Genomic DNA, 57,671 nt, shown 5'->3' on the forward strand with positions numbered 1-57,671 from the left:
CCTCGCGCGGGTGGTTCTCCAGGGTGAAGGTGTAGCCGGGCGCCAGCGCCCGGTGGCGCGACTCGCCCCGCACGGTGCTGTGCCCGGTCAGGCTCGATTGCAGCCGCGAGCGCGCGTAGTTCTCGCCGTCGCCGAACTCGGTGTACCCGCCCGGCCATTCGTAGATCTCGTGGCTGTCGTGCGCGTGCCCCGGCGGGGTCTGGCGCATGTTGGACAGGTCGGCCTTGGGTTTCTTGAAGTCGTAGTCGTCGTTGTAGTGCCGCCCGGGCTTGATCTCCTGCGCCAGCTGCCAGGCGTGGATGTTCTCCTTGTCGGCGACGGCGGCCTTCTCGGGCGGATAGAACGGGATGACGGCCGCGCCCGCGAGCGGGCTGTGCGAGGCGACGATGTCGTCGGCCAGGGTGAGCACATGCTGGCCGGCGCTGTGCTCGTGGAAGTAGTAGATGCCCTCGTGCTCCATGAGGCGCGAGACGAAGGCGCAGTCGGTCTCGTTGTACTGCACGCAGTAGTCCCAGGTGCGGTAGCTCTGGGTGAGCTTGCGCTGCAGCGGGTAGCCGTATTTGCCGAGCACCTCTTCGATGATGTCGGGCACGGTCTTGTTCTGAAAGATCTTGAAGTCGCTTTGCCGCGTGGCCAGCCACAGCCAGGGGCTCAGGCGGGCCTTGTAGGTGTAGAAGCGGTGGTCCTGCCCCTGCAGCCCGAAGCGGGTGACGATGCCGTCCAGGTAGCGCGTGCCGCCCCCTTCGGTCTCCACCACGATGGTGGCGCTCTTGCCCAGCAGGGCCTTGGGGTCGATGGATTTGCTCTCGCTCAGCAGGTCCACGTCCAAGGAGAACAGCTCGGAGAGCGCTTCTTTGCCCTGCAGCTGGCGAAACTGCAACTGCTCGCCCAGGGGCGTCTGGATGGTGACTCGGCGTGTCATGGGGAATGCCGGCCATGCCGGAATTTGTAACGGAAATGGATGCGCGGATAATATCCCTTTACGTCTTATCACCCTCTACCGATTTGACTCAAAATGTAATCCCCATAAGTCAATTAGCGATTTATCTTGATTAAATCAATAGGTGTAATTACTTATGATTTAAGAAGATATCAATAATATTTAAATTATCAGATTGGTATCAGTTAGGAAAAAACCACACCCGTTCATAGCACGCTTATCCGTGGCTTCACGGCGGTTGTAGCGGTGCTCCTCGTTCCACAGGTTGTTGGCCTTGACCAGCGACTTGGCATACACCTGCCGCCCCGCGCCGTCGTACAGGATCTGGTCCGTGCGCTCGGCCACGCCATAACCGGTGTAGCTGGCCATCCGGTTCAGGTCGTCGTAGACGTAGTTGTAGGTTTTTTCCAGCTTTCCGTTGGGTGAGCCTTCTATCGGCCCGCCGCTGTAGGTCTGGTCCTGGGTCCGGTTGCCGGCGTAGTCGTAGCGGTACTGGTGCGTGTCCACCGCACCCGTGACCGAGGACACTTCCTGGCTTCGGATCTGCCGGTTCATGGCGTCGTAGCCGTAGGCGGTCGTGCTGGTGTGGATCACCTGCTGGTCCTGCACCACTACGTTCGCCGGCTGCGACTTCGCATCCGGGCGGATGGTGTTGATCACGTGCGTCGTCACCTGCGAGCGGTTGCCCGCCAGGTCGTACGTGATGCGCACGTCCGCTCGGCTGTCGAACACCGCACGCAGCCGGTTCTGCGCGTCGTACACCAGGTGGTTGTCCTGGTACACCACGTTGTCCAGCACCCCGGAGGACAGCAGCGTCTTTTGCACCATCTTCTCCGACACCCGGTTGCCCGCCAGGTCGTAGCCGTAGCTCGTGGTCTGGCCCAGGTAGTTGTCCCGGATCTCGATGCGCTGGCCTGCACCGTCGTAACGGTAGTCCAGGCTCTTGCCGGCCCCATTGCCCTCGTGCGTGAGGTCGCCCGCCCGGTTGTAGGTGTACTGGAAGTCCACCGTGCCGCCACCGGTCTTGCCGTCCGTGCGCCCGATCAGGCGCCCGAAGGTGTCGTAGGTCCAGGACTGGCTCATACCGGCCGCATCCGTCTGGCCCACCTTGTGGCCCAGCGCGTCGTAGCGGTAGCGTATCTGGTAGGCCAGGGGTGCCACCGGGGTGTTGTCGACCCCGGGTTTCTTGAGGGGGTCGGTGACCTTGACCGTCTCCCGCCCGCTCAGCACCACGTTGCCCGCCCGGTCGTAGCGGTAGCGCGTGGCTTCGTTATTGCCGTTGACCACCCGCACCTTGCGCCCCGCTTCGTCGTACTGGTTGGTCTCCAGCACCGTTTGCATGATCGCGCCGCTGATGTCCACGCCGTTGGAGGCGTGCAGTGCGCCGTCCGCAGGTGTGGCGGTGTTGACCGCCCCGCCCGTGCCATTGACCTCGTAGCGCGAGATGCCCTGCGCCAGCGAGGTCTGCTCCAGACGCGAGAGCTTGTCGTAGCTGTACTTCGTCACCACCGTGCGGCTGTCCGTCACCCGCTCGGCCGAGGACACCTTGTCCCCGAAGGCGTTGTACGCGCTGTCGATCCGGCCGCCGTCGGCATGCCGCTCCTGCACCACGTTGCCCGCCAGATCGCGCACCTGCGCGTTCAGGTTGCCGTTGGCATCGCGCAGGCCCACCTGCCGGCCCAGCGCGTCGTAGTAGATCTTCGTGATCGCCCACGATTGCGCGAAGTTCACGTCCTCGTGCAGCCGCCGCTGCAGAGGACCTTGAACGGACGTGCTGTGATTGGGTTCGCCATGCAGGTTTCATGAATGTTTTACTATTATTTTTATAGCAAAATGCCATAGGTTTACATGCGGCGCAGGCCAAAAACATTAAATAGTCCGCCGTGAACAATTGAGCTTTCAGCAACGGACCGGTCGGCGGTCACCGGGTGCGGCGACCAGTGCTGCAATGACCGCTTGGATCGACATGCCGAATCGGGCGCAATAAAGCCGCAGCGCGGCCAGGATCAGGCGCAGGTTGTGCCCGGCGCCGCCCATCACCGTGTGCAGCGCATCGCCCAGCGCACCCTTGGCTTGGCGTGTGCGTGGCGACCGATCTGCGCGGCCAGGCGCGGTGCCACCCGGTTGTAGTTCTGGCGCAGCCGCAAGCCGTTGTCCTCAGCCACCTTCACCAGATGCTGGCGGCTCTTTTCCAGCAACCGGCTGTCGGTGGGGTACGCAATGGCCTTGGGCATGACGGTCGTGTCTACGATCACTTGCTGCAGGCTCGCCTTCTGGATCACACCTTCCCGTCGGGCGGCGTCGATGCTGGCCGCCAGCAGCGTCTCCACGCCTTCTTCTCCAATGCGCTTCCTTCAGCGCGTCAGGCTTGACGGGTCGATGGGCGCCTCGGTCTGCAGGTAGGTCTCGCCACAGAAGAACTACCAGTGCGGGTTCTCCACCCAGGTCTTGACCACTGCCTCGTCGGAGGCGTCGAAGGTGTGCTGCAGGTACAGCAGGCCGGCCACCAAGCGCGGTGGCAAGGCGGGCCGACCGCGGCCCGAAGTGAACGATGCCGCGAACGTGCGCTCGATCTCGGCCCAGTCGATCAGCGCGGCCAGCTTGACCAGCGGGTGACTCATGTTGATCTGCTCGTCCTGCCGTGGACGGAACAGTTCGGCCGTTTGCGGCTGCGAAGGCTTCGGACCCATTGGACTCCTCAGAGCAATTTGCAAGAAAACAGGTACTGGCAAAAACCATACCTTGCAAATCATGCGCCCAGCACCGCCAGGAACTGCAAGCCAGATCAACGGCTTGGGAATTGTTCAGAGCGGACTATCTATTAAGACAGCGGCCAGTGCACGGGCCTTCTTGAAGGCATTGCACAAGGCCTGCCCGATCAGGATCAACAAGCTGCTGACCGACAACGGCAAGGAGTTCACGGACCGCCTGTTTGCCAGCAAGGAACGCGAACCCAGCGGCAACCATGAGTTCGACCGACTGTGCCGGGAGTTGGGCTTAGAGCACCGGCTGACCAAGCCCAGGACTCCGAGAACCAACGGCGTAGTGGAGCGGTTCAATGGTCGCATAGCGGACGTCCTCAAGACCCACCGGTTCAATAGCCGTGAAGACATGCAGCAGACCTTGCAGCGTTATGTGGCCTTGTACAACAACCAGTTGCCGCAGTCAGCACTGGGCCGCAAAACGCCTATGCTATGCAGGCCATGAAGCAGTGGCACAGAAGAGGCCAGATTTTTTTCACAAGCGGCCATATGATCGTCCGGGATGTGACAAGTAGCACTCATCCGCCCCGCTCTTGGATATCAAAGCTGACAGTACACGTCTAAGCTCCCAGCATGCGCACCTTTAAGAAACTCTTGCAGACGCTTCAAATCGCTTGCGAGTGCGTCTACTGTAGTGACGCAATCAAGTGATTTTCGATTTGCATCCCAACCCACTGTAAAACTAATAGGCGCAGAGCCGGAACTCTGAATCTCCTTTGCTGCAGCAGTCAATTTCTCAATGGCGGAGGCAATGTGAGAACTCGGCATGACTTCTTCTTCGTATTGTTCGTACTGGCGCGAATGCTCAACAGAAAGCAGGCTCCAATAGCCAGTGTGAAAGAGCCATTCAGAAGTTTCATCGAGGAGCACAAGCTCTCGCGCGGGCCCTAATGCGGAGTCCTGCAGATACATGAAATAGGACTTGTGCATGTTTATGGCTTTGCATCTTGTATTAGTGAAGTGGGTCAGCCCATTGCGAACGTCAGATGGTACCCCTGTCTGCGTTGTTCCAGACGGTTTAACTAACGGTACGTTTGCGGGAATTGGGTTTCCAAACTGATCGGTGTACCGCAGCGGCCCGATGACATTGGTGTTCTCAACTCGGAAGTAGTTACCCGCATTGTCATAGACAACTTGCAAGCCCGTACTGGGGTTGGCATAGATTGTCTTCCCCGATGTGGTGTAAGAAATAGTTGGCTTGTCGCCCCCGATAAGCGAAATTGTGTCATTCAGGGAAACGCCTTGCTGGAACGCGTTGTACTTCGCAGCACGTGCCGCGCCGGCAGCATTGGTGACTGGGCCTGTAGGCGCCTCGGTCGCGGGTCGGATCGGCCCAACGAAGTCAGGCACTGCTTGGTTACCGCTATAAGGTTTCAGCTTTGAACCGGCCCCTTCCACATTACCCCCACCCCCTACCTTAGGCGAAACCATGCCACCAAAGCCTTGCGTGATAGCCGCCCCGGCTGCTAACCCCAGCGAGCCACGGTCTGAGGGCAGACCCGCTGCAGTCTGTGCCCGCAGGATATCTGAGGCCATCGGCACCTGCACCATGGATGGGTTGCCATCGCTCGAGGTGATTTGTGCATGGCGTGCTTGGACGCTTTGCATGGCTGCAATGTCACCCGCCGATCGCGCTGCGCTGAAGGCTTGCCGCAGTTGTCCCAGCTCTCGGGCGCGTTGGAGTTCCTGCGGTGTGGAGGCTGCAGGAGTCAGCGCACTGGCCACGTCGTAAGCCAAGTTGCCCACTGTTCGCATGGCACGGTTAACCAAGCCCTCCCCACTCCAATATTCGTTCATTGATGCTCGAGAGAACAAACTGTAGTCCTGGCCCGAGACGGCCGCGGCCCCACTGCCAAGTTGTATGGGCTCCAGCTCCGTGCTTTGAATGCTCCTGACAGTGACAGGATACGTATCGAACCCGCTGCTCCAGCTGTAGCCTCCTTGAGCGTTTCTCCCCAGCAGATCGGGGTTAGAAATCAGACTGCCAGAGGACGACGCAGGCATTGCCGCCAGTGGGGCGACGGCTTCTCTGGCATCGATCCACTGTTCTTGGACTTGCGCAACCGTCCGGCCGTCGGGCATGCCCCCGCTTGCCATCAGTTCCATCCGCTCCAGGTTTGCTTGGCGGTACGTGTCATCGTAGGAACTGTTACCGGGAGCCTGCGCCGTCCAACTGGACAATTGCGTACCTGTGCCAGCCAAGCTGTAGATGGATTCCGGTTGTGGTTGTGGCTGGCTGGCCGCTGCCACGCTCTGCCCCAACGCATTGCCAAACGCATCGGTCGCCACCTGCTGAATACTTACCCGCCCCCCACGCATCACCGCCGCTGCGGTCCCTGCGGCCAAGCCAGTCAAAGTACCCCGTGCCAAGCTACCTGCGAAGTCCCCCAAACCCGAGAACGCAGGGGCCGTTACCGGTCCGGCCAAGCCTTCGCGCAGACTGTATCCGCCAAGGGCCTCACCGACCATCTGGCCCACACCCGCGCCCACCGCGCTGGCGGCCACGCTCTTCCAATCGAAGCGGTCCTGCAAGCCTGTGACCACCCCAATGCCTTGCGACATCACGTTGCCCACGGCTGCGCGGGCAACGGTCGCACCAAACGTCGTGCCCCCCAGTAGTTCCGTATTTGCCAAGCCGGATGACATTCCTCCGCCGATGGCCGACAGCGCCACGCTTTTCCAGCTAAAGCCGTCCTGAACACCCAACACGTTGCCCGCGACCTGACTGGCAACAGAGCCCGCAGCACCACCCACGGCCCCTCCCAGTGCCGTAGTGGTACCGCCCACCGTCAATTCAGGTATGCCCAATTGGCCCAGGAACTGCGGTGCATAAACGGCGACCACAACGGCAATGGCCACCATGATGATCTTGCCCAGTCCCCCACACCCGCCCCCGCCCTGCCCCGCAGGCGCCGGCAGGTTCGGATCCATGCTCCCCGTCACCCGGCTCGGGTCGTACGGCTGGAACGTGTCCACGTTGTTCGCGTTCAGCGCCAGCTTCGGCACGCTCAGCGTCTGCCCCGCCGCCAGCTGCCCGTCGCCCGACACCGCCAGGCCATTGGCCTCCGCAATGCGCCACCACAGCTTGGCATCGCCCAGCACGTTGCGCGCGATGTCTTTGAGCGTCTCCCCGCCCACCACCGTGTAGGCGATCGCGTCCAGGTTCGCCCCCTTGAGTTTCAGCGGCGCCGCGTTCAGCCGGAACTCGGCCGTGTCCACGTACTTCGGTATCTCGCCCGCGTTGGCCGGCGGGTTCTCGCTGTCCGGCGCGTCGCCGTAGCGGGCCAGGACCTCGCCATTGGCCACCAGCTGGCGCTGCACGTGGCCCGGGTTGACCGAGTCGCCCACCCAGCCGCCCAGGTAGCCGCCAGGCAGGTTCTGCACGCGGCCCGTGTGGCCCGCGCCCTGGTTCACGTACACGGCGTTGCCCTGCACGTCGTTCACGAACGCGCGGTTGAACCGCTCGTCGGCCACACCGGTGGTCTGCTCGATGTTGCTCACGAAGCCATTGGCATCGCGCCAGGTCCGAGTGGTGGCGCTCGTGCCACCACGCGTGGCACTCGAGCCGGTTTGCTGGTAGCTGCCGTTCAGGGATTGGTAGTCGTACTTCGTAGTGATAGCATTGCCCTGGCGTCAGTGATGATTGAGACACCGGTTGAATCGTCGGGTTCTGGCCCAATAGTCGTTAAGACCCTTGATGTCCGCCCGTGACGGCAACAGCCTGTTCAGCCATGCTCGCGATGGGATGCGTATGCACAATCGTCCGGACCCCCACCAGGGATAGGCGCAATGGTCGGTGAACCGCTTCGCAACATGAACTGCCCGTTCTCCCGTGTAAGCAACGAACTCGACGCCCGATTTATCCGAGAGCTGCCACAGGTCATTGAAGCCGACGTGCCGCTGAGTCGGGATTACTCCTTCTCGACCTGGGATAACCTGAATGAAGCAACTCCGCCGTGGTTAACGTCGGTCCAAATCCCAGAGTTTGAAGCGAGGCAAGTCTGGTCAATCCACATGCTCCACGGCTGACCAGGCATTTCCTGCACCGCCAAAAGTAGAAAGTCCGCTCGCGGCGGACTTTCTACTTTTCTACGAGTGGATCAAACTCTGTGTTGCAAGCCCAGTGCTCTTTGAATGGCGGGATACACCAATTTTTCTATTTCTTCGTCGCTGTAGACCTGCCCTCCGAGGCATCGAGCGCCCGGGAGCTCCCGTATATCAGCTAAGGAAACACTAAACGCGTCCACTAGCAAACTCATTACGGCAAACGAAGCTACTCCAGGCCCCATCGCCTCTTTGATGACTGCCACAAGCGAGCAGACTCCGGCGCCTTCAGAGGCAGCCTTGCGGAGATTTTCGATGATTGCGCTTCGCATCGTCGTTTTACACCTTTATGGCTTCGTAAACAGAGTTTCGACCTTTGTGTAAGCGCCAGGCTCACCAACTACTACTTTCACTGACGGGCTTGTAAATCCGTTGCGAGCAGCCTGTTGCGCAGTCCAAGTTTGAGTCACGGCGGTTTCTAATGGGACGCCTTTAGCAGTCAAATTATTGACTACGCCAAGATTCTTGTTTGCAGGACCAACATCGCGATTCATCCAATTCCCTCGAATCGAAGAAACATCCCCGCCGTATTCAACCATCATTTTGTCGAACATATCAACACCTCGGACGGGTGAATTTACGGCGTTGATTTTGAAATCAACGATACCCTCCTTGGATATCGTCGACAGGATGCCATTGTTGTCGTTGACCAAGTAATTGAAGTCGCGAGCCACAACGGTTCGTTGAGAAACTTGCGCTGCTTGAGCAGTTTCGGTACTGCCAATTGCCCGCGACTCAGCGTTCACTGCCTTGCTAGGCGCTTCTCCCGCGATTTTGACACCGCCCAACTGCGCAGCCCGGCTTCCAGCCATTGGCCCTGGCATTTCCGCCGCCCGAACCACTATGTTTTTGGCGCCGCGCAGCCCGCTGACAACACCCAGTCCCACGCCTGTAGCCTGAGCCGATGCTTGGCGAATCTGTGCCGGATCATTGCCGAAGTAGTTACTTTTCCATTCGTTGAAAACGGCGCTCGGTTCGTTCCAGAGCCGTGTGACTCCTTGCACCGTGGCAGCCGCAGTCTGCATCGCCCATTGGGCGCGGCGTTCTTGGGTGCTGACGACGCCAAAACTATAGGCCGCGGATTCCAACATGCCTGCTCCCGCGTCGTACAAACCTTGAGCCCGGGCAATATTTCGGTCGAACTCACTGAGCGTTTCCGTCCGATTTCGGTACTCCAACTCAGATCGCCGAAGATCCTCCACCGTCATGAGTTCGCGAGTGTCTTTGACAGTCACTTCAGGTTGCCAGGTGTCTGGTTGATTGCTGGCTCTGACCGTTACCTCCGGCAGAACCGACATGAAGTTGGCACTTTGAAGATTCACATGAGAGGTGTCTGGTTGATCGCTGGCTCTGACCGTTACCTCCGGCAGAACCGGCATGAAGTTGGCACTTGGAAGATTCACATGAGGCAACCCAGCAGGGGCACCGCTGTCAAGAATGACGCCAGCGACCGTGCTGTTGGCTATTTGCACTCCGCTGCCAACCGCCATCTGAGATGGGTTGCTGAATGCACTCAGAAATTCGTCATAGCCTGAGCTCCAGCCTTGAGGGGTTCCCCAGCCCGAAGGCGCTTGCAAACCTTGTCCGCCGCTGCCCCCAGACGCGAGGCTGTACAAGGAGTCCTGCGGTGTAACAGGATACGCAAGACCATTGCCCAGCGCATTGCCAAACGCATCGGTCGCCACCTGCTGGATGCTCACTCGGCCACCTCTGGCCACCGCAGTCGTCAAGCCTGCTGCCATGCCACTGAGCGTGCCTCGGGCCACCGCCCCTGCCGTTGCGCCCCAGCTAGAGAACACGTCAGCGTCCCTTAGAGCGGCACCAGCCGCACTGCCCACGACGGCACCTGCCGCGCTTGCTGCCACACTGCGCCAGTCAAAGCTCTTTTGCAACCCTGTGGCAACCCCTACGCCTTGCGTCAGCAAGTTGGCCGTGCCCGCACGCAAAGCAATGCTTGACCAATCGGCACCCTGGAAAAATGGAATCCCTTCCAGTCCAGCCGTGATTCCCGCGCTCACGCCGGACAACGCCACGCTCTTCCAGTTGATGCCGTCCTGCACGCCAAGAACGTTGCCGACCACTTGGCCTGAGAGGTTGCCCAGCATGGCCCCGCCGATACCGCCGGTGTAGGCCGCCACCACGACGGTCACCACCGTCATGATGATCTTGCCCAGTCCCCCACACCCGCCCCCGCCCTGCCCCGCAGGCGCCGGCAGGTTCGGGTCCAGGCTCCCCGTCACCCGGCTCGGGTCGTACGGCTGGAACGTGTCCACGTTGTTCGCGTTCAGCGCCAGCTTGGGCACGCTCAGCGTCTGCCCCGCTGCCAGCTGCCCGTCCCCCGACACCGCCAGGCCATTGGCCTCCGCAATGCGCCACCACAGCTTGGCATCGCCCAGCACGTTGCGCGCGATGTCTTTGAGCGTCTCCCCGCCCACCACCGTGTAGGCGATCGCGTCCAGGTTCGCGCCTTTGAGTTTGAGCGGCGCCGCGTTCAGCCGGAACTCGGCCGTGTCCACGTACTTCGGTATCTCGCCCGCGTTGGCCGGCGGGTTCTCGCTGTCCGGCGCGTCGCCGTAGCGGGCCAGGACCTCGCCATTGGCCACCAGCTGGCGCTGCACGTGGCCCGGATTGACCGAGTCGCCCACCCAGCCGCCCAGGTAGCCTCCAGGCTGGTTCTGCACGCGGCCCGTGTGGCCCGCGCCCTGGTTCACGTACACGGCGTTGCCCTGCGCATCGTTCACGAACGCACGGTTGAACCGCTCGTCGGCCGCGCCCGTCGTCTGCTCGATGTTGCTCACGAAGCCATTGGCATCGCGCCAGGTCCGCGTGGTCGCGCTCGTGCTACCGCGTGTGGCGCTCGAGCCGGTCTGCTGGTAGCTGCCGTTCAGGGATTGGTAGTCGTACTTCGTGGTGGTGGCGTTGCCCTGATTGCCATCGCTCACCTGCCGGTTGCCCAGGAGGTTGCCCGCCGCGTCGTACCCTAAGCCCGTGACGCCATCGGCATCGTGGTAGGCCACGTCCGTGCGCTGCGTCACCGCCTTGGTGTCGTCGCGCCGCAGCACCATGCGCGTGTCCTGCAGCTTGCCCGTGGCGTCATAGCGGTTGTAGCGGTGCTCCTCGTTCCACAGGTTGTTGGCCTTGACCAGCGACTTGGCATACACCTGCCGCCCCGCGCCGTCGTACAGGATCTGGTCCGTGCGCTCGGCCACGCCGTAGCCGGTGTAGCTGGCCATCCGGTTCAGGTCGTCGTAGACGTAGTTGTAGGTTTTTTCCAGCTTTCCGTTGGGTGAGCCTTCTATCGGCCCGCCGCTGTAGGTCTGGTCCTGGGTCCGGTTGCCGGCGTAGTCGTAGCGGTACTGGTGCGTGTCCACCGCACCCGTGACCGAGGACACTTCCTGGCTTCGGATCTGCCGGTTCATGGCGTCGTAGCCGTAGGCGGTCGTGCTGGTGTGGATCACCTGCTGGTCCTGCACCACTACGTTCGCCGGCTGCGACTTCGCATCCGGGCGGATGGTGTTGATCACGTGCGTCGTCACCTGCGAGCGGTTGCCCGCCAGGTCGTAGGTGATGCGCACGTCCGCGCGGCTGTCGAACACCGCCCGCAGCCGGTTCTGCGCGTCATACACCAGGTGGTTGTCCTGGTACACCACGTTGTCCAGCACCCCGGAGGACAGCAGCGTCTTTTGCGCCATCTTCTCCGACACCCGGTTGCCCGCCAGGTCGTAGCCGTAGTTGGTGGTCTGGCCCAGGTTGTTGTCCCGTATCTCGATGCGCTGGCCGGCACCGTCGTAGCGGTAGTCCAGGCTCTTGCTGGCCCCATTGCCCTCGTGCGTGAGGTCGCCCGCGCGGTTGTAGGTGTACTGGAAGTCCACCGTGCCGCCACCGGTCTTGCCGTCCGTGCGCCCGATCAGGCGCCCGAAGGTGTTATAGGTCCAGGACTGGCTCATGCCGGCCGCATCCGTCTGGCCCACCTTGTGGCCCAGCGCGTCGTAGCGGTAGCGCATCTGGTAGGCCAGCGGTGCCACCGGGGTGTTGTCGACCCCGGGTTTCTTGAGGGGGTCTGTGACCTTGGCCGTCTCCTGCCCGCTCAGCACCACGTTGCCCGCCCGGTCGTAGCGGTAGCGCGTGGCTTCGTTATTGCCGTTGACCACCCGCACCTTGCGCCCCGCTTCGTCGTACTGGTTGGTCTCCAGCACCGTTTGCGTGATCGCGCCGCTGATGTCCACGCCGTTGGAGGCGTGCAGTGCGCCGTCCGCAGGTGTGGCGGTGTTGACCGCCCCGCCCGTGCCGTTGACCTCGTAGCGCGAGATGCCCTGCGCCAGCGAGGTCTGCTCCAGACGCGAGAGCTTGTCGTAGCTGTACTTCGTCACCACCGTGCGGCTGTCCGTCACCCGCTCGGCCGAGGACACCTTGTCCCCGAAGGCGTTGTACGCGCTGTCGATCCGGCCGCCGTCGGCATGCCGCTCCTGCACCACGTTGCCCGCCAGATCGCGCACCTGCGCGTTCAGGTTGCCGTTGGCATCGCGCAGGCCCACCTGCCGGCCCAGCGCGTCGTAGTAGATCTTCGTGCTCGCCCACGATTGCGCGAAGTTCACGTCCTCGTGCAGCCGGCGCTGCTCCACCACCTGGTTGTTGGCGTCATAGCGCAGCGTGGCCGTGCGCACGAGCTTGCCCGCGCCCAGCCCTTGCGTCTCGTCGATCGCCACCACGTTGCCCCACCGGTCGTATTCCCGCACCGTCACCGGCCGGGCGCTCAAGCCGCCCTGCACCTGGGTCTGCGCACGCAGTTGCGGCACGTAGGCTGGCGTGGTGTCCGCCATGGTCACCTGGCCATTGGCACCGGTGGAGGGCACGGTGATCGCCACGTCCGTGCGGGCGATGTAGGCTTTCTGATTGCCGCTCGCGGGGTGCTCGATCTCGATGCGGATCTGGTAGGTGGTGCCCCCGTTCAATCCATCGAGCACGAAGCCCTGCAGCGCCGCGCCACCGGCGAACTGCGAGCGCCCATCGCCCTGGCGGAACAGGTAGGGTGCCGGCGTGCCGCCGGGGATGCCGGGCGAGGCCGTGATCTTGACCCGCACGCCCGCCTCCTGCTGCGGCCATTGCAGCACCGCGTGATCGGTCCCGTCGATGACCGCGCGGCCCATGCCCACGCCACCCACGGTCTGCGTGGCCGCTGTCACGGCCCGCAGCATGAAGGTGGAGGTGATCTCGTATTCGCTGGGGGTGGTCAGGTAGTCCCCCAGGCTGCGTCCGCCCACCGCATTGCCGTTGTACACGGCGTACAGCGCCGTGGTCCCATCCACCGGCACGCTGGAGATGTAGCCGTCGTTCTGGTACGCGTTCTGGTACCAGGTGCCCGGGTTGAAGTGGAAGTTTGGATCGCTCTTGGGCTCCGCGTAGATGGGCAGGTAGCTGCCCACGTCCGCCGGGTTGGCCGTGAGCCGGAATACCGTGTCGCCGCCGTAGATGTACTGGTACAGCCGCTGGTTGGCCCCCGTGGGCGAGGTCTGCACGTACCCCAGGATGCCTTCCTTGACCATCGCCGGCGGCGCTCCCGCCGCCGCGTCCCGCGCGATGATGCCGTCGAACTCGGCAATGACGTTGGCATCGGCCGTGGAAATGTGGTGGGCGTTGCCTTGGTACAGAAAGTAATAGCGGTACAGCGGCTTGCGATCCGCCGCCGGGCTGTTCCAGAGATAGCCCACGATGCCCAGATTGGTGACGTTGTTGTTGGCCATCACGATGGGGGGCGTGGTGTCGCGCACCGACATCGCCTGCGGGATGGTCACCACGCCCTTGGCCCGCTGGGCGGTGCCACCGAACGCATTGGTCACCACGATCTCGTATTCGTACACGCCCGGGCTCATGTCCAGCGACACGCCCTGCATGCCCACCCCAAACCCGCTGGTGCGCCCGTCGCCATAGGCGACTACGCCGGTGCCGACCGTGCGCGAAGCCGTCCACACGCTGCTGCCCTGAGGGCGCCAACGGTAGACCACGCCCTGGTTCTGCGCCGGCTGCGGCCACTGCAGCACTGAATAGGTCCTGCCGTCGATGTTGGCCCGGATCACGCCCACGCCCTGCAGCGGCGGCGCGCTGTCGGCGTCGGACACGCCATTGCCCGTGATGGCGAAGGTGCCCGTGCCGACCTCGCGCACCGCATCGCCCTTGGCGTTGGTGACGCGGTATTCATAGCCACCGGCCGCCAGCCCGAGGCCGCCCAGGTCGATGCGGTGCGCCGAGCCGAACGTGCGCAGGTTGGAGGCGTTCAGGGTGCTCTGCACCCACTGCGTAGTGCCGGTCCTGCGCGTTTCGATGCGCAGCGTGCTCACCACGTCCTGCGGCAGGCTCACCTCGATGCTCTGGCTGGGTATCTGGCCGTAGAGCATGGTCACCTGCCCCACGGGGGTGCTCTTGGTGCCGCCGAAGACCGGGTCCGTCTGCGACTGCGTCTGCTCCTTGCGGCCCAGCATGAGCGCGCTGCGCTCGCTCAGCGAGGTGGTGTACAGCCCGTCGGTCCACTCGCTGTCCACGCCGCTCGTGCGGTTGTGCTGCAGGGCGTAGAGCTTGGTCATCCCCTGCTGCGCCATCGCTCCCGCATCGTTGCCGGGAGCGGCGACGTAGCCGTCCACGCCCCGGCTCTCCCAGCCGCTGCCCAGCAGCCGGTTGCGCTCGGCGACGCTGGAGGTGTAGACCGAGATGTCGGTGCCGGCCTTGCCCAGGCGGTACAGCTCCACCAGGCCCGGCCCGGGGTTTTGCGCAACGTACCCGGCAATGCCTTCGTCCAGCCAGCCCGTGCGCTGGTTCAGCAGCGCCTCCCGGTCCACCGGGTTGGCACTGAACAGGTGGGTGTCGTTGTAGCGGTTGTAGTAGCGGTAGATGGGCTTGCGGCCCTCGCCCGCCTCGTTCCAGATGTAGCCCGGGCTCGCGCTTTCCGTCCAGTTGAGCTCGACCGCGCTCGCGGTGGGCTGCTGCACGTCGTACAGCGTGGCCCAGTTGCCGAAGATGTCGAGTTTTTCGACCTGGATCTTCTGGATGGATGCGATGCCCCGGGCGATGCCGGCCTCTTGCGACAGGGGCGATTCCCACTGGAACGCGTAGCCGGTCATCGCCTCTTCGGCGCTCACCACGATGCTGCGGGTGACGGATTTCTGCGCCTGCGGATCGGGACTTTCCTGGTTGCCGTATCTGTAGCCCTCGGACAGGTATTGCAGCGTGATGCGCACATCCCCGCTGCCCAGGTCCTGCAGCGAGCGCCACACGAGGTTCACCTGGTTCTTGCGGCTCTGTCCCGCCACGCCGTTGGCGACCTCGCTCTGGGAGATGACCCCGTACAGCAGGTTCTGGCGCGTGGTGATGGCCATGGTCTGCTCGCTCGCGCGCTCGGGCGCGAGGGTCTGCACCAGGCGGCCCAGCACGTCGTAGCGCATTTCGGTGCGCCGGAACTGCTCGCCCACTTCGGCCTGCCCGCCCAGCGCCTCCATGGCCGTGCGGTAGCCGGCCAGATCGATGCTGCCGGAGGCCACCAGCTGCAGGGTCTGCTGGCCTTGCAGGTTGTAGGCGAGCACTTTGGCGACGCCGTCGCCGGCATTGCTGCGCCAGGCGCGGCCGGCGTTGTCGTATTCGTAGGTTTCATCGCCCTGCAGCGCCAACCCGGCGTCCAGGACGCGCTTGCGCGTGACTTCGCCGAACGCGTTGTAGGTGAGTTCGGTGTCGCCCAGGCTCAGCTGGGTGGGGTCGGTGTTGCGTTGCAGCGGGGCGTAGGTGTGGGTCTGCCGCCCCAGCGCGTCGTAGGCGTACGCGCGCCACAGGCTTTGCATCTGCCGGGTGCCCGCATCGTCCAGGTAGGTGACGTTCTGCCATTCCTTGGCCAGCCGGCCCTGGGCGTCGTAGGCGTAGTAATGGCTCTTGTTGTCAGCATCGATGGTTTCGATGGTGTGGCCTTGCGCATCAAAGCGCGTGATGCTGGTGCGGTCTGCGCCCCCTGCGGCGCTGCGGCTGTAGCTGGCGCCATCGCTCGAGAGGGTGGCTCCGCTTGCGTACTGCGTGGTGGCCACTGCGTTGCCATGCGCATCGCGCTGGAATTCGGTGAGCGGGTTGACGGGGGCCGCGCCCTGGCCGTTGGCGGCCACGCCGACGTTGATGGCCGGGGTGATGGTGGCGCGCACGCGGCCCAGCACGTCGTAGTACTGGTAGGTGGTGCCGCCCATGGCGTCGGTGGTGCGCGTGAGGTTGCCCAGCGCGTCGTAGGCGTATTGCGTGACGAGATCGCCCGTTTTTTCCTGGAGCACGTCGCCGATGCTGCCCGCCCCCGCGTTGGCGGCGGTGTAGGCCACGCCGCGGCGGGTTTCGGTGGTCTTGCGGTTGAGCAGGTCGTAGCCGTAATCGGTCACGCGGTCACCGCCAGCGGTGTTGGGAACGCTGGCAGCGGTGCTCTGGGGGCTGGCGAACTCCACGCGGCGCGTGAGGTTGCCGGCCGCATCGTACGCCTGGGTGGTGACGTAGCCCAGCGCATCGGTGGTGCTCACGCGGCGGCCCAGCAGGTCGTAGCCGTGCCGGGTGCTGACCCAGCGCGAGGCGTCCAGGTTGACGGCGACGGAGGTCAGGTCCCCGAAGGCGTCGTAGCCGTTTCGGGTGGTCTTGCGGCCCGCGGTCTGCACGCCGGTCTGGCTGTCGTAGTAAAAGACGTAGGGTTCCTGCACTTCCTGCACACGGCCCGCGCGGTCGTAGCCGGTGAGGATGTCCCGGTCGGCGCTGCCGGGCTGCACGGCCTGGCGCACTTCGATCTCGCGCAGCAGCGGCACGCCGCCGGCAGGCAGCGCAAGGCCTTTGTCGTAGCGCACCAGGCGCTCGGTCTCGCCCCAGGCATTGCGGGTGTAGCCGGTGACGTAGCCCAGCGCATCGACGTCGTAGGCCACCTGGCCTGCGCGGTCGTAGGCTTTGTAGCTCCACGCGGTGCTGCCCGCGGCCCGCCCAGCCACGGCGTTGCCCAGGGTGTCGTAGCGGGTCTCGCTGCTGATCTCGGCGACCGCGGTGTCGATGCGGCTGCCGGCGGCGTTCCTGCCGTTGTCCAGCAAGGCGCTGGCGCTTTCCGCCTGGTACACCGGCACGGGCGGGAAGATGGTCTTGATCTGGCGGCCCAGGGCGTCGTATTCGTAGCGCGTGGTGCGCGCCTCCGGCCGGCCAGCCGCTTCGGTGCGCTGGGTGAGGTGGCCCAGGGCGTCGTAGGCCATGCGCGTGACCACGCGCGCGGGTCCGTCGGCCAGGACGACTTCGGGCGAGGTTTCCTGCACGAGCAGCCCGGCCGCGTCGTAGGCATAGCTCCAGGTGCTGCCGGCCTTGTTGGTGAAGGACGTCTTGTGGCCCAGGCCGTCGTAGGTGGTGGTGCTTTCGGGCTGTTGCGGCGCATCGGAGCTGGCGATGAGGTTGCCGGCCGCGTCGTAGCGCATGTGTTCGATGCGGTCGGCGGCTGTGCGCACCGGCTGCGGCGTGAGCGCCAGGTCGATCTCCGCGCGCCCCAGGCTGTGGAAGTGCTCGCCGGTGCCGTTGACGTTGATCTGGTACAGCGCGGCGTTGCCCTGCCCGGGCGCGACGTCGATGTAGCCCATGATGCCGTCATCGATCCAGCCCGATTGCTGCTTGGCGTTGGCACGCAGCTCTTCGCTGGCGGTGTAGTAGTGGTTGGTGCTGCCGTCGCCGGGCGGGCGCAGGCGATACAGCGGCACCTTGCCAGGGGCCGGGGCGCTGTCCAGGTAGCCGACGTTGCCTTCGCTTTGCCAGCCGTTTTGCAGCGCCCGGTCGCGCTCGGCGGCATCGGTGGTGTAGAAGTGGTCGCTGCTGCCGCTCACCCGGCTCAGGCGGTACAGGGGTTTTCTGCCAGGGCCGTCCGCGGTCTGGGTGTAGCCGGTGATGCCTTCGTCCAGCCAGTGGTCCGCGTTCTGCGCGGCCATGTAGACGGTGCGCTCCGTGAGGCGGCCTACGCCGTCGTAGGCGTAGCCCTGCAGTTGCCCCAGCGCGTCGCGCGCGAAGGCCAACCGGCCGGCCGCGTCGTAGTAGTTGCGCGTGACACGGTCCTGGGCCGGGCTGGCGGTGAGGTAGCCGGCGACGGTGCTGCCGGCCAGCACGCCCTGCTGCGCCAGCGCGGCATCGAGCGCCGCCAGTTGGGTCGCCGTGAGCGCCACCGCGCCTTGCCGGGACCACACGACCTGGCCGATGCCGTTGTAGCGGCGCTCGGTGACGGCGCCTTCGCCGTCGATGGAGACGGTTTCGCGATTGGCGCGGTCGTACAGGTGGCGCACGGTGCGGTCGGCATCGCCCGCCACGGCGGTGGGCGCCGCGAGCAGCGCGCCGCCGGCCACCTGGTTGGTGTAGGCGCTGGCGCGCGCGGCGTACCGGGTCTCGCGCGTGAGGTTGCCGGCCGCGTCGTAGCCGTAGGTGGTGACGGCGCCGCTGGCATCGACCTGGCTGGTGAGCCGGTTGGCCGCGTCGTAGACCTTGCGCGTGAAGCGGTCCGACAGGCTGGTCTGGGGCACGTTGACGAGGATGCCATCGACTTCGCTGCGCGAGGTGGTGTAGCGGTTTTCGTTGGTGCCCTGGCGGTTCAGCCGGTACAGCGCGGTGGTGCCCGCCACGGGCACGGTGCGGATGTACCCCACGATGCCACTGCCCTGCACGCTCCAGCCGGGCAGGGTCTTGACGAAGTCCAGGTTGGCGCTGTCGGTGGTGTAGTAGTAGCTGCCGTCGGTGTGGCGCGCCAGGTAGAGCGCGGTGTTGCCGGCAGCGGCCGCGTCGTCCACGTAGCCCAGCAGCGCGGTGCGGATCTCGTTGCCCTGGGCGTCCAGCGGGTACAGGGCGTGCTGGCCCGGCTGGGCCGCGCTGCCCAGGAACCCGATGGTGCCTTCGTCGCGCCACTGGAAGGCGCCGGCCGGGGTGGCGTACTGGGTGGCCTGCAGGAGGTTGCCGTTCTTGTCGTACAGGTACTGGGTGACTCCGCCCACGCCGTCGGCGCTGAAGGTGACGCGGTTGGCCGCGTCGTAGCGGTAGCGCACGTGCTGGTCGCGCGCCGCATCGAAGATCTGCACCAAGCGCAGTTCCATCTCCGATTCGCTCGGGCCGGCCGACAGGGGCTTGGCGGCCAGGTCCAGGCGGTTGGCGTAGCTGATGCGCTGCGTGACGTTGCCGCTCGCGTCGTAGCGCTGGGAGACGACCGCGCCGGTGGCATCGATGGTGTAGCGCGCGCGCCCGATCGCGTCGTAGACGGTGCGGGTGACGGCATCGGCCGCGCTGGGCACGGGCTGCGGGTCGCTGCCCGGGCTCCAGGCGCCCATGTCCAGGCGATTGACATAGGCGGTGCGCTGGGTCACCAGGCCGTTGGCGTCATAGACGAGGCGCACCACGTCGCCCGCCCCGTTGACGGTGGCGGTGACCCGGTTGTCCGCGTCGTAGATGCGGTGCTCGGTCTGGTCCTGCGCGGCATTGGGGCGCTTGAGGCCCTCCAGCTGCGCCTCTCCCACGTCCAGCGCCAAGCTTTCTGCTCCGGCAACCGGCTGCGCGTAGCGGGTCTGGCGCACCGCCCTCCCCGCCGCGTCGTACACGGTCTCCGACAGGTTGCCCGCCGCATCCATCACGAAGCGCTGCCGCCCTTGCCTGTCGTAGGCGTAGCGCGTGACGTGGCCCTGCGCGTCGGTCACGCTCGTGACCTGGCCCGTGGCGTTGTAGGCGTAGCGCTTGGCCAGGTTCAGGCCCGCGTGCGTGGCCGTGGTCGGGTCCACCACTTCCAGCACCCTGCGGCCCAGCGCATCGTACTGGTATGCGGTGACGGTGCCGTTGGGGTCGGCCACGCTCAGCCGACCGCCCATGGCATCGTAGGTATACGTGGTGACGAGGTTCAGACCGGCCGGGTCTACCGCCTGGCGCACGAGCTGGCCCTTGGCGTCGTAGCTGAACTGGGTGGTCACGCCCTGGGCGTCGGTCACGCTCAGGGCATTGCCCAGCGCGTCGTAGGTGTAGGTGGTGACCAGGTTCAAGCCCGCAGGGTCCACCGTGCGCGACAGCACGCGGTTGGCCGCGTCGTACGCGAGCACCGTTCGCACGCCATTGGCGTCCGTCGTCTCCACCAGCCGGCCCAGCGCGTCGTATCGGCCCGCCGTGCGGGTCAAGGGCGTCGTCGTGCCGGTCTGGTTGCCGTCTGCATCGTAGGCGTAGCGGGTGGTGCGCTCTTGCGCGCTGCCCGCCGCTTCGGTGCGCGAAACGAGGTTGCCAAAGGCGTCGTATCCCAGCAGGGTCACGATGCTGGACGTGCCCGATGCGCCATTGGCCACTGGCGGCGATGCTTCGCGCACCCGCCGGCCCGCCGCGTCGAAGGCGTAGGTCCATGTGGCACCCAGCGCGTTGGTCACGCTGGTTCGGTGTCCCAGCGCGTCGTAGGCGTAACTCTCCTGGTAGCCCAGCGCATCGGTCTTGCCGGTCAGCCGGCCCGCGCCGTCGTAGCTGTACCGGGTGTGGCGGTCCTGGGCAGAGGCCGTTCCGGACACCGAGGCATATTCGATCAGATGGCTCAGTTGCCCCACCCCGTCGTACTCTCGTGCGACCACATAGCCTGCGGCGTCCACGGTGCGAGAGATGCGGCCTGCGCCGTCCACGAGCTGCGTGCTGACGCGGTCCTGGCCCGTGCTCTGCACCATGCCCAGCACACGGGCCAGGGTGATGTCCCGGGGCGCGACCCCTGCCAGGTTGACGGTCTTGGCATATGCCGTGGAGGTGGTGAGGTTCCCGCTGTAGGCGGTCTGGCGGACCGCGCCCAGCGCGTCCACCTCCAGCACCTGCCGATCGGCTTGGTCGTAGGCCCACGACGCAGTGCGGTCGCCCGCCTGCGGGCGCAGCGCCAACGCGATGTTGGCCTGGTCGTAATTGGCAATGGCAGGCGAAAACACCGCGCCGCGCGTCGCCGTGGGGGCCGTGACGGGGGTCGCGTACTCCGTGCGCTGCTTCAGGTTGCCATTGCGGTCGTACACGTTTCCGGTGACCGAACCGCCCGCACCCACCACATAGATCTGACGCCCTGCCGCGTCATAGACATAGTCGGTCGCCTGATCGCCGCCCGCCGAAGCCACGTCCTGCGGCTGCTGGCCGGTCGCGATCGGCGTGGCGAAACGCAGCGTCTTGACGACATGGCCATCTCCGTCGTAGCGCAACTGCGTGACCGATCCCGTTCCGTCGGCGCTCCAGACCAGGCGGTTGGCCCGGTCGTAGGCGCTCTTTTCCACCACATTGCCCGCAGCGTCCTCCTGGGCGGCGAGCTGGAAGATGAAGGACTCGTCGTACGCATCGGCGCTGACGGTGATGGGCTTGGCATACCGCACCCGTTCCACGACGTTGCCGGCCGCGTCGTAGCGCAGCTTGTTGGCGGCGCCCGTGCCATCGACCGAGACGATCACACGGCCCAAGGCGTCGTAGGCCATGCGCACGCGCTGGTCCTGGGCGTCATTGGCCACAGGCTGCGGAAGGGTCCCGGGGGTCCAGCCGCTGGAGCCGCCGATGGTGATCCGGTTGGCGAAGCTGCGCTGCTCCATCACCCGGCCATTGCCGTCGCGCAGATAGATGGTCACCTCGCCAAGGCCCGTCACGACCGACTGCAAATGGTTGTTGGCGTCGTAGGTGCGGTATTCGATCTTGTCGGTGGCAGACGCCACGATGCCCGCGCGCACCTGCGAATCCCAGGTGCCCGGGCCGACCGATGCACCGCCGCTGGCGTACCGGCGCAGCACCGACGTGTCGGCGATGACCTGGCGGTATTCGGTGAGCTTGCTGATGCGTCCGAGGGCGTCGTAGGCCGTTTCCCTGACGTTGCCAGCGCCATCGATGGCCAGGGTCTGGCGGTTCTCGTCGTCGTAGAGGTAATAGCTCGTGTTGCCGTTGGCATCCACGCTGCTCGTGAGGTTGCCCTGCAGGTCGTAGGTGTACGAGCGGGTCAGGTTCAAGCCCGCAGGATCCACCTGTTCCCGCACCCGGCGGCCCAGGCCGTCATAGCTGTAACGGGTCAACGTGCCCTCGGGCCGCGTCACTTCCAGGGTGTGGCCTTGGGCGTCGTAGGCATACCGCGTGGACAGGGCCAGGCCCGCGGGGTCCACCAGTTGCTCGGTGAGCTGGCCTTTGGCGTCGTAGCGCAGCTCGGTGACGGTGCCGCCGGGTTGCGTGATGCGGATCTGGCGCCCAAGCGGGTCGTAGGCGAATTGCGTGGCGAGCGACAGCCCGCCCGCATCCACCGTCTGGGTGATGACGCGGTTGGCGGCATCGTATGCGACGGTCGTGCGTGTGCCGTTGGCATCCACGGTTTCCATCAGTCGGCCCGCGCGGTCATAGGACTTGGCCGTGGTGACCGTTTCGGTGACGTTGGTGTCGAAGCGCCATGCCTGCGCCGATGCCCCGGTCGGGTTGCCGTCCGCATCGTAGGTGTAGCTGGTCGCGTTGCCGCGGGCATCCGAGACCTGGACCATGTCGCCATGACGGTTGTAGGTCTGCTTCAGGAGCAGGCCTTCGTCGGTGCTGATGGTGACGGTGCGGTTCTTCGCGTCGTAGGCGTAGGTGGTGGTGTTGCCCTCGGCATTGACCTGCGACACGATGCGATTGAACGCGTCGTACTTGGTGGTCAGCACGGCCCACAGCGCGTCGGTGCTGGAGACTTCCCGGCCCAGCTTGTCGAAAGTCCGCGTGCGAACCCGGCCCAGCGCGTCCGTGGCGCTGATCTGGTTGCCGAAGGCGTCGTATTTGTAAGCGGTGACGGCGGCCAGCGCCCCCGCATCGCGGGTCTGGCCCGTCACCAGGCCGCGCCGGTCGTACCGGGTCTGCAAGACCGTATTGGGTGTGGACACCCCGGTGGGCTCCGTCCGCTGCGTTTCCTCGCGGAAGGCGTTGTAGACGTAATTGGTGGCGAAGCCGAGCGCATCCGTTGTGCTGGCCAGGGTGCCGGTCGCGTTGTAGGTGGAGCGGGTGATCTGATCGAGCGCGGGATTGGCCGCGGCCTGCAGCAGCGACAGGAGCTTGGCGTTGACCAGCCCACCGGCTTGCGAGCCGGTCAGCTCGCCCGGGTTGATGCGCGTGCCATAGCGCACCTGCGCAGTGGCCTGGCCCAGGGCGCTGTAACGGGTCTCGGTGACTTCTCCCAGCGCATTGACGGTGTGCGTGAGCTGGCCCGCCGTGTTGTAGAAGAAAAGCGTGCGCAGGCCGTTGGCATCGGTGGTGCTGGTCCTGCGGCCGGCGCGATCGTAGGTGTGCGTTTTGGCGTAGCTGTTCCAGACGGCATCGATCTGTGCCTGGGTCTGCGCCGACGCCAGTTGCCGTGACCCTTCGGCCGACAGCTCCGCTACCAGCCGGCCCTGCGCGTCGTAGCGGCTGATCCGGGCGCGTGCCTCGCTACCGGTCGCGACCGTGGTGCGGATGCGGTTGCCAGTGGCGTCGTAGGCATGCTCCGTGCGCGTTCCCTGGTAGTCGGTCTCGGCGGCCAGGCGCCCGAGCGCGTCGTATTCGGACAGGCGCACCTGATCCTGCGCGGAGGCCGCAGGACGGAACTGCGCCACCGGCGTGGCGCTGGTGATAGCCGACACCACGGCGGCCTTCAGCGCCGTCGCGTAGCGCGTCTGCTTCGTGGCATTGCCGTTGGCGTCGTACTCGAACGTGGTCAGGTAGCTCGCGCCATCCACCAAGGCCACGAGCTGGTGCTTCTCGTCATAGACCCGGCGCTCGACGATGTCCTGGCTGTTGGTCGCGGGCTTCAGGTCCTGCAGCGTGCCGCTGGCGCGCTTGGCCGCATCGGTCAGCTTGGCGAACCGGGTGGTGGACGCCAGCCGGCCGGCCGCGTCGTATGCATTGAGCACCAGATACCCCTCGGCATCCAGCGTGCCGGTGCGCAACCCGTCGGCGTCGTAGAAGTAGCGGGTGACGCGGTCGGCCGCCGCATCGGCCGCGGGGCTGACGGCGCTGCCCGCCGGCGTGCCGCCGAGCGAGGCCACGGCCACCGTCTTGGCATATTGGCGGGTCGTGACCAGCCGCGAGGCGCCGTCATAGACGTTCTCGGTCACGCTGCCATCGCTGCCGACGGTTTTCCAGAGCCGGCCAGCGCCGTCGTAGATGCTCCACTCGGTCCGGTCGGACGGCGCGCCGGCAGGGCGCAGCGCAGCCACCGCGATGTCGGCCAGGCTGCCATCGCCCGCCGTGAGCAAACGCGTGTCGACAGGGGTAGCGTAGGCAATGGTGCGCGTGAGCTGCCCCGATCCGTTGTAGATGTACTCCCGCAATTCGCCTGCCGCGCCCACATCGGCGGTCTTCCTGCCGGCGTCGTCATACAGCATCCACGATTTGACGCCCGTCGCGTCCTGGCTGAGCCGCAGACGGCCCAGGGCGTCGTACACGAACGTGCTGGTGCCCAGGTCGGCAGCCGTTGCGTCGGAGCGCTGAAGACTGACGAGACGCCCGGCCCGGTCGTACGTCCGGGTCTCCTGCAGGCCGTTGACCGCCTGTGTGACGACCCGCGCACCTGCGTCGTCATAAAGGGTGGATGCCAGTTGCCCCAGGCCGTCGGTGGTGGACAGCAGCCGGCCCATTCCGTCATAGGCATAGGCCGTCGTCGCGCCCTTGCCGTCGATGGTCTGGATCAGTCGGCCCGCGGGGTCGTAGACCTGCCGGACCACGGTGCTGCCGGCGGCCACGCCATTGCCGGAGGCATCGGTTGCCGAATAGGTGGTCGACGTCTGCACCTGGCCCCGGAAATCCAGCACATAGTCCGTGCGCCGCACCTGCTGCAGGTTCTGCTGCCCCGCCCAGGAGGCGACCGTGGCCGAGGTCGGCACGGCGTCACGGGCCAGTCCGCCCACCGCGTAGGCCGATGCATGGTGCTGCAGCACCGCGACCACCTCGCCATAGGCGTTGCGGCGGTATTCGGTGACGCGGCCCTCCGCGCTGATCACAAAACGCAGGTTGGTGGCGTTGGCATCGTCGTACACATAGCGCGTCGTGAGTGCCCCCGATGGCTGCCCCGCGCCGTCGCCGTCAGGGTCCGGCTGGGTATAGACCGTCTCCGTCAGCAGCTGATTCACCGCGTTGTAGGTGCGGGCCACCGTATTGCCCAGGGCATCGCGCTGCAAAACCTGATTGCCCCGCGCGTCGTAGGCCATGAACACCGCGCGCCCGTCCGCATCGGTCGTGCGGATCAGATCGCCATTGGCGTTGTATTCGAATCGCTGCACCAGCGGCGCGCCGCCCGTGCCCGGCGAGGCGATGCTGAGCAACTGTCCCTTGGTGTCGTAGGCGTAGGAAGCGTTCTTGCCCGCAGGGTCGGTGACCTGCGTGGTGCGCGCGGCGGTGTCGTAGCTGAATCGATAGGTCTGGCCCAGGGCGTCGCGCAGCGAGGCGACCTTGTAATCCGCCCCCACCTGCACGTATTGGATGGCCAGCTGCGTTCCATCGCTCTGGCTGACAGTGGCCACCCGGTTGCTGTCGCCGTCGTAGGTGTAGCTGGTGCGGTAGACCTTGCCGTCGGCCGTGGAGCCATCCGCGGGCGTGAGGTCCACCGTGACACTGGCCAGGCGATTGCGCGCATCGTAGGCATAGCTGGTGCGAACGGTGGTGGCGTCTTGCCGGTCTGCCACGCGCACGCGCATCAGCAGTCCCCCGGCGTAGTCGTATACGACCGATTCCCCGCTCGCATTGACGACCTTCGCGATGTTGCCGTCCGCGCCATAGGTGTAGGTCGTCGTGTTGCCGTCGGCATCCACGGTCTTGTCGAGGCGGCCCGTGTCCGCGGCGTAGTAGTCCCGGGTCTGCGTCTGGCCATCCGTCCAGATGAAGCCGGAGCCGGTCGACTCGATGCGGTCGTAGGCCCCCGCGCCATCGGTGCCGAGATACCGGCTGGAGGCCGCGTCCCAGGTGAAGAGCGCGCCTGCGCCATCGCGGCCGATGAGCGTGATCGTGCTGCCCTGCTGGCCCGCCTGCCCGGCCAGCACCAGTTGCCGGCGATAGAAACCGGTGCTCCAGTTGTCCGCGTTGTCGTCGTTGAGCAGGCCCTGGCTGTTGTAGGTGCGGACGGCCTGGTAGCTGCCCCCGTGCGCCACCAACTGGTCGTCGGTGCCGGAAATCACCAGGTTGCCGGTGGCCACGTTGACAAAAACCTGCTCGTTGCCGCGCCCCTGGGAGGCATTGCCCTGGGAAGCCCGTTGGCCCAACGTGGCCAAGGAACTGTTGCCGAACCCAAGACTGTTGCCGCTGACGATACCGACCATCTCTACCCCTCGTTCGATGTTTAACCGGGGCAGGTCCAGTGATTAAGACGCCCCATCTCACCAACTCATCCATCGGAATGGAAAACCGTTGAGCGAAAGACCAACTGAATCGAAGGGGTATGGGACCAAAGGGACATGGTGGGCGATGCATGGGCCCAGTCGGCATTGCGCCTGTTTCCTACACCCCCGCCTGGCACGCCCCTGCTACCTTGCCATCCACCCAAACACCAGCAACCACCGACCGTGGCGAAACCCTCCACCCGCGCATCCGACAATGCCGCCAGGCCGGCCGCCAAGCGGCAGGGTGTGCCTGACCCGACCCCATGACCCGCACCCCCACCACCCCCGACGCCCTGTCGCTGTATGAACAAAAGCGCGACTTCTCGATCACCCCCGAGCCGCGCGGAGGGGCCGAAGTGCCCGCCGATGCGCTGCGCTACGTGATGCACAAGCACTGGGCCACCCGGCTGCACTACGACCTGCGCCTGGAGCTGGAGGGCACCATGAAAAGCTGGGCCGTGCCCAAGGGGCCCAGCTTCGATCCGGCCGACAAGCGCATGGCGGTGCAGGTGGAGGACCACCCGATCGCCTACAACCAGTTCGAAGGGCAGATTCCGGCGCGGCAGTACGGGGCGGGCAAGGTCATCATCTGGGACAAGGGCTACTGGGTGCCGCTGGAAGATCCGGTGAAGGGCTACCGGGCCGGCAAGCTCAAGTTCGAGATCCACGGCCACAAGCTGCAGGGGCGGTGGACGCTGGTGCGAATGCGCTCCCGGGGGGCCAAGCAGGAGCGGCAGCCCGCATGGCTGCTGATCAAGGAGCACGACGGACTGGAGCGCCCGGCGGCCGAGTTCGAGGTGGTGCAAGACATGCCCGACAGCGTGAGCGCCCTGCCCGATCTGCCAGGCGTGCCAGGCCAGGCACCTCGGCCCGGCAAGGCACGGGCACAGAAGGCCGCCCGAGGCGCCAAAGCCGCCCAAGCGGTCAAGGCCCCGTTGCCAGCCGAGCTCAAACCCCAGCTCGCCACGCTGGTCCAGGGCCCGCCGCCCGATCTGGCCGACTGGCTGTTCGAACTCAAGTTCGACGGCTACCGGCTGCTCGCGCGCATCGACCATGGCAAGGTGCGGCTGTTCACCCGAAATGGCAACGACTGGGGCCACAAGATGCCCGACCTCGTGACGGCCTTGAAGGCGCTTCCCATCGACAGCGGCTGGATCGATGGCGAGATCGTGGTGATGGACCGCCAGGGCATGCCGGACTTCCAGGCGCTGCAGAACGCGTTCGAGAACGGCACGGCGGCAGGGCTGGTGTTCTATGCGTTCGACCTGCCCTTCGTGAACGGGGCGGACCTGCGCGCGCTGCCCGTCACCGACCGCCGCGAGGCCCTGCGCGCCATCCTTCCCGAGGGCGAGGGCCAGACGGTGCGCTTCAGCGAGGCCTTCGATGCGGCCCCGGGCCAGCTCATCGCCTCGGCCTGCCGGCTCGGCTTCGAAGGGGTGATCGGCAAGCGCAGGAGCGGGCCGTACGTCTCGCAACGCTCGGCGGACTGGATCAAGCTCAAATGCGGCCAGCGCCAGGAGTTCGTGATCGGCGGCTACACCGAGCCCAGGGGCACGCGCAACGGCATCGGCGCGCTGCTGCTGGGCGTGCAGGACGAAGACGGGAGCCTGCGCTACGTGGGCAATGTCGGCACTGGGTTCAACGAGCGCAGCCTGGCGCAGTTGCGCGAGCGCCTGGAGGCGCTGACGACCTCAAAGAGCCCGTTCGCCAACGCAGCCCGGGGCGCGGCCAAGGTGCATTGGGTGCGGCCGCAATTGCTGGCGGAGGTGGCCTTCGCCAGCTGGACGCACAGCGAACGCATCCGCCACGCCGTGTTCCGAGGCCTGCGGGACGACAAGCCCGCCAAGGACATCGTGCACGAGCGCCCTCTTCCCGCCAAGGCGCTGGCCAAGGCCGCCACCCGCCCCAAGCCCTCGACCGCGCGAGCGGACACCCTGCGCGTGACCCACGCTGAGCGCGTCATCGACCCGGAATCGGGCACCACCAAGCTCGATCTCGTGCGCTATTACGCGCTGGTGGCGCCGCTGATGATGGAGCACCTGCACCAGCGACCGGTCTCGCTGGTGCGGGCGCCGGCCGGTGTCGGTGGCGAGCTGTTCTTTCAGCGCCACCAGGAGCAAGGCAGCCTGCAGGGCGTGCAGCCGCTCAAGGCCTCGCTCTATCCCGGCCATCCGCCGCTGCTGGAGGTGGTGGGGCCGCAGGGCCTGCTGGCCGCTGCGCAGATGAACACGGTGGAGTTCCACACCTGGAATGCCCGCAAGGACCGCATCGACCGGCCCGACCGCATGACATTCGATCTCGATCCCGGCGAGGGCCTGGCCTGGGACCGCATGCAGGAGGCGGCCACCCTGATGCGCGTGATGCTCACCGAACTCGGCCTGCCGTCGTTCCTCAAGACCAGCGGCGGCAAGGGCCTGCACGTGGTGGTCCCCATCCAGCGGCGGCACGACTGGGATACGGTCAAGGCGTTTTCGCAGGCCATCGTGCAGCACATGGCCCGCACCATTCCGGCCCTGTTCGTGGCCAAGAGCGGGCCCCGCAATCGCGTGGGCAAGGTGTTCGTGGACTACCTGCGCAACGGATTGAGCGCCACCACGGTCTGCGCCTGGTCGGCGCGCTCGCGGCCGGGCCTGGGCATCTCGGTGCCGCTGGCCTGGAAGGAGCTGGAAACCCTGACGGGCAGCGCAGAGTGGACCGTGCGCAATGTGGACGAGCGGCTGCGCACCGGCAACACCCCCTGGGAGGGCTATGCCGGCGCGGCGGTGTCGATCGCGGGCGCCATGCGCCTGCTGCAGTTCACGCCGAAGGCGTGAGCGGCGGCCGCGCGGCAGCGGCAGGGACGGTCAGGCCTGCAGTGGCAGTTCGTCCGTTTCGGTGCGGGTGGTGCGGTGGCCCTTCAGCCCGAGCTTGGCGAGCAGCTTCACATCGGCCTCGCCCTCCGGGTTGCCGGTGACCAGCAGCTTGTCGCCATAGAAGATCGAATTGGCGCCCGCCATGAAGCACAGCGCCTGCACGGCATCGCCCATCTGCTGGCGGCCGGCCGACAGGCGCACGCGGGCCTTGGGCATGGTGATGCGCGCCACGGCGATCACCCGCACGAAGTCGAGCGGGTCCACCGGTTTGCTGTCGGCCAGCGGGGTGCCAGGCACGCGCACCAGGCTGTTGATGGGCACCGACTCGGGGTAAGGATTCAGATTGGCGAGCTGGGCGAGCAGGCCGGCGCGGTGCACGGGCGCCTCGCCCATGCCCACGATGCCGCCGCAGCACACGCTGATGCCGGCGCCGCGCACGTGCTGCAGGGTGTCGAGCCGGTCCTGGTAGGCGCGGGTGCTGACCACGTCGGTGTAGTACTCGGGCGCGGTGTCCAGGTTGTGGTTGTAGTAGTCGAGCCCGGCGTCCTTCAGCGCCTGCGCCTGGTGCGATTCGAGCATGCCCAGCGTGGCGCAGGTCTGCATGCCAAGCCCTTTGACGGCGCCGATCAGCTCGCTCACTTTTTCGATGTCGCGGTCCTTGGGCGCGCGCCAGGCGGCGCCCATGCAAAAGCGGGTGGCACCGGCATCCTTGGCGGCCTGGGCCGCAGCCGTGACTTCCTGCACGCTCATCAGCTTCTCGGCTTTCACGCCGGTGTCGAACTCGGCCGACTGCGGGCAATAGCCGCAGTTCTCGGGGCAGCCACCGGTCTTGACCGACAGCAGCGTGGCCAGTTCGATGTCGCCGGCAGGCCAGTGCTCGCGGTGCACGCTCTGGGCCTGGAACATCAGGTCCATGAACGGCTTGTCCAGCAGCGCCTGGATGGCCTCGACGGACCAGGGCCCGGCGGGCACCTGCGCGACTGGCGGGCGGCGGTGCAGTTGCACGGCTTGCGCCGCGGCGGGGGTGGGTGGGACAGCGGTGGTTGGCATGGTGGGTGGGCCCTTTCTCGTCTGGTTTTTCGGCAGTCCGGCATCTGGCCGGTCGTGGCAGGCGCAGATTCTGGCGGAGCCGGCGGCGCAAATCCAGATCCAGGCCTCACAAACCCGAGCACGATGGAGTGCCGTTATCTACCGTCAACGGCCGGCCCGCGATCGGGCTTTTTAAGCGAGGTTGCGCGACATTGCCCGCACGATCGCACAGGCGCAAAACCCGTGTCGCCTTCTGTCGCGAAACCATGGCCATCTTTCCGAAAACACCTCGACCCACCGCGCAGCCATGCCCGGAGTTGCGTGCAGTTGGCGCCAATGCCGCTGGAGGGCGGCAGGCAATGCCTGCCGATTCGTCAGCCCAGCGCCGCGATCACGTCTTTAGGGGCCTGCACCAGCTCGATGAGCACCCCCTCGCCCGCGATCGGAAACTCCGCGCTGGATTTGGGGTGCAAAAAGGTGATGTCGTGCCCCGCGGCGCCCTGGCGGATGCCGCCCGGCGCGAAACGCACGCCCTGGGCGGTGAGCCATTCCACCGCGCGCGGCAGGTCGTCGATCCACAGGCCGATGTGGTTGAGCGGCGTGGTGTGCACGGCCGGCTTCTTGTCCACGTCCAGCGGCTGCATCAGGTCCACCTCCACCGCATGCGCGCCCCGGCCCATGGCCAGGATGTCTTCGTCGACGTTCTCGCGCTCGCTGCGGAAGGTGCCGGTCTGTTCGAGGCCCAGCATGTCCACCCACAGCGCCTTCATGCGCTCCTTGTCGGTGCCGCCGATGGCGACTTGCTGGATGCCGAGGACCTTGAACGGACGTGCGGTGATGGGATTTGCCATGCGGATTCCAAAAAACGTTTTACTATGATTTTTATAGCAATATGCCCTAGTGGAATATGCGCCGCAGGCCAAAATGGTCCTGATCCACAGCGTGCCACCCCCAGGCATGCGCCACGCGGTGCCGGCCGGTTCGGGCCCTGCCCACCCCGCCCGCGACACCGCGCACGAAGATCACTGGAATTCCAGGATCACCTGGTCCACCGCCAGCGACTCGCCCTTGCCGGCGACCACCTTGCCCACGATGCCGTCCTGGGTGGCGAACAGGATGTTCTCCATCTTCATGGCCTCGATCACCGCGAGCTTTTCGCCAGCCTGCACCGCCTGGCCCGGCTGCACCGCCACGTCGACCAGCAGCCCGGGCATGGGCGACAGCAGGAACTTGCTCAGGTCCGGCGGCGCCTTGTACGGCATGAGCTGGTGCAGGCGAGCGCCGAGGGGCGACAGCACAATGGCATCGATCTGCGTGCCGTTGTGCGAGATGCGCAGCGCCAGCGGACTGCGCGGCGTGCCGCGCTCGACCTGTGCGGTGAAGCCCGCGCCGTTGCACTGGCCCTGCACGCGGATCTGGCCGAGCGTGGCCGCGCTGCCGATCTGGTAGCTCTTGCCGCCCACCGACACGGCGCTGGAGCCCGAGCTGCCCTGGAAGTCCGTCACCGACACCGCGTGGTGCTCGTTGCGCCCTTCGTGCCCCATCACCACCACCACGAACTGCTCGCCCACCTTCACGTTGTGGCCGGCCAGCTGCCCGCTGATGCCCGAGGCACGCGCGCGGTAGCGGCGGTTCATGTAGGCCGCCAGCGCCACCAGGAACAGCGGATCGTCGTGCGGCACGTCCTGCGAGGCAAAGCCCTGACTGTAGTTCTCGGCGATGAAGCCGGTGTTGAAGTCGCCCGCCACGAAACGCGGATGGGCCAGCAGCGCAGCCTGGAACGGGATGTTGCTGCCCACGCCGCGGATCACGAACCCGTTGAGCGCGGCGCGCATCTTGTGGATGGCGTCCTCCCGGTCCTGGCCGTGCACGATGAGCTTGGCGATCATCGAGTCGTAATACATGGGAATCTCGCCGCCCTCGTACACGCCCGTGTCCACCCGCACGCCCAGCTTTTTGGTGGTGTCGGCCTGGAACATCGACTCCTCTGGCGGCTGAAAGCGCACCAGGCGGCCGGTGGAGGGCAGAAAGTTGCGGAACGGGTCTTCGGCGTTGATGCGGCACTCGATGGCCCAGCCATCGCGCCGGACGTCGGCCTGGGTGAGCGGCAGCGGTTCGCCGGCCGCCACGCGGATCATCAGCTCGACCAGGTCCAGGCCGGTGATGCATTCCGTCACCGGGTGCTCCACCTGCAGGCGCGTGTTCATCTCCAGGAAGTAGAAGTCCTGGTCCTTGCCGACCACGAACTCCACCGTGCCAGCGCTCTGGTAGTTCACCGCCTTGGCCAGGGCCACGGCCTGCTCGCCCATGGCCTTGCGCGTCGCGTCGGAGATGAAGGGGGACGGCGCCTCCTCGATCACCTTCTGGTGGCGGCGCTGAATGGAGCATTCGCGCTCGTTCAGGTAGATCACGTTGCCCTGGCTGTCGCCCAGCACCTGGATCTCGATGTGGCGCGGCTCCTGCACGAACTTCTCGATGAAGATGCGGTCGTCGCCGAAGCTGTTGCGCGCCTCGTTGCGGCACGAGGTGAAGCCCTCCAGCGCCTCCTTGTCGTTGTAGGCCACGCGCAGGCCCTTGCCGCCGCCGCCGGCGGACGCCTTGATCATCACGGGGTAGCCGATGTCGCGGGCGATCTCCACCGCGCGCTCGGCCGATTCGATGGCGTCGTTCCAGCCCGGAATGGTGCTGACCTGCGCCTCGTTCGCCAGCTTCTTGGAGGCGATCTTGTCGCCCATGGCGGCGATGGAATGGTGCTTGGGGCCGATGAAGACGATGCCCTCTTCCTCCACGCGCTTGGCGAAGGCTTCGTTTTCCGACAGGAAGCCGTAGCCCGGGTGCACTGCCTGCGCCCCGGTCTGCTTGCAGGCGGCGATGATGCGGTCGGCCTGCAGGTAGCTCTCGCGGCTGGGCGCCGCCCCGATGTGCACGGCCTCGTCGGCCAGCTTGACGTGGCGCGCCTCCTTGTCCGCATCGGAATACACCGCCACGGTGGCGATGCCCATCTTCTTGGCGGTGGCGATGACCCGGCACGCGATTTCGCCCCGGTTGGCGATCAGGATTTTGGTGAACATGGTGTTGGGGAGTGGAGGTGTTCTAACGGGCGGTGTCTTGCGTCTTTTTCGTCTGTCTGTCTCGCGGGACGGGGCTCATGCGTGCCGGTCGATGGCCGGGCTCATGTCTTCCATCCAGAGCACGTTGTCCGAGTACGACTGCAGGTCGGGCGAGAGGTTGGAGGTGGAGCCCGAGACCCACACCTCCTTGTGCAGCTCGGACTTCACGTAGGAGATGGCGTCTTCGAAGTCCCCGTCGCCGGCGGAGAGGATCAGCCGGTCGTACACGTTCTGGGCCGCCAGCTTGATGATCAGCGTGGCGATGCCCACGTCCACGCCCTTTTGCACCGACCGGTCGAACTGGTGGCTGCAGTTGGGGCAGTTGGCGTGCATGCGCTTGAGCTTGTAGAGCTGCACCCGGAACTTCGGCCCGATGGGCGGCGCGGTCTTGATCCAGGAGTGGAACGCGTTCTGGGCATCGGTGGATGGATCGCTCGCCGAGTTCAGGTAGTAGCTCTCGTGGATCGGCCCGCCGTTCAGGCGCGTGATCTCGTTCTTGAGCTTCAGGTAGTCGAAGGGCCGGCCCTTGCCGTAGTTGAAGAGGTAGGCGCCATCGACGATCCAGACGGTTTTCATGGGGCGTGCATCGCTCACAGCGGAATGTTCCCGTGCTTGCGCCAGGGGTTCTCCAGCTTCTTGCCCTGCAGCATGACCAGGCTGCGGCAGATGCGCTTGCGCGTCTCGTGCGGCAGGATCACATCGTCGATGAAGCCGCGCGCGCTGGCCACGAAGGGGTTGGCAAAGCGCTGCTTGTACTCGGCCTCGCGGGCGGCGAGCTTGGCGGGGTCGTTCTTGTCCTCGCGGAAGATGATCTCCACCGCGCCCTTGGCGCCCATCACCGCGATCTCGGCGTTGGGCCACGCCAGGTTGACGTCGCCGCGCAGGTGCTTGGAGCTCATCACGTCGTAGGCGCCGCCGTAGGCCTTGCGGGTGATGACGGTGATCTTGGGCACGGTGCACTCGGCATAGGCGTACAGCAGCTTGGCGCCGTGCTTGATGATGCCGCCGTACTCCTGCGACGTGCCGGGCATGAAGCCGGGCACGTCCACGAAGGTGACCACGGGGATGTTGAACGCGTCGCAGAACCGCACGAAGCGCGCGGCCTTGATGCTGCTCTTGATGTCCAGGCAGCCGGCCAGCACCAGCGGCTGGTTGGCGACGATGCCCACGGTCTGACCCTCCATGCGCGCCAGGCCGATGACGATGTTCCTGGCGTAGTCGGGCTGCAGTTCGAAGAAGTCGCCGTCGTCCACCACCTTGGTGATCAGCTCCTTCATGTCGTAGGGCTTGTTCGGGTTCTCGGGCACCAGGGTGTCGAGGCTGCGGTCCATGCGGTCGGCCGGGTCGTTGCTCGGTCGCACGGGTGGCTTTTCGCGGTTGTTCAGCGGCAGGTAGTTGTACAGGCGGCGCAGCATCATCAGCGCCTCGACGTCGTTCTCGAACGCCATGTCGGCCACGCCGCTGCGGGTGGTGTGGGTGCCGGCGCCGCCCAGCTCCTCGGCCGTGACTTCCTCGTGGGTGACCGTCTTGACCACCTCGGGGCCGGTCACGAACATGTAGCTGCTGTCCTTGACCATGAAGATGAAGTCGGTCATGGCGGGCGAGTACACGGCGCCGCCGGCGCAAGGGCCCATGATCATGCTGATCTGCGGGATCACGCCGCTGGCCAGCACGTTCTTCTGGAACACGTCGGCATAGCCGCCGAGCGAGGCCACGCCCTCCTGGATGCGCGCGCCGCCCGAATCGTTGAGCCCGATCACCGGCGCACCCACCTTCATGGCCTGGTCCATCACCTTGCAGATCTTCTCGGCATGCGTTTCCGACAGCGCGCCGCCGAACACGGTGAAGTCCTGGCTGAAGACGAAGACGAGGCGGCCGTTGATCATGCCGTAGCCGGTCACCACACCGTCGCCGGGAATCTTCTGGCCTTCCATGCCGAAGTCGGTGCAGCGGTGCTCCACGAACATGTCCCATTCCTCGAACGTGCCGTCGTCCAGCAGCAGCTCAATGCGCTCGCGCGCGGTGAGCTTGCCCTTCTTGTGCTGCGCGTCGATGCGCTTTTGACCGCCGCCCTGGCGGGCGAGTTGGCGCTTTTGCTCCAGTTGTTCGAGGATGTCTTGCATGGGTCGCTCTTTCGGTGGTGATTCTTTTGCTATTTATTTAATAGCGGTATGCCGGGAGTTTTCTTGTGCTGCGAGCAGATTCCGTGCGGCAGTGGACGCGGCGATGCGCCCGGCCGCCACGTCCGCCTGCAGCGTGGGCAGCAGCGCCCGCACCTCGGGGTGCTGGCGGAACGCGTGCCGCAGGCCCGCCTCGATGCGCTCCCACATCCAGGCCAGGGCCTGCCTTTCACGGCGGCGGGCGAGCCGGCCGCTGGCGGTCTGCAGTTGGCGGAACTGGCTGACGGCGGCCCAGAAGGCCTGCAGGCCCTGGCCCTGCAGCGCGCTGATCTGCAGCACCTTGGGCTGCCAGGGGGCGGCATCGGCCGGGGCCGGAGCCGGCTCGCTTTCGGCCGGCACCGCGCCGTGGCCCGCTGCCGGCGCGTGGCGGGGGTGGCCCAGCGAGCGCTCGGGGTTGCCGTGCTGGCTGAGCAGCCGCAGGCTGGAGGTGATCTGCGCCTCGGCGCGGGTGGCGGCGTGCGGGTCGATGTCGGCCTTGTTGATGACGACCAGGTCGGCGATCTCCATCACGCCCTTCTTGATCGCCTGCAGATCGTCGCCGGCGTTGGGCAGCTGCAGCAGCACGAACATGTCGGTCATGCCGGCCACGGCGATCTCGCTCTGGCCCACGCCCACGGTCTCCACCATGACGATGTCGTAGCCGGCGGCCTCGCACACCAGCATGGCCTCGCGCGTCTTCTCGGCCACGCCGCCCAGGGTGCCGCTGGACGGGCTGGGACGGATGTAGGCCTTCTCGTGCATGGACAGGTGTTCCATGCGGGTCTTGTCGCCCAGGATGGAGCCGCCCGACACGGTGGACGACGGGTCGATGGTGAGCACCGCCACGCGGTGGCCCAGGCCGATGAGGTGCAGGCCCAGCACTTCGATGAAGGTGGATTTGCCCACGCCGGGCACGCCGCTGATCCCCAGGCGAAACGACTGGCCGGTGTGCGGCAGCAAGGCGGTGAGCAGCTCGTCGCCCTGCGCGCGGTGGTCGGCACGGGTCGACTCCAGCAGCGTGATCGCCTTGGACATGGCCCGGCGCTGCACGGCCTGGGCGCCGTGGAGGATGCCGTCCAGCCAGCCGCCGGCCGAAGGTGGCCGATGGGGCGAAGCCCCCGTAGAAGAAGCGGTCGAAGGCCGGGGCGCGCTCATTCGGCCCCCTCTTCGGGCCGCCACTCGTAGTGCACGTCCACGCCTTCCTCGCCGGTCTGCACGAAGCCGTGGCGCTGGTAGAAGCGGTTGGCATCGCTGCGCTGCAGCGCGGTCACGCGCAGCACGGCGCCTTCGCGGCGCGCCCGGTCCTGCACCTGGGCCAGCACGGCGGCGCCCACGCCGGCGCCCTGCCAGTCCGGGTGCAGGTACAGGTGCTGCAGCCGCAGCGCCCGGCCGCCCTCGGGCCGCACGGTGACGAAGCCCATGCGCCGGCCGTCGGGTGCGACCAGGTGCTGCATGTGCTCGGGGGTGAAAGCCGCGCGCAGCCGCTCGCGCGAGCGCTCGGGCGTGTAGCGGCCCACGCGCTCCAGGCTCTCGCGCATGGCCGCGGTGCGCAGCGCCAGCATGGGCTCGAAGTCCGCTTCGGCCACCGGATGCCAGGTGAATGCGGGGGCGGTCAATGCGGCACCTCCACGCGGCGCCATGCCATGCGCGCGGGCGCCCGGCCGACGGTCGCCGTCGTCATGCCGCGAAGGCCTTGCGGATCTGCTCCAGCACGTCCTTGGCGCTGGCCGGGATCGGCGTGCCGGGGCCATAGACCCCCTTCACGCCCGCTTCGTAGAGGAAGTCGTAGTCCTGCACCGGAATCACGCCGCCCACGAAGACGATGATGTCGTCCGCGCCCTGGTCCTTGAGTGACTGGATGATGGCCGGAACCAGCGTCTTGTGCCCCGCCGCCAGGGTGGAGACCCCCACGGCGTGCACGTCGTTCTCGATGGCCTGGCGCGCGCATTCCTCGGGGGTCTGGAAGAGCGGGCCCATGTCCACGTCGAATCCCAGGTCGGCGAAGGCCGTGGCCACCACCTTGGCACCGCGGTCGTGCCCGTCCTGGCCGAGCTTGGCGATCATCACGCGCGGGCGGCGGCCTTCGGCCTCGGCGAACTCGTTGATCTCGGCCTTGAGCTGCTCCCAGCCCTCGGCCGAGTCGTAGGCGGCGGCATACACGCCCGTCACTTTCTGCGTGTCGGCCCGGTGGCGGCCATAGACCTTCTCCAACGCATCGGACACCTCGCCCACCGTGGCGCGCAGGCGCATCGCCTGGATGGCCAGGTCGAGCAGGTTGCCTTCGCCGCTTTCCGCCGCGGCCGTGAGCGCGTCCAGCGCCTGCTGCACCTGCGCGGCATCGCGTTTTTCGCGGATGGCTTTCAGGCGCGCGATCTGCCCGTCGCGCACCTTTACGTTGTCGATCTGCAGGATGTCGACCGGGTCTTCCTTGTGCAGCTTGTACTTGTTGACGCCCACGATCACGTCCTTGCCCGAGTCGATGCGCGCCTGCTTCTCGGCGGCCGCGGCCTCGATCTTGAGCTTGGCCCAGCCGCTGTCCACCGCCTGGGTCATGCCGCCCATGGCCTCGACCTCTTCGATGATGGTCCACGCGGCATCGGCCATGTCCTGCGTGAGCTTTTCCATCATGTAGCTGCCGGCCCAGGGGTCGATCACGCTGGTGATGTGGGTCTCTTCCTGGATGATGAGCTGCGTGTTGCGGGCGATGCGGGCCGAGAACTCGGTGGGCAGCGCGATGGCCTCGTCCAGCGCATTGGTGTGCAGGCTCTGCGTGCCGCCGAACACCGCGGCCATGGCCTCGATGGTGGTGCGCACCACGTTGTTGTAGGGGTCCTGCTCGGTCAGGCTCCAGCCGCTGGTCTGGCAGTGGGTGCGCAGCATCAGGCTCTTGGGGTTCTTGGCGCCGGTGGCCTTCATGATGCGGCACCACAGCAGGCGCGCGGCGCGCATCTTGGCCACCTCCAGGTAGAAGTTCATGCCGATCGCCCAGAAGAACGACAGGCGCCCGGCGAACTCGTCCACGTCCAGTCCCGAGGCGATGGCCGTCTTCACGTACTCCTTGCCATCGGCCAGGGTGAAGGCCAGCTCCAGCGCCTGGTTGGCGCCCGCCTCCTGCATGTGGTAGCCGCTGATGGAGATGGAATTGAACTTCGGCATGTTCCGCGCCGTGTAGCCGATGATGTCGCCGATGATGCGCATCGAGGGCTTGGGCGGGTAGATGTAGGTGTTGCGCACCATGAACTCTTTCAGAATGTCGTTCTGAATGGTTCCCGACAGCTGGTCCTGCCGCACGCCCTGCTCTTCCGCGGCCACCACGTAGCCGGCCAGCACCGGCAGCACGGCGCCATTCATCGTCATGGACACGCTCACCTTGTCCAGCGGAATCTGGTCGAAGAGGATCTTCATGTCCTCCACCGAATCGATCGCCACGCCGGCCTTGCCCACGTCGCCCGTGACCCGCGGATGGTCGCTGTCGTAGCCGCGGTGCGTGGCCAGGTCGAACGCCACGCTCACCCCCTGACCGCCGGCAGCCAGTGCCTTGCGATAGAAGGCGTTGGACTCCTCGGCCGTGGAAAAGCCCGCGTACTGGCGGATCGTCCAGGGCCGCACCGCGTACATCGTGGCCTGCGGGCCGCGCAGGTAGGGCTCGAAGCCTGGCAGCGTGTTGGCGTAAGGCAGATTCGCCGTGTCCTCGGCTGTGTAGAGCGGCTTGACCGTGATGCCATCGGGCGTCACCCAGTTCAGCGCCGCGACATCGCCACCGGGGGCCGACTTGGCGGCGGCCCGGGTCCACGCGGCGAGGTCTGCGGGGGCGAAAGAGGGGAATGGGGTGTTGCTGCTCATATCTGGGAAGGCTTCACGGTTGGCGAGAAAAGCGCGGTGGCGCTGCAACGATTTGGCACAGTGAAGCGAGTCTAACCCAATCTGTAATTATTAATTTATAGTTTTTCTGCGGTACATTCCCGCCATGTCAGCCGCCACCCTCACCCCCCGCGCCCTCTACGAAGAGGTGGCGGAGCAACTGCGCCAGCGCATCTTTCGGCGCGAGCTGCAGCCCGGCAGCTGGATCGACGAGCTGCGCATCGCCGAGGAGTTCGGCATCAGCCGCACCCCCCTGCGCGAGGCCCTCAAGGTGCTCGCCGCCGAAGGGCTGGTCACGATGAAGGTCCGCCGCGGCGCTTACGTGACCGAGGTGTCCGACAAGGACCTGCGCGACGTGTACCACCTGCTGGCGCTGCTGGAGAGCGATGCGGCCGGCGTGGTCGCCGCCAGCGCCACGGCCGAACAGCTGCGCGAGCTGGAAGGACTGCACCGCGAGCTGGCCGCCAGCGTGGCCGACCGCGAGCGCTTCTTCGCGGTGAACGAGCGCTTTCACATGCGGGTGCTGGAGATGGCCGACAACCGCTGGCGCAACCAGATGGTGGCCGACCTGCGCAAGGTGATGAAGCTCAACCGCCACAACTCGCTGCTCAAGCAGGGCCGCATCGAGGAATCGCTGCGCGAACACGGCCGGGTGCTGGCCGCGCTGCAGGCACACGACGCGCAGGCCGCCGCCTGCGCCATGCGCGAGCACTTCTCCAACGGGCTACAGGCTGCCGCCTGAGCCGTGCCGCGGCCTGCGGGCCGCGTCCCCTGAGACACCCGGCGCTTGCCCCGCAGGGATATCGCCTTCATGATGCACCCGTTGTCCATAAACGATGGCACCGCGCGCGTGCGGTAGCCATCCCCCACGGCCAAGGCCGGTGACACATGGGAGGAGCTTGCATGCTGGAGCGGTTTTTCTTGCTGGGAGAGTCCCCTGCCGACCTGCTGGTGGCACAGCACGATCCGTGGCTGGTGCTGCTGTCGGTCGCGGTGGCCGTGGCCACGTCGACCCTCGCGCTGCACCTGGCGGGGCAGGCCCGGCTGACCCACGAACCGGTGCACCGCACGATGGCGCTGGCCACTTCCGCCGTCGCGCTGGGGGCGGGCATCTGGGCCATGCACTTCATCGGCATGCTGGCCTTCACCCTGTGCGTGGCGGTCCAATACGACGTGGGCATCACCCTCCTGTCGATGCTGCCGGGCCTGGCCGCCTCCTGGGTGGCGCTCACCGTGCTGGCCCGCCAGGAGGTCACCGGGCGGCAATTGGCCATGGGCGGATTGCTCGTGGGCGCGGGCATCGGCGCCATGCACTACGCCGGCATGGAAGCCCTGCGGATGGCACCTGACCTGCGCTACGACCCGGCCTGGTTCGCCGCATCGATCGTGGTGGCGGTCGTCCTGGCCGTGCTGGCGCTGTGGGTGCGCTTCACGGTACACCAGCGCAGCGGCATGTCCAACTGGCAGGCCACCGTGCTGTCGGGCAGCATCATGGGCATGGCGATCTCGGGCATGCACTACACCGCCATGGCGGCTGCCCGCTTTGTCGGGCAGGCCGACCCGGAAATGCCGGACAGCCACGCCTGGACGCAGGCGCTCGCGGTGATGGTGGCGCTGGTGACGGCCGGGGTGGGAATCTTCGCGGGCGTGGCCAACGGCCTGATCCGCTACCGCGACATGTACCGCAAGGTGCGCCGCAGCGAATCGCGCCTGCGCGCCCTGGTGGACACGGCGGTGGACGGCATCATCACCATCGACCATGAAGGCACGGTCCAAAGCTACAACCGCTCGGCGGAGCGCATCTTCGGCTGGCCGCCCACCGACGTGCTGGGCCGCAACATCCGCATGCTCATGCCGCAGCCCGACAGCGCCGCCCACGACGGCTACCTGCGCCGCTACCTGGAGACCGGCGAGGCGCGCATCATCGGCACGGGCCGCGAGGTGCTGGGGCTGCACCGCGACGGCAGCACCTTCCCGCTGCGGCTGGCCATCGGGCGCGCCGATGCACCCGGGAGCCCGATGTTCGTGGGGTTCGTCACCGACCTGCGCGGCGTGAAGGAAGCAGAGATGCGGCTGGGCATCGCCGCCAGCGTGTTCGCGCACAGCTACGAAGCGGTGCTCATCCTGGACGCCGAGCGTGCCATCGTGGATGCCAATCCCGCCTTCGAGCGGATGATGGGCGAGTCCCGCACTGAAGTCCTCGGCCGCCACGTGCAGACGCTCTACGCCGCCGCGCCCCACCCCGACTTTCCTGGCGTATGGCATGCCGTGCAGGCCCAGGGCTACTGGCAGGGGGAACTGCTCGGGCGCAGCCCGCAGGGAGCCTTGCCGCAGCGCGTGTCCATCGCGGCGGTGCTGGGCGACGAAGGTTACCCGCACCACTACATCGTGGTCATCAGTGACATCACCCAGATCAAGGCGCACGAGCAGGAGCTGGAGCACATCGCGCTGTACGACAGCCTCACCGGCCTGCCCAACCGCCGCCTGCTGGCCGACCGGCTGGTGCTGGCGATCGCCCATGCGCAAAGGCACCGCGAACTGCTGGCCGTGTGCTATCTCGATCTCGACGGCTTCAAGCGCGTGAACGACCAGCACGGCCATGCCGCCGGCGACCAGTTGCTCATCGAGGTCGGCCGGCGCATCCAGTCGCATCTGCGCGCCGAGGACACGCTGGCGCGGCTGGGCGGCGACGAAATGGTGCTGCTGATCGGCGGGCTGCAGTCCCCCGACGACTGCGCCCCCCTGCTGGAACGGGTGCTGCAGGCCGTGCACCAGCCCGTGCCGCTGCCGCACGGCCAGGGCTTCGTCTCGGCCAGCATCGGCCTGAGCATCTACCCGCTGGACGGCGACAACCCAGACCTGCTGCTGCGCCAGGCCGACCACGCCATGTACGAGGCCAAGCAGAACGGCAAGAACCACTGCCGACGGTTCCAGGGCGCCGAACCCATGGTGCAGGCGCCGCTGTACGCATCCGGCCGCTAGGTACCGAGCGCCGGCGGCAGTGGCGACTCCCGCGCCTGCCCCTAAGGCGCGCTGAAAAGGTGCTCCAGGTCCACCGGATGCATGGCCGATGCGATCACGGGCTGCCACTGGGGCAGCTCGTGGTTGGCGGACAGGTTGATCCGATCCGCCCATCGGTCCTGGTAAGTGACGATCCGGGGATTGCCTGCCGCGGAATAGGTCCCTGGCTGTGCCGACGCCACCCAGCCCGGGTGGTGCATGAGCATCGGCATGGACTGGATCGGGTCCAGCGACCGGGTGAACTGGCGCAGCGCAAAGGCCATGCCCCCTGCGGTCTTCGGGGCGACGTAGCGCTGCGCGACGGCCTCCATCCCCAGGCGCGGCGGGTTGAAGGCGTAGGTGCTGACCTTGCCACGCGCGCCGTTGGCGTCCAGAAAATGCGCGATGTCGAAGCTGGCCAGCGTGGCCACCGCCGCCCCGAGGCTGTGTCCCACCACCGAGACCGACAGTGCCTTGCCGCTGTCCCGCGCCATGCCGGCATAGCGCATCAGCAGGCCGCCCAGATCCAGCCCATTGGCACGCGGCGCCAGCGCTTCGGCATGCCACCGCTCCTGCCAACCGCTGCCCACCTGTCCCAGGTCAGGCAGGCCCGGGTCCAGCGGATTGGCATGGGGCCGGGGAATCTGCGACTTGAGGTCGCACATCAGATCGTCGCGGTCTTCCATGCGTGTGCCGGCAAACCCCAGCACGACCGCGAGCACCTGCGGGTGCTCCAGGTGGTCCCAGCACTTGGTGGCCGCGCTGGACTGATCGGCGGCGAAGCGCATGCCGCCCCGGCCGGTGATCTCGTCGAAATCCACGGTGTACGCCTGCCCCGCGAAATCCCGCATGCCCTCCAGCACCGCCCGCTGCAAGGCCTGCGTGGCCCTGGACGGCAGGCTGCGGGCGCCGCCGGCGTGCGGCAGATCGACCACCCAAAGGGCATCGGCGATATCGACCGAGGCCATGTCGATCACCGTTGGGGCCGCCAGACGGGCCCGCATCGGCTCGGAGCCGGTAGAGAGGCGCGGCGGCCGTTGAACAGCCAACCCGTGCAACGGCCCTGCCGTGCTGTGCCGCATCGGGATGCGTACCGGGGCACCGGGTGGAGGGCCTTGCGGAGTGGGCGCGCCCACCGAATGCGGCGGTGCCGTCGCTGGAAGTGGCTGTCGGAAAAATGCCGTGGTCATCGATCAGAGGTGCGCGGGTGATGCACGCGGGCGGGGGGTTGGGCGCAGACCCTGGCACCGGCGCATGGAATGGAGGAGGAAACCGAGGCCGGTATTCCACTGCGCCCGCCGCGGTCCGGAGCGACCGTGGGCGAACCGAGATGCCGCCCCGCGAACTGCGCAGCCCTCCCCGTCCCCGGTCCATCTTCGCTCCGGTTCAGGCGGCAGTTGCCCCTTCAGCCTGCGCCAGCGCGTGATCGCGATAGGCCCGGCCGAAGCGATTGCCCAGAAAATCCCCCAGCGCGATCTGCTCCTGCCGGATGAACCCGGACTGCGGCAGCCGCCCCTGCACCACCAGGTCCAGTGCCGCGCAGATGCTGGCCGCCGTGGTCAGCTGGATGGCATTCAGCGCGTGCCCGCCCACCGTGGCGCCGACGATGCGTGCCGAGTACGCGTCCTGCACCAGCCGCCCGCCGCGCAGGCCCGATGCACTGGCGAAGACGACGATCACGTCCTGCTCGGTGGCCGGAATGGCGGCCTCGAAAATGTCCTTGAGCAGGTCACGCCGGTCGCGCAGGCGCAGGTCGTTCAGCAGCAGCTTCAGGATGGCGCAGTGCCCCGGATAGCGGATCGACTGGTAGTCCATGCGGCGGGCCCGGCCGGCCCAGGTTTCGGGCAGGGTGCCCAGCCCGCCCGAGGTGTTGAAGGCCTCGTATTCCACCCCGTCGAGCGCGAAGGTCTCCAGTCCGTCCAGCGCCGCCACGGTGGTAGGCTGGCCGTCCACGATGGCTTCGCAGGGGTTGCAGTATTCGTTGATGAGGCCTTCGGTGCTCCACGTCAGGTTGTAGCGCAGCGCGCCCAGCGGGTAGCGCGGCAACGCGCCCACACGCATGCGCAGGTCGTGCAGCGTGTCGAAGCGCCGCGCCAGATCGTTGCCCACCACGCCGATGAAGCCCGGCGCCAGCCCGCACTGCGGCATCAGCACGCTGCGGGCGTCCTGCGCCAGGGCACGGATCGCCTGGGTGCTGCGCACGTCTTCGGTCAGGTCGAAGTAGTGCACCCCGTGGCGGGCGCACAGCGTGGCCACCGGCACGGCGCGGTGGAACGGCAACGCATTCAATACGGCGAACTGCCCGGCCACCGCCGCCTCCAGGGCGCCATCGTCCTGCAGCAGCACGGTGCCGACGCCCAGCGCCGCCACCCGGGCCAGCGCCTCGGGGTCCCGGTCGGCCACGGTGATCTGGTATTCGCCCACCTCCTGCAGCAGCACGGCCATGGCAAAACCGATGTGGCCCGCGCCCAGGATGGCGATGCGATGGGTCGATGGGGTGGAAGGCATGGCGGTCTCCTCAAGGGGGTTGCAACGAAGGGATGGATGCAGCCATGCTAGGCGCCGATGCTGTCGATGTGTAGCGTGCAAAACGTCGTATTTGCTTCATTCATTCGCCGAAACGACGAAAATGACTGACGCATTCGCAGCCCTGCTCCAAAGGACCCCGCCATGGCCAACGAAATGGACGACACCGATCGCCGCCTGCTCAGCCTGCTGCAAGCCAACGCGCGCGAAAGCACCGCGCTGCTCGCCCGCCGCCTGGGCCTGGCGCGCACCACCGTCGTCGCGCGCATCGCCCGGCTGGAGCGAGAGGGCATCGTGGCCGGCTACGGCGTGCGGCTGGGCGCGCCGCTGCAGGCGCAGGCCGTGCGCGCCTGGTGCAGCCTGAGCGTGCTGCCCAAGGCCTCGCCAGCGGTGCTGCGCATGCTCGGTGCGCTGCCGGAGGTGGAAGAGGTCTCGGCCGTGAGCGGTTCGTTCGACTACCTCGTGTTTCTGCGCTGCACCAGCCATGAACAGCTCGATGCGCTGCTCGACCGCATCGGCCAGCTGGAGGGCGTGCACCAGACGCAGACCAGCATCGTGCTCAGCCGCAAGATCGACCGGCGGGGCGCCGGCGACTGAAGGTGCTGCCGTTTGCTCCTGATTGCATAGCAACACAGGCAATCAATCCGACGGCATGGGCGCATTTCCCTTCGAATCCGTCTTCCCCTGTCCGATGGGATAATGCGCCCTGCCCTTCCCCCAGCCCTGTCTCCCCTGCCTGCCGCTTTTTCTGTCCGTGCCCATGTCCACCGCTCCCTACAGTCCCTGGCGCCTGTCCGTCGCGCCCATGATGGACTGGACCGACCGCCACTGCCGCTACCTGCACCGCCTGCTGAGCCGCCATGCGCTGCTCTACACCGAGATGGTGACGACCGGCGCGCTGATCCATGGCGACGTCGAGAGGCACCTGCGCTTCAACGCCGAGGAGCACCCGGTGGCCCTGCAACTGGGCGGCAGCGAGCCGGCCGATCTGGCCCAGGCCGCGCGGCTGGGTGCGCAATGGGGCTACGGAGAGATCAACCTCAACTGCGGCTGCCCCAGCGAGCGCGTGCAGCGCGGCGCTTTCGGCGCCTGCCTGATGAACGAGCCGCAACTGGTGGCCGACGGCGTGAAGGCCATGGTCGATGTGGTGGACGTGCCGGTCACGGTCAAACACCGCATCGGCATCGACCAGAGCGAAGACTACGGCTTCGTGCGCGACTTCATCGGCACCGTGGCGGATGCGGGCTGCAACGTGTTCATCGTCCATGCGCGCAACGCCTGGCTCAAGGGCCTGTCGCCCAAGGAAAACCGCGAGATCCCGCCGCTGCGCTACGACGTGGTGCAGCGGCTGAAGGCCGATTTTCCGCACCTCACCATCGCCTTGAACGGCGGCCTGGCCACCGACGAGGCCGTGGCCGATGCGCTGGGCCGGGTCGATGGCGCCATGGTGGGGCGCGAGGCGTACCACAACCCCTGGTGGCTCGCGCGCTGGGACGCGCTCTACTTCGGCGCCGCCGACAACGCCCTCACGCGCGAGGGGGTCGAGGCTGCGATGGTGGACTACATGGCACGCGAGGCAGCGCTGCATGGCACCCACTGGTATTCGATCGCCCGCCACATGCTGGGGCTGCGCCACGGCCTGCCGGGCGCGCGTCGCTGGCGGCAGGTGTGGAGCGACCACCGGCTGAAGGGCCTGCCCGCGCACGAGGTGATGGCCCTCGCGCAGGCGCCGCAGCGCGGCGCGCCTTCCGACGCCCCGGCCGCCCTGGACACCTCGGCCGAACTGGCGGCCACGCGGTAAATCCGGCCGGCACGGCCGGCGCCGTTCCGGGCACCAGGCCCGGGCAATGCAGTTGGACTACGATGGCGGCTCGGACGGTGGCCCGCCGTGGAGGCCACCGCCCTCAAGCACCGTTTCTTTTTGCCCATGCCCTCGCTCGATTTCTCCCGGGAAGAAAAAGGCTTCGAAGCCGCCTATGCCCAGGAACTGCCTGCGCTGCAGTACGCCTGCGCCTCCTATATGGCGCTGCTGCAGGCCATCCTCTCGCGCACGCCCCACCTGGACATCACCAAGGTCGAGGGGCGCGTGAAGGACCGCCGCGAATGCGTGAACAAGTTCTCGCGCAAGTACCGCGCGGCGCTGGAAGAAAGCAACACCCCCTACGAAATCCGCCCCTACATCACCGACCTGATCGGCGTGCGGGTGGTGTGCCTGTACGAGGACGAGCTGGAAAAGGTGGCGCAGGCCGTGCGATCGCACTTCGACGTGATCGACGTGACCGACAAGGTGACGGCGGTGGAGAGCACCGAGGACTCCTTCGGCTACAAGGGCCTGCACCTGGACCTGCGGCTGACGCCGACCCAGGCAGCCCTGGCCGAACACGCGGCCTATGCCCACCAGCCGTTCGAGCTGCAGGTGCGCACGATCATCCAGGACTCCTGGAGCGTGCTGGACCACAAGATCAAGTACAAGAAATCGATCCCCGGGCAGCTCAAGCGGCGCATCAATGTGCTGTCGGCCCTGTTCGAGCTGGCCGACCGCGAGTTCCTGCAGATCCGCGACGCGACCGAGGCCGAACTGCGGCAGGCACCCGACGAAACCGCCGAACCCGACGACGACACCGACCTGGAGTCGGCCCCCGCCGAGAAGGCGCAGGCGCCGGGCAGCGAGCTCAATGCGTTCACGTTCCTCAAGATCGCGAACCACTTCTTCAAGGACCAGGACTTCGAGCCGCACAAGGTGGACTTGTTCGTGGAAGACATCCGCGCATGGTCGCCCACCATCACCCGGGCCCGCTTCAACACCCTGATGCGCGCCACCATCGGCACCGTCAAACGCTACAAGCAGCACTTCGAAGACCACAACCCGCAGGGCAGCTTCAACGCCTACACGGTCATCCGCCACTGCCTTTACCTGGGCGACCGCACCACGTTCCGACGGGCCCTGCGCAACAGTTCGCGCGAGGCGTTCGAGGCATGGCTGAAAGAACAGGCCTGACGGCGCATTCCGGCACCACCACCAAAACAGCCCTCAGCGTAATCATCACCAGGGCATAGCGCTATATTTTTAATAGCAAACAAACAGCCTTCCGTCACGCGACAATTGTTTCCATTTGTCGCATAGGTGACTCGTTGTCAGTACTTTCACGCCATACAGGGGTTGCGTTGTACTGCTATATTGCACTGCAACATATCCGGAGTTTCGCGCCAAATGCTTTACAACATCTACGAAACCCAGCGTTCGCTCATGGAGCCGTTCGCGGACTTTGCCCAGACCGCCTCCAAGCTCTACAGCAACCCCGTGTCGCCCTTCAGCCAGACGGTCTTCGCCCAGCGCATGTCCGCGGGCTATGACCTGCTGTACCGCCTGGGCAAGGATTACGAGAAGCCGGTGTTCGGCATTCACACCGTCAGCGTGGAGGGCACCGATGTCGCCATCCACGAACGGGTGGAGATCGACAAGCCCTTTTGCGAGTTGCGCCGCTTCAAGCGCTTCTCGGACGACCCCGCCACCCTCACCCACATCAAGCAGCAGCCCGCCGTGCTGATCGTGGCGCCGTTGTCGGGCCACTACGCCACGCTGCTGCGCGACACCGTGCGCACCATGCTGCAGGGCCACAAGGTCTACATCACCGACTGGAAGAATGCCCGCCTCGTGCCGCTGGCCGACGGTGCCTTCCATCTGGATGACTACGTGAACTACGTGCAGGAGTTCATCCGCCACCTGCAGTCGCGCTACGGCAACTGCCACGTGGTCAGCGTGTGCCAGCCCACGGTGCCGGTGCTGGCCGCCGTGTCGCTCATGGCCAGCCGCGGCGAGACCACCCCGTTGTCCATGACCATGATGGGCGGGCCCATCGACGCGCGCAAATCCCCCACCGCGGTGAACAACCTGGCCACGAACCGCAGCTACGAGTGGTTCGAGAACAACGTGATCTACCGCGTGCCCGACAGCTTCCCCGGCGCGGGCCGGCGCGTGTACCCCGGCTTCCTGCAGCACACCGGCTTCGTGGCGATGAACCCCGACCGCCACGCCACCAGCCACTACGACTATTTCAAGGACCTCATCAAGGGCGACGACGCCAGCGCCGAGGCCCACCGCAAGTTCTACGACGAATACAACGCCGTGCTGGACATGGATGCGGACTATTACCTGGAAACCATCAAGACCGTCTTCCAGGACTACAGCCTCGTGCACGGCACCTGGGATGTGCGCGCCCCTGAAGGCCAGCCCGAGCGCGTGCGCCCGCAGGACATCCACACCACCGCGCTGCTCACCGTCGAAGGCGAGCTGGACGACATCTCCGGCTCCGGCCAGACCGAGGCCGCGCACAGCCTGTGCACCGGCATCGCCCAGAAGAACCGCAGCCACTACGAAGTGAAGGGCGCGGGCCACTACGGCATCTTCAGCGGCCGCCGCTGGCGTGAGCTGGTGTACCCCCAGGTGCGCGACTTCATCCTGGCCCATGAGCCCGCCCACGCGGCCGACACCGGCACCACGCCCCTGCCCAGCGACGACGCACCGCGCCGCCGCACCGGTGCTGCGGCGGCCGTGCACGCGGACACAGCCGGGCTGAAGGCCGCGGCCACCGCCGCCGCCAGCGCGCCGCGCGCCAAGCGCGCGCCCCGCAAGGCTTGACCCCCGCCGCGGACGCCGTCCGCGCGCTCGCGGCGCGCATCGATGCGGTGCTGCCGCAGACGCAGTGCACCCGCTGCGGCTACCCCGATTGCGCGGCCTATGCCCTGGCGGTCGCCAGGGCCGAGGCCGGCATCAACCAATGCCCGCCCGGTGGCGCCGAAGGCGTGGAACGCCTGGCCGCCCTCACGCAGCGGCCAGTGCGGCCGCTGTCGCCCGAACACGGCACCGAAGGGCCGCGCGCCGTGGCGTTCATCGACGAGGCCTGGTGCATCGGCTGCACGCTGTGCCTCAAGGCCTGCCCCACGGACGCGATCCTGGGGGCCAACAAGCAGATGCACACGGTGATCGAGGACCATTGCACGGGCTGCGAACTGTGCATTCCCGTGTGCCCGGTCGATTGCATCGTGCTGGAAAACGCCAGCGGCAGCGCGACCGGCTGGGCCGCCTGGTCCGCGGCACAGGCCGGGCACGCCCGGGACCGCTACGCGGCCCGCACCCAGCGGCTGGCCCGTGACGCACAGGCGGCACCCGCCTTGCTGCCGACCCCGGAGCCCGCTACGGCCTCAGCCGACGCAGGGGCGGCCTCATCCTTGGCGCCGCCCGGAGATGCCAAGCAGGCCGCCATCGCCGCCGCCATGGCGCGGGCCCGCGCCAGGCGTTCCGCCGGCTGACGCGAGGGCCCGCAGGCAACGCAGGCCCATCCGTTTTCTTCTCTGGATGCCGGTGGTCTGGCCTGGCCGGCCGAGCTCAGGCCGAAGCGATGAGCGACTTGTAGACGCCGCAACCCAGGTAGATGTCCCCGGCCTTGCACACGAACGACATCTTGGTCTGCACCCGGCCGGTGGCCGGGTTGGTGATGTTGTACTCCACCCATCCCGGCCCCTGATCGGCCTGGCCCGTGATGGATGCCATCAGCGCCGCGCCGTCGATGCCGGGAATGTCCTGCACGCGGGACCCGACCTTGGCTGGATTGCCGCCGAAGGCCAGGTAGGTGCCGTCCAAGCGCAGGGCAAACACGTACATGTCCCGGTCATGGAAGGGCTGGGCCGGGTCCGTCAGCGTGCGCAGCAGGCTGGCCTGGGGCGCCGTGCGCGCCAGGGCCACAGCCCGCTCCACCAGCGCCTTGGCCTCGTCGGCAGTGCCCTGCTGCAGGCGGAACGACATCACCGCCCGCGAGAGCGTGGAGGCGCGGTGTTCCAGCGCCTCGGCCTGGTGCACGGCCTGGCCCACCATCTGGGCGTTGCGCTGGGTGATCTGGTCGAGCTGCTGGACGGCGGCGCTGATTTCGCTGAGGCCGGTGCTCTGCTCGGCGCTGGAGGCCGAGATCTCGCTCACGTTGGCGGCCACGCTGCGCACGCCGCCCGCCATCTCGGCGATGCCCGAGCCCGCCGCCCGGATCAGCTGCGCGCTGGTCTCCACCTGGCGCACCGAGTCGCCGATGAGGTCACGGATCTCACGCGCCGCCGCGCCCGATCGCCCGGCCAGCGACCGCACTTCGGACGCCACCACGGCGAATCCCCGGCCCTGCTCACCCGCGCGGGCCGCCTCCACCGCCGCGTTCAGCGCCAGGATGTTGGTCTGGAAGGCGATGCCGTCGATCACCGCCGTGATCTCGGCCATGCGACTGGCACCCTGCTGGATGGCCTCGACCGACTGCACCGCCCGGCCCATGGCCTGCGCGCCCGCATCGGCCGAGGTGCGTACCTGGGCCGCCTGCTGGTCCGCCGAGCGGGCGGTTTCGGCGTTCTGCTGCACTGTGGAGGACAGTTGTTCGACGCTCGCGGCGGTCTGCTCCAGATTGGCGGCCTGCTGCTCGGTGCGCTCGGCCAGCGCCCGGTTGTCCGCGGCCAGGCTTTCGCCGGCATGGGCGACCAGCGCGGCATTGCTGCGGATGTCGGCCACCATCGACGACAGCATGAGCACCATGCGCTCCAGCAGGCCACCCAGTCGCGCCATTTCGTCCTGCCCCACGATGCGCGGCCGCGCTCCCAGGTCGCCGCGCGCTGCGCTGTCCATGGCATGGGCCAGCACCGCGAGGTCGTCCGCCATGCCGCGGTGCATCGCCGCCGCCAGGTAGGCGACCAGACCGCTTCCGGCAGCGAACCACCACCAGCGGCCCTGCGTGGCCAGCGCCAAGGCCAGCATCGAAGCCAACGCGGTGCCCGACAGCAGCGCCATCTTGGCGGGCAGCGCCAGGCGGCGCATCAGCCGCACGCCCGGCCCCATTGGCGAAAATGAACCCATTCCGATGTCTCCCCAAGCGCTTTTAGTGCGCGAATGCTAAAGGCTGCGACTTACGCGCGATTGACGCGCGCCGAACCCGAAACCGTGCCACCGGCGGCGAACACGGCGCGCGCCGGCCCGTCTCCACCGCTTCGCCAACCCCTTCCCGGGGCCATTGCGGGTGGGCGCGTACCCGGCGGAAGGCCGCGCTCCATCCACCATAATGGCGGCCCATGAATCCCCTGCTCTCCCACCTGCAGCCCTACCCCTTCGAGCGGCTGCGACAGCTCTTCGCGGGGGTCACGCCCCCCGCGTCGTACCGCGCCATCAGCCTCGGCATGGGGGAACCCCGCCACCCCACGCCCGCCTTCATCAAGGAAGCGCTCACCCAAAGCCTGTCGGGCCTGGCCAGCTACCCCGCCACGGCCGGCGAGCCGCGACTTCGCCAGGCCTGCGCCGACTGGATGCAGCGGCGCTACGGCCTGGTGGTGGACGCCGCCACCCAGGTGCTGCCCATCAACGGATCGCGCGAGGCACTGTTCGCCTTCGCGCAGACCATCATCGACCCAACGCGCGCGGGCGCAACGGTGGTTTGCCCCAATCCCTTCTATCAAATCTACGAAGGCGCGGCGTTGCTGTCGGGCGCCACGCCCTACTACGCGCCCAGCGACCCGGCCCGCAACTTCGCCGTGGACTGGGACAGCGTGCCCGAGGGCGTCTGGCAGAACACGCAGCTGCTCTTCGTGTGTTCCCCGGGCAATCCCACAGGCGCGGTCATGCCGCTGGCCGAATGGCAAAAGCTCTTCGAGCTGAGCGACCGCCACGGCTTCGTCATCGCCTCGGACGAGTGCTACAGCGAGATCTACTTCCAGGGCGAGCCGCCGCTGGGCGGGCTGGAGGCCGCGGCCCAGCTCGGCCGCGCCGACTTCCGCAACCTGATCGCCTTCACCAGCCTGTCCAAGCGCAGCAACGTGCCCGGCTTGCGCAGCGGCTTCGTGGCGGGCGATGCCCGGCTGATCCAGGCCTTCCTGCTCTACCGCACCTACCATGGCAGCGCCATGGGCCCGGCCGTGCAGGGCGCGAGCATCGCGGCCTGGAACGACGAGCAGCACGTGGACGAGAACCGCGCGCTCTACCGCCGCAAGTTCGAAGACGTCACGCCGCTGCTGGCCCGCGTGATGGACGTGGCGCTGCCCGACGCGGGCTTCTACCTCTGGGCCCGCGTGCCCGACGCCCTGGGCCTGACCGATGCGCAGTTCGCCCGCGAACTGCTCGCTCAATACAATGTGACGGTGCTGCCCGGCAGCTACCTCGCCCGCGAGGCCGGCGGCGTCAACCCCGGCGCGCAACGCATCCGCATGGCCCTGGTGGCCGAAGCCGAAGAATGCGTGGAGGCAGCCCAGCGCATCGTGCAATTCATCCAATCCCATCCCTGAACCGACCCATGACCCAACAACTTCAGACCCTCATCGACAACGCCTGGGACAACCGCGCCAGCCTCTCGCCCGCCGCGGCCCCCAAGGAGGTGCAGGATGCCGTGGAACACGTGATCGCCGAGCTGAACAACGGCAAGCTGCGCGTGGCCACGCGCGAAGGCGTCGGCCAGTGGACGGTGCACCAGTGGATCAAGAAGGCCGTGCTGCTGTCGTTCCGCCTCAAGGACAACGAAATCATGAAGGCCGGCGAGCTGGGTTTCTACGACAAGGTGCCCACGAAGTTCGGCCACCTGTCGGCCCAGGAAATGGCCGCCACCGGCGTGCGCGTGGTGCCCCCCGCCGTGGCGCGCCGCGGCAGCTACATCGCCAAGGGCGCCATCCTGATGCCCAGCTACGTGAACATCGGCGCCTATGTGGACGAAGGCACCATGGTCGATACCTGGGCCACCGTGGGCAGCTGCGCCCAGGTGGGCAAGAACGTCCACCTGTCCGGCGGCGTGGGGCTGGGCGGCGTGCTGGAGCCGCTGCAGGCCAACCCGACCATCATCGAGGACAACTGCTTCATCGGCGCGCGCTCGGAAATCGTCGAAGGCGTGATCGTGGAAGAGAACTCGGTCATCTCGATGGGCGTGTACATCGGCCAGAGCACCCCCATCTACGACCGCGCCACCGGCGAGACCAGCTTCGGCCGCGTGCCGGCCGGCTCGGTCGTGGTGAGCGGCAACCTGCCCAAGGACAACGGCCGCTACAGCATGTACGCCGCCATCATCGTCAAGAAGGTGGATGCCAAGACCCGCTCCACCACCAGCCTGAACGACCTGCTGCGCGACTGACAGCACCGCACGCCGCACCACCCCGGATCCGATCCGACCGTCCACCCGCGACCCGCACCCCGACGAACGAAAGAGCAATCCCCATGAGCACGATGGAACGGATTCTTCGACTGATGGCCGAAAAGCGGGCGTCGGACGTGTACCTCTCGGCCAACGCGCCGGCGCTGATCAAGATCAACGGCGAGTGCGTGCCGATCAACAGCCAGGTGCTTCCGGCCGACGCGCCGAAGAACCTGCTGGCCGAGATCGTCTCGCCCGACCGCATCGAGGAGCTGGAGGAAACCGGCGAACTCAACATGGGCGTGCCGCTCACCGGCGTCGGGCGCTTTCGCGTGAGCGCCATGCGCCAGCGCGGCAGCTACGCGGTGGTGATCCGCTTCATCGCGCAGCACATTCCGCCGCTCGCCTCGCTGAACCTGCCGCCGGTGCTGAGCGACCTCATCCTGGAAAAGCGCGGTCTGTTGCTGGTCGTCGGCGCCACGGGCTCGGGCAAGAGCACCACGCTCGCCTCGATGATCGACAGCCGCAACGAGCAACTCACCGGCCACATCCTGACCGTGGAAGACCCGGTGGAATACCAGTTCCGCAACAAGAAGTCGATCGTGAACCAGCGTGAGATCGGCGCCGACACGCAGTCGCTGCAGACCGCCCTGAAAAACGCCCTGCGCCAGGCGCCCGACGTGATCCTGATCGGTGAAATCCGCGACCGCGAGACCATGTCCGCCGCCATTGCCTATGCGCAGTCGGGGCACCTGTGCCTGGCCACCCTGCACGGCAACAACAGCTACCACGCGCTCAACCGGATTTTGAGCTTCTACCCCGTCGAGGTGCGTCCCACCATGCTGGGCGACCTGGGCTCGGCGCTCAAGGCCATCGTGTCGCAGCGCCTGGTGCGCACCCCGGCCGGCGACCGCGTGCCCGCCGTCGAGGTCATGCTCAACACCAAGCTGGTGGGCGACCTGATCGAGAAGGGCGACTTCTCGGGCGTGCGCGAGGCCATGGAGAAGTCCATGGCCGAAGGCTCTCAGACGTTCGAGGAGGCGCTGGCCCAGCTCATCCTCGAAGGCCGCATCGACCGCAAGGAAGGCATGGCCTATGCCGACTCGCCCACCAACCTGATGTGGCGGCTGCAGAACGATTTCTCCCTGGCCTCCAAGAACGCCAAAGCCCAGAGCGAGGCCGCGCGGGAAGAGGAAGACCAGCCGTCCTTCACCGAGATCGTGCTGGACGTCAAGCCGTCCTGACCTGCCCCGCCCTCCTTCGCCCGAACCGCCTGCCCAAACGATGTCCCGAACCCTGCACCTGGCCGAACAGCTCATTGCCCGCCCCTCCATCACCCCGAACGACGCGGGCTGCCTGGAGCTGCTGGCCGACCGCCTTCGGCCGCTCGGCTTCGACTGCGAACGCATGGACAGCGGGCCGGACGATTTCCGCGTCAGCAACCTGTGGGCAAAACGGCCCGCAGCGCAATCAGCACTAGGGCATGGCGCTATCAAAACCGTAGTATTCGCCGGCCACACCGATGTGGTGCCGACCGGCCCCGTCGAGCAATGGGGCAGCGATCCCTTCACGCCCATGCACCGCGGCGGCAAGCTCTATGGGCGCGGCGCGAGCGACATGAAGACCTCGATCGCCGCCTTCGTCGTCGCCGTGGAAGAGTTCCTGGCAGCCACGCCCGAGCCGGGCCTGCAGATCGCGTTCCTGCTCACCAGCGACGAAGAAGGCCCCTCGGTGGACGGCACGAAGGTGGTGGTCGATCGGCTACGCGAGCGTGGCGAGGCGCTGCATTACTGCATCGTGGGTGAACCCACTTCGGTCGAGAAGACCGGCGACATGATCAAGAACGGCCGCCGCGGCACCCTCAGCGGGCGGCTCACCGTGCGGGGCGTGCAGGGCCACATCGCCTACCCGCAACTGGCGCGCAACCCCATCCACCAGGCCCTGCCGGCGCTGGCCGAACTGGCTGCCATCCGCTGGGACGAGGGCAACGCCTTCTTTCCGCCCACCAGCTGGCAGATCAGCAACATGCACGGCGGCACGGGCGCGACCAACGTCATTCCGGGCGCGGTGGTGATCGACTTCAACTTCCGCTTTTCCACCGAATCGACGGCCGAGGGCCTGAAGCAGCGCGTGCATGCGCTGCTGGACCGCCACGGCCTCGAATACGGCCTGTCCTGGACCTTGGGCGGGCAGCCCTTTCTCACGGAGCCCGGCGAATTGGTGCGGGCCGTGCAGCAGGCGGTCCTGGATGAAACGGGTCTGGACACCGAGCTGTCCACCACCGGCGGCACCAGTGATGGGCGCTTCATCGCGCAGATCTGCCCGCAGGTGATCGAACTGGGCCCACCCAACGCCACCATCCACAAGATCGACGAGCACGTGGTCGTGGCCGACATCGAGCCGCTGAAGAACATCTACCGCCGCACGCTCGAGCATCTGAACGCACAGGCGGGCGCATGAGCGAAGCGGCGCGAACCACCGGGCCCCAGGTGCATGGCGACACGGTCGGCGCCCTGATCGCCTCTGGCACCGCGCGGCTGGAGGCCTCGGGCGTGGCCTTCGGTCACGGCACCGCCAATGCGCGCGACGAGGCTGTGTGGCTGGTGCTGTGGCGCCTGGGCATTGCCCTGGACGAGCCGCTGGACGATGGCCTGGAGCCCGTCTCCGCCCGCACCGTGGCTGCGGCCGATCAAGCCCGCGTGGCCGCGCTCTTCGAAGAGCGCATCGCCACCCGCAAACCCGCGGCCTACCTGACGCGCGAAGCGTGGCTGCAGGGCGTTCCGTTCTATGTGGACGAGCGGGCCATCGTGCCGCGCAGCTTCATCGCCGAACTGCTGGTGAATCCGCCACCGGACGGCGGCATCGACGGATTTTTGGGCGAGCAGACGCGGGCCGTGCTGGACCTGTGCACCGGCAACGGCAGCCTGGCCATCCTGGCGGCCATGGTCTATCCGGACGTGCAGGTCACCGGGGCCGACATCTCGCCTGACGCGCTGGCCGTAGCCCGCATCAACGTGGACAAGCACGGCCTGCAAGAGCGCGTGGCCTTGCAACAGTCCGACGGGCTGGACGCTGTGCCGGGCCCGTGGGACCTGATCCTCTGCAACCCCCCCTACGTGAATGCCCAGAGCATGGCGGCGCTGCCCCAGGAGTACCTTGCCGAGCCCGCACTGGCCCTGGCCGGTGGCCCGGATGGCATGGACTTCGTGCGCGGCCTGCTGGCGCAGGCGCCCGGCTGCATGAGCGAAGACGGCGTGCTGGTGCTGGAGATCGGCAACGAGCGCAGCCATTTCGAAGCCGCCTTTCCGGACCTGCCCGTGTTCTGGCTCGACACGAGCGCTGGCGAGGACCAGGTGCTGCTGATCACCCGCGAGGCACTGGTGGCACACCCGACCTGATTTCGCACTGCCGACCGGGGCGCCCAGGCGCCCTGCTCCCTTCGCGCGGGCTGCCGTTTGCGGCGCGCGCCGGGCTGGTGCTTGCCATCCAGCCCCCCGTTTTTTCTTCGGGCGTTTTTTGAACGCCTTTGCTGGTTCTTATCGATGATCACACTCAAAAACGTCACCTTGCGCCGCAGCGCCAAGGTCCTGCTCGACCGCGTCTCCGTCACCATCAACCCCGGGGAGAACGTGGGCCTGGTCGGGCGCAACGGCGCGGGCAAATCCAGCCTCTTCGCACTGCTCAACCGCACGCTGCACGAGGATGGCGGCGACTTCTTCATTCCACCGCAGTGGCGCATGGCCCAGGTCGCGCAGAACATGCCGGAGACCTCGGAATCGGCCACCGAATTCGTGCTCAACGGCGACACGCGACTGGCCGAACTGCGCCAGGCCTTGGTCCAGGCCGAGCAGGACGAGGACGG

At 66.9% G+C, this 57,671-nt stretch carries 28 protein-coding genes and 3 pseudogenes (1 of these 31 running past the window's edge); 15 read left to right on the forward strand and 16 right to left on the reverse strand.

Annotated elements, in window-relative coordinates; genetic code table 11:
• The 3 genes and pseudogenes from AVME950_RS19925 to AVME950_RS19935 form a co-directional block, all read right to left on the reverse strand.
• A partial coding sequence (locus AVME950_RS19925; protein ID WP_284431131.1) for a type VI secretion system Vgr family protein occupies positions 1 to 922 on the reverse strand: 922 nt, incomplete at its 3' end.
• 180 nt (positions 923 to 1,102) lie between these two features.
• Positions 1,103 to 2,671 (reverse strand): RHS repeat domain-containing protein, encoded by a 1,569-nt coding sequence (locus AVME950_RS19930; RefSeq protein ID WP_284431132.1) that lies wholly within the window; start codon positions 2,669 to 2,671, stop codon positions 1,103 to 1,105.
• A gap of 308 nt (positions 2,672 to 2,979) precedes the next feature.
• Positions 2,980 to 3,630 (reverse strand): annotated as a pseudogene (locus tag AVME950_RS19935) (transposase); the annotation flags it as partial.
• 133 nt (positions 3,631 to 3,763) lie between these two features.
• Between AVME950_RS19935 and AVME950_RS19940 the strand changes: the two are divergent.
• A pseudogene (locus AVME950_RS19940) lies at positions 3,764 to 4,217 on the forward strand (integrase core domain-containing protein); the annotation flags it as partial.
• Positions 4,218 to 4,242: 25 nt separating this feature from the next.
• On the opposite strand, the gene AVME950_RS19945 reads toward AVME950_RS19940, so the two are convergent.
• On the reverse strand, positions 4,243 to 7,203 hold the full coding sequence (locus tag AVME950_RS19945; protein ID WP_284431133.1) for a LysM peptidoglycan-binding domain-containing protein: 2,961 nt from the start codon (positions 7,201 to 7,203) through the stop codon (positions 4,243 to 4,245).
• Positions 7,204 to 8,093: 890 nt separating this feature from the next.
• Entirely contained in the window at positions 8,094 to 26,081 is a 17,988-nt protein-coding gene (locus AVME950_RS19950; RefSeq protein ID WP_284431134.1) for a LysM peptidoglycan-binding domain-containing protein, read from the reverse strand.
• 306 nt (positions 26,082 to 26,387) lie between these two features.
• Between AVME950_RS19950 and ligD the strand changes: the two are divergent.
• Positions 26,388 to 28,954: pseudogene (gene ligD, locus AVME950_RS19955) on the forward strand (DNA ligase D).
• Positions 28,955 to 28,984: 30 nt separating this feature from the next.
• Here ligD and bioB read toward each other — a convergent pair.
• The 8 genes from bioB to scpA form a co-directional block, all read right to left on the reverse strand.
• A complete protein-coding gene (gene bioB, locus AVME950_RS19960; RefSeq protein ID WP_284431136.1) occupies positions 28,985 to 30,043 on the reverse strand; it encodes a biotin synthase BioB in 1,059 nt (352 codons plus the stop codon).
• Positions 30,044 to 30,396: 353 nt separating this feature from the next.
• Positions 30,397 to 30,873 carry a VOC family protein gene (locus AVME950_RS19965; protein WP_284399723.1) on the reverse strand — a complete coding sequence of 159 codons (477 nt, stop codon included), beginning with the start codon at positions 30,871 to 30,873 and terminating at the stop codon, positions 30,397 to 30,399.
• A gap of 171 nt (positions 30,874 to 31,044) precedes the next feature.
• Positions 31,045 to 33,093, reverse strand: coding sequence for an acetyl-CoA carboxylase biotin carboxylase subunit (locus AVME950_RS19970; RefSeq protein WP_284431137.1), 2,049 nt, complete (start codon positions 33,091 to 33,093; stop codon positions 31,045 to 31,047).
• 75 nt (positions 33,094 to 33,168) lie between these two features.
• Positions 33,169 to 33,708: an NYN domain-containing protein gene (locus tag AVME950_RS19975; RefSeq protein WP_272569491.1), complete on the reverse strand. Its 540-nt coding sequence runs from the start codon at positions 33,706 to 33,708 to the stop codon at positions 33,169 to 33,171.
• A gap of 14 nt (positions 33,709 to 33,722) precedes the next feature.
• Positions 33,723 to 35,255: an acyl-CoA carboxylase subunit beta gene (locus AVME950_RS19980; protein ID WP_272569492.1), complete on the reverse strand. Its 1,533-nt coding sequence runs from the start codon at positions 35,253 to 35,255 to the stop codon at positions 33,723 to 33,725.
• Between the two features lie 33 nt (positions 35,256 to 35,288).
• Positions 35,289 to 36,446: a methylmalonyl Co-A mutase-associated GTPase MeaB gene (meaB, locus tag AVME950_RS19985; RefSeq protein WP_502869430.1), complete on the reverse strand. Its 1,158-nt coding sequence runs from the start codon at positions 36,444 to 36,446 to the stop codon at positions 35,289 to 35,291.
• Positions 36,443 to 36,907, reverse strand: a complete 465-nt coding sequence (locus AVME950_RS19990; protein WP_349817242.1) for a GNAT family N-acetyltransferase — start codon at positions 36,905 to 36,907, stop codon at positions 36,443 to 36,445. The genes meaB and AVME950_RS19990 overlap by 4 nt, the downstream gene beginning before the upstream one ends.
• A 61-nt stretch (positions 36,908 to 36,968) precedes the next feature.
• Positions 36,969 to 39,134, reverse strand: coding sequence for a methylmalonyl-CoA mutase (scpA, locus tag AVME950_RS19995; RefSeq protein WP_284431139.1), 2,166 nt, complete (start codon positions 39,132 to 39,134; stop codon positions 36,969 to 36,971).
• Between the two features lie 124 nt (positions 39,135 to 39,258).
• Between scpA and AVME950_RS20000 the strand changes: the two genes are divergently transcribed.
• Both AVME950_RS20000 and AVME950_RS20005 read left to right on the forward strand, forming a co-directional pair.
• Complete coding sequence (locus AVME950_RS20000) at positions 39,259 to 39,894, forward strand: GntR family transcriptional regulator (RefSeq protein ID WP_284431140.1); 636 nt, start codon at positions 39,259 to 39,261, stop codon at positions 39,892 to 39,894.
• Positions 39,895 to 40,055: 161 nt separating this feature from the next.
• The gene (locus tag AVME950_RS20005; RefSeq protein WP_284431141.1) at positions 40,056 to 42,134 is read left to right on the forward strand and encodes a sensor domain-containing diguanylate cyclase; all 2,079 of its coding nucleotides are present in this window, start codon (positions 40,056 to 40,058) and stop codon (positions 42,132 to 42,134) included.
• Between the two features lie 41 nt (positions 42,135 to 42,175).
• Here the strand turns inward: AVME950_RS20005 and xopAP are convergent, their stop codons facing one another.
• Both xopAP and AVME950_RS20015 read right to left on the reverse strand, forming a co-directional pair.
• Complete coding sequence (gene xopAP, locus AVME950_RS20010) at positions 42,176 to 43,156, reverse strand: XopAP family type III secretion system effector (protein ID WP_284431142.1); 981 nt, start codon at positions 43,154 to 43,156, stop codon at positions 42,176 to 42,178.
• 382 nt (positions 43,157 to 43,538) lie between these two features.
• Positions 43,539 to 44,660 carry a saccharopine dehydrogenase family protein gene (locus AVME950_RS20015; protein ID WP_284431143.1) on the reverse strand — a complete coding sequence of 374 codons (1,122 nt, stop codon included), beginning with the start codon at positions 44,658 to 44,660 and terminating at the stop codon, positions 43,539 to 43,541.
• Between the two features lie 162 nt (positions 44,661 to 44,822).
• On the opposite strand from AVME950_RS20015, the gene AVME950_RS20020 reads away from it, so the two are divergent.
• The 5 genes from AVME950_RS20020 (at position 44,823) to rsxB (ending at position 49,988) form a co-directional block, all read left to right on the forward strand.
• Positions 44,823 to 45,275 (forward strand): Lrp/AsnC family transcriptional regulator, encoded by a 453-nt coding sequence (locus tag AVME950_RS20020; protein ID WP_284431144.1) that lies wholly within the window; start codon positions 44,823 to 44,825, stop codon positions 45,273 to 45,275.
• Positions 45,276 to 45,438: 163 nt separating this feature from the next.
• The gene (dusA, locus tag AVME950_RS20025) at positions 45,439 to 46,479 is read left to right on the forward strand and encodes a tRNA dihydrouridine(20/20a) synthase DusA (RefSeq protein ID WP_284431145.1); all 1,041 of its coding nucleotides are present in this window, start codon (positions 45,439 to 45,441) and stop codon (positions 46,477 to 46,479) included.
• A gap of 126 nt (positions 46,480 to 46,605) precedes the next feature.
• Positions 46,606 to 47,676 carry a GTP pyrophosphokinase gene (locus AVME950_RS20030; protein WP_284431146.1) on the forward strand — a complete coding sequence of 357 codons (1,071 nt, stop codon included), beginning with the start codon at positions 46,606 to 46,608 and terminating at the stop codon, positions 47,674 to 47,676.
• Between the two features lie 213 nt (positions 47,677 to 47,889).
• The gene (locus AVME950_RS20035; protein WP_284431147.1) at positions 47,890 to 49,317 is read left to right on the forward strand and encodes a polyhydroxyalkanoate depolymerase; all 1,428 of its coding nucleotides are present in this window, start codon (positions 47,890 to 47,892) and stop codon (positions 49,315 to 49,317) included.
• Positions 49,314 to 49,988, forward strand: a complete 675-nt coding sequence (rsxB, locus tag AVME950_RS20040; protein ID WP_284431148.1) for an electron transport complex subunit RsxB — start codon at positions 49,314 to 49,316, stop codon at positions 49,986 to 49,988. The genes AVME950_RS20035 and rsxB overlap by 4 nt, the downstream gene beginning before the upstream one ends.
• 76 nt (positions 49,989 to 50,064) lie before the next feature.
• On the opposite strand, the gene AVME950_RS20045 is transcribed toward rsxB, so the two are convergent.
• Complete coding sequence (locus AVME950_RS20045; RefSeq protein ID WP_284431149.1) at positions 50,065 to 51,561, reverse strand: methyl-accepting chemotaxis protein; 1,497 nt, start codon at positions 51,559 to 51,561, stop codon at positions 50,065 to 50,067.
• A 212-nt stretch (positions 51,562 to 51,773) separates the two neighbouring features.
• Here AVME950_RS20045 and dapC point away from each other — a divergent pair, with 212 nt between their 5' ends.
• The 6 genes from dapC to AVME950_RS20075 form a co-directional block, all read left to right on the forward strand.
• Positions 51,774 to 52,976 carry a succinyldiaminopimelate transaminase gene (gene dapC / locus AVME950_RS20050; RefSeq protein WP_284431150.1) on the forward strand — a complete coding sequence of 401 codons (1,203 nt, stop codon included), beginning with the start codon at positions 51,774 to 51,776 and terminating at the stop codon, positions 52,974 to 52,976.
• A gap of 8 nt (positions 52,977 to 52,984) precedes the next feature.
• Entirely contained in the window at positions 52,985 to 53,809 is an 825-nt protein-coding gene (gene dapD, locus AVME950_RS20055) for a 2,3,4,5-tetrahydropyridine-2,6-dicarboxylate N-succinyltransferase (protein ID WP_272569511.1), read from the forward strand.
• A gap of 83 nt (positions 53,810 to 53,892) precedes the next feature.
• On the forward strand, positions 53,893 to 55,053 hold the full coding sequence (locus AVME950_RS20060; protein WP_284431151.1) for a PilT/PilU family type 4a pilus ATPase: 1,161 nt from the start codon (positions 53,893 to 53,895) through the stop codon (positions 55,051 to 55,053).
• 40 nt (positions 55,054 to 55,093) lie between these two features.
• The gene (gene dapE, locus AVME950_RS20065) at positions 55,094 to 56,269 is read left to right on the forward strand and encodes a succinyl-diaminopimelate desuccinylase (RefSeq protein WP_284431152.1); all 1,176 of its coding nucleotides are present in this window, start codon (positions 55,094 to 55,096) and stop codon (positions 56,267 to 56,269) included.
• The gene (gene prmB / locus AVME950_RS20070) at positions 56,266 to 57,207 is read left to right on the forward strand and encodes a 50S ribosomal protein L3 N(5)-glutamine methyltransferase (RefSeq protein WP_284431153.1); all 942 of its coding nucleotides are present in this window, start codon (positions 56,266 to 56,268) and stop codon (positions 57,205 to 57,207) included. The genes dapE and prmB overlap by 4 nt, the downstream gene beginning before the upstream one ends.
• A gap of 144 nt (positions 57,208 to 57,351) precedes the next feature.
• Positions 57,352 to 57,671 carry the beginning of an ABC-F family ATP-binding cassette domain-containing protein gene (locus AVME950_RS20075; protein ID WP_284431154.1) on the forward strand. Its footprint extends 1,723 nt past the window's final position, so the window shows 320 of its 2,043 coding nt (coding positions 1–320); the start codon lies at positions 57,352 to 57,354; its stop codon lies beyond the right edge, outside the window.

Source organism: Acidovorax sp. SUPP950 (genome assembly GCF_030158935.1).
Taxonomy (GTDB): domain Bacteria; phylum Pseudomonadota; class Gammaproteobacteria; order Burkholderiales; family Burkholderiaceae_C; genus Paracidovorax.

Excerpts from the sequence above, each read along its gene's own strand:
- dapD (WP_272569511.1), top strand. The coding sequence starts at position 52,985 with ATGACCCAACAACTTCAGACCCTCATCGACAACGCCTGGGACAACCGC.
- scpA (WP_284431139.1), bottom strand. The coding sequence starts at position 39,134 with ATGAGCAGCAACACCCCATTCCCCTCTTTCGCCCCCGCAGACCTCGCC.
- dapE (WP_284431152.1), top strand. The coding sequence starts at position 55,094 with ATGTCCCGAACCCTGCACCTGGCCGAACAGCTCATTGCCCGCCCCTCC.
- AVME950_RS20015 (WP_284431143.1), bottom strand. The coding sequence starts at position 44,660 with ATGCCTTCCACCCCATCGACCCATCGCATCGCCATCCTGGGCGCGGGC.
- AVME950_RS20020 (WP_284431144.1), top strand. The coding sequence starts at position 44,823 with ATGGCCAACGAAATGGACGACACCGATCGCCGCCTGCTCAGCCTGCTG.
- dapC (WP_284431150.1), top strand. The coding sequence starts at position 51,774 with ATGAATCCCCTGCTCTCCCACCTGCAGCCCTACCCCTTCGAGCGGCTG.
- AVME950_RS19965 (WP_284399723.1), bottom strand. The coding sequence starts at position 30,873 with ATGGCAAATCCCATCACCGCACGTCCGTTCAAGGTCCTCGGCATCCAG.
- AVME950_RS20045 (WP_284431149.1), bottom strand. The coding sequence starts at position 51,561 with ATGGGTTCATTTTCGCCAATGGGGCCGGGCGTGCGGCTGATGCGCCGC.
- AVME950_RS20030 (WP_284431146.1), top strand. The coding sequence starts at position 46,606 with ATGCCCTCGCTCGATTTCTCCCGGGAAGAAAAAGGCTTCGAAGCCGCC.
- AVME950_RS20005 (WP_284431141.1), top strand. The coding sequence starts at position 40,056 with ATGCTGGAGCGGTTTTTCTTGCTGGGAGAGTCCCCTGCCGACCTGCTG.
- AVME950_RS19975 (WP_272569491.1), bottom strand. The coding sequence starts at position 33,708 with ATGAAAACCGTCTGGATCGTCGATGGCGCCTACCTCTTCAACTACGGC.
- dusA (WP_284431145.1), top strand. The coding sequence starts at position 45,439 with ATGTCCACCGCTCCCTACAGTCCCTGGCGCCTGTCCGTCGCGCCCATG.
- AVME950_RS19950 (WP_284431134.1), bottom strand. The coding sequence starts at position 26,081 with ATGGTCGGTATCGTCAGCGGCAACAGTCTTGGGTTCGGCAACAGTTCC.
- AVME950_RS19980 (WP_272569492.1), bottom strand. The coding sequence starts at position 35,255 with ATGCAAGACATCCTCGAACAACTGGAGCAAAAGCGCCAACTCGCCCGC.
- xopAP (WP_284431142.1), bottom strand. The coding sequence starts at position 43,156 with ATGCGGGCCCGTCTGGCGGCCCCAACGGTGATCGACATGGCCTCGGTC.
- meaB (WP_502869430.1), bottom strand. The coding sequence starts at position 36,446 with ATGAGCGCGCCCCGGCCTTCGACCGCTTCTTCTACGGGGGCTTCGCCC.
- AVME950_RS20060 (WP_284431151.1), top strand. The coding sequence starts at position 53,893 with ATGAGCACGATGGAACGGATTCTTCGACTGATGGCCGAAAAGCGGGCG.
- AVME950_RS20000 (WP_284431140.1), top strand. The coding sequence starts at position 39,259 with ATGTCAGCCGCCACCCTCACCCCCCGCGCCCTCTACGAAGAGGTGGCG.
- prmB (WP_284431153.1), top strand. The coding sequence starts at position 56,266 with ATGAGCGAAGCGGCGCGAACCACCGGGCCCCAGGTGCATGGCGACACG.
- AVME950_RS19970 (WP_284431137.1), bottom strand. The coding sequence starts at position 33,093 with ATGTTCACCAAAATCCTGATCGCCAACCGGGGCGAAATCGCGTGCCGG.
- AVME950_RS20035 (WP_284431147.1), top strand. The coding sequence starts at position 47,890 with ATGCTTTACAACATCTACGAAACCCAGCGTTCGCTCATGGAGCCGTTC.
- bioB (WP_284431136.1), bottom strand. The coding sequence starts at position 30,043 with ATGCCAACCACCGCTGTCCCACCCACCCCCGCCGCGGCGCAAGCCGTG.